This window comes from Mucilaginibacter sp. P2_A5 (genome assembly GCF_056404995.1).
On record NZ_JBFUCY010000041.1, the window covers coordinates 1 to 57,671 of the forward strand.

The 57,671-nt window shown below is 44.3% G+C and carries 51 protein-coding genes and 4 tRNA genes (1 of these 55 running past the window's edge); 25 read left to right on the forward strand and 30 right to left on the reverse strand.

From position 1 onward, the window contains the following. From AC1DXF_RS26245 to AC1DXF_RS26260, 4 genes are all read left to right on the forward strand, one after another. Positions 1-216 (forward strand): transposase (locus AC1DXF_RS26245; RefSeq protein ID WP_477449268.1); only part of this gene is annotated, 216 nt, incomplete at its 5' end. An 84-nt stretch (positions 217-300) separates the two neighbouring features. Then, positions 301-374 (forward strand) — tRNA-Glu (locus AC1DXF_RS26250). A 33-nt stretch (positions 375-407) separates the two neighbouring features. Continuing rightward, a tRNA-Glu gene (locus tag AC1DXF_RS26255) sits at positions 408-481 on the forward strand. A 33-nt stretch (positions 482-514) separates the two neighbouring features. Continuing rightward, positions 515-588, forward strand: a tRNA-Glu gene (locus AC1DXF_RS26260). Between the two features lie 231 nt (positions 589-819). Here the strand turns inward: AC1DXF_RS26260 and AC1DXF_RS26265 are convergent. The 5 genes from AC1DXF_RS26265 to AC1DXF_RS26285 form a co-directional block, all read right to left on the reverse strand. Continuing rightward, the gene (locus tag AC1DXF_RS26265; RefSeq protein WP_477451663.1) at positions 820-1,290 is read right to left on the reverse strand and encodes an OsmC family protein; all 471 of its coding nucleotides are present in this window, start codon (positions 1,288-1,290) and stop codon (positions 820-822) included. A 41-nt stretch (positions 1,291-1,331) separates the two neighbouring features. Beyond that, positions 1,332-2,339 (reverse strand): aldo/keto reductase, encoded by a 1,008-nt coding sequence (locus tag AC1DXF_RS26270; RefSeq protein ID WP_477451664.1) that lies wholly within the window; start codon positions 2,337-2,339, stop codon positions 1,332-1,334. A 276-nt stretch (positions 2,340-2,615) separates the two neighbouring features. After that, complete coding sequence (locus AC1DXF_RS26275) at positions 2,616-3,200, reverse strand: 50S ribosomal protein L25/general stress protein Ctc (protein ID WP_477451665.1); 585 nt, start codon at positions 3,198-3,200, stop codon at positions 2,616-2,618. 141 nt (positions 3,201-3,341) lie between these two features. Further along, complete coding sequence (locus AC1DXF_RS26280; protein WP_090651833.1) at positions 3,342-4,286, reverse strand: ribose-phosphate pyrophosphokinase; 945 nt, start codon at positions 4,284-4,286, stop codon at positions 3,342-3,344. A 176-nt stretch (positions 4,287-4,462) separates the two neighbouring features. After that, positions 4,463-4,533: transfer RNA gene (locus AC1DXF_RS26285), tRNA-Gln, on the reverse strand. Positions 4,534-4,743: 210 nt separating this feature from the next. Here AC1DXF_RS26285 and AC1DXF_RS26290 point away from each other — a divergent pair. The 5 genes from AC1DXF_RS26290 to AC1DXF_RS26310 all read left to right on the forward strand — a co-directional run bounded on the left by AC1DXF_RS26290 (position 4,744) and on the right by AC1DXF_RS26310 (position 13,283). Beyond that, a complete protein-coding gene (locus AC1DXF_RS26290; protein WP_477451666.1) occupies positions 4,744-7,881 on the forward strand; it encodes a glycosyltransferase family 117 protein in 3,138 nt (1,045 codons plus the stop codon). Positions 7,882-8,404: 523 nt separating this feature from the next. Beyond that, the gene (locus AC1DXF_RS26295; RefSeq protein ID WP_477451667.1) at positions 8,405-9,715 is read left to right on the forward strand and encodes a hypothetical protein; all 1,311 of its coding nucleotides are present in this window, start codon (positions 8,405-8,407) and stop codon (positions 9,713-9,715) included. Positions 9,716-10,215: 500 nt separating this feature from the next. Further along, positions 10,216-10,737, forward strand: a complete 522-nt coding sequence (locus tag AC1DXF_RS26300; RefSeq protein ID WP_477451668.1) for a hypothetical protein — start codon at positions 10,216-10,218, stop codon at positions 10,735-10,737. Between the two features lie 168 nt (positions 10,738-10,905). Then, a complete protein-coding gene (locus tag AC1DXF_RS26305; RefSeq protein ID WP_477451669.1) occupies positions 10,906-11,880 on the forward strand; it encodes an ABC transporter permease in 975 nt (324 codons plus the stop codon). Further along, positions 11,880-13,283, forward strand: a complete 1,404-nt coding sequence (locus AC1DXF_RS26310; protein ID WP_477451670.1) for an ABC transporter permease — start codon at positions 11,880-11,882, stop codon at positions 13,281-13,283. The genes AC1DXF_RS26305 and AC1DXF_RS26310 overlap by 1 nt, the downstream gene beginning before the upstream one ends. A gap of 129 nt (positions 13,284-13,412) precedes the next feature. Here AC1DXF_RS26310 and AC1DXF_RS26315 read toward each other — a convergent pair whose 3' ends face one another. The 4 genes from AC1DXF_RS26315 to AC1DXF_RS26330 form a co-directional block, all read right to left on the reverse strand. Beyond that, a complete protein-coding gene (locus AC1DXF_RS26315; RefSeq protein WP_477451671.1) occupies positions 13,413-13,703 on the reverse strand; it encodes an ATPase/DNA packaging protein in 291 nt (96 codons plus the stop codon). 87 nt (positions 13,704-13,790) lie between these two features. Then, the gene (locus AC1DXF_RS26320) at positions 13,791-15,131 is read right to left on the reverse strand and encodes an alpha-L-fucosidase (protein WP_477451672.1); all 1,341 of its coding nucleotides are present in this window, start codon (positions 15,129-15,131) and stop codon (positions 13,791-13,793) included. A 456-nt stretch (positions 15,132-15,587) separates the two neighbouring features. Continuing rightward, positions 15,588-16,691: an NADH:flavin oxidoreductase gene (locus AC1DXF_RS26325; protein WP_477451673.1), complete on the reverse strand. Its 1,104-nt coding sequence runs from the start codon at positions 16,689-16,691 to the stop codon at positions 15,588-15,590. A 29-nt stretch (positions 16,692-16,720) separates the two neighbouring features. Beyond that, positions 16,721-17,020: an ArsR/SmtB family transcription factor gene (locus tag AC1DXF_RS26330; protein ID WP_477451674.1), complete on the reverse strand. Its 300-nt coding sequence runs from the start codon at positions 17,018-17,020 to the stop codon at positions 16,721-16,723. Positions 17,021-17,201: 181 nt separating this feature from the next. Here AC1DXF_RS26330 and AC1DXF_RS26335 point away from each other — a divergent pair, with 181 nt between their 5' ends. Beyond that, entirely contained in the window at positions 17,202-18,659 is a 1,458-nt protein-coding gene (locus AC1DXF_RS26335) for a serine hydrolase domain-containing protein (RefSeq protein ID WP_477451675.1), read from the forward strand. Between the two features lie 358 nt (positions 18,660-19,017). Here the strand turns inward: AC1DXF_RS26335 and AC1DXF_RS26340 are convergent, their stop codons facing one another. Beyond that, on the reverse strand, positions 19,018-19,497 hold the full coding sequence (locus AC1DXF_RS26340) for a DUF6702 family protein (protein WP_477451676.1): 480 nt from the start codon (positions 19,495-19,497) through the stop codon (positions 19,018-19,020). A 323-nt stretch (positions 19,498-19,820) separates the two neighbouring features. On the opposite strand from AC1DXF_RS26340, the gene AC1DXF_RS26345 reads away from it, so the two are divergent. The 3 genes from AC1DXF_RS26345 to AC1DXF_RS26355 all read left to right on the forward strand — a co-directional run bounded on the left by AC1DXF_RS26345 (position 19,821) and on the right by AC1DXF_RS26355 (position 23,217). Next, a complete protein-coding gene (locus AC1DXF_RS26345) occupies positions 19,821-20,411 on the forward strand; it encodes a HupE/UreJ family protein (RefSeq protein WP_477451677.1) in 591 nt (196 codons plus the stop codon). After that, positions 20,408-22,744: a M1 family metallopeptidase gene (locus AC1DXF_RS26350; RefSeq protein WP_477451678.1), complete on the forward strand. Its 2,337-nt coding sequence runs from the start codon at positions 20,408-20,410 to the stop codon at positions 22,742-22,744. The genes AC1DXF_RS26345 and AC1DXF_RS26350 overlap by 4 nt, the downstream gene beginning before the upstream one ends. A gap of 239 nt (positions 22,745-22,983) precedes the next feature. Next, positions 22,984-23,217, forward strand: coding sequence for a hypothetical protein (locus tag AC1DXF_RS26355; protein ID WP_477451679.1), 234 nt, complete (start codon positions 22,984-22,986; stop codon positions 23,215-23,217). Positions 23,218-23,614: 397 nt separating this feature from the next. Here the strand turns inward: AC1DXF_RS26355 and AC1DXF_RS26360 are convergent, their stop codons facing one another. The 4 genes from AC1DXF_RS26360 to AC1DXF_RS26375 all read right to left on the reverse strand — a co-directional run bounded on the left by AC1DXF_RS26360 (position 23,615) and on the right by AC1DXF_RS26375 (position 26,197). Next, positions 23,615-24,316 carry a hypothetical protein gene (locus AC1DXF_RS26360; protein WP_477451680.1) on the reverse strand — a complete coding sequence of 234 codons (702 nt, stop codon included), beginning with the start codon at positions 24,314-24,316 and terminating at the stop codon, positions 23,615-23,617. Between the two features lie 114 nt (positions 24,317-24,430). Continuing rightward, a complete protein-coding gene (locus tag AC1DXF_RS26365) occupies positions 24,431-24,574 on the reverse strand; it encodes a hypothetical protein (protein ID WP_477451681.1) in 144 nt (47 codons plus the stop codon). A gap of 70 nt (positions 24,575-24,644) precedes the next feature. After that, complete coding sequence (locus AC1DXF_RS26370; protein WP_477451682.1) at positions 24,645-25,001, reverse strand: hypothetical protein; 357 nt, start codon at positions 24,999-25,001, stop codon at positions 24,645-24,647. Between the two features lie 26 nt (positions 25,002-25,027). Then, complete coding sequence (locus AC1DXF_RS26375) at positions 25,028-26,197, reverse strand: hypothetical protein (protein WP_477451683.1); 1,170 nt, start codon at positions 26,195-26,197, stop codon at positions 25,028-25,030. 522 nt (positions 26,198-26,719) lie between these two features. On the opposite strand from AC1DXF_RS26375, the gene AC1DXF_RS26380 reads away from it, so the two are divergent. The 5 genes from AC1DXF_RS26380 to AC1DXF_RS26400 all read left to right on the forward strand — a co-directional run bounded on the left by AC1DXF_RS26380 (position 26,720) and on the right by AC1DXF_RS26400 (position 31,571). Next, positions 26,720-27,037 (forward strand): DUF6660 family protein, encoded by a 318-nt coding sequence (locus AC1DXF_RS26380; RefSeq protein ID WP_477451684.1) that lies wholly within the window; start codon positions 26,720-26,722, stop codon positions 27,035-27,037. Between the two features lie 172 nt (positions 27,038-27,209). Beyond that, positions 27,210-29,396, forward strand: coding sequence for a TonB-dependent receptor (locus tag AC1DXF_RS26385; protein ID WP_477451685.1), 2,187 nt, complete (start codon positions 27,210-27,212; stop codon positions 29,394-29,396). A 284-nt stretch (positions 29,397-29,680) separates the two neighbouring features. Then, positions 29,681-29,935: a hypothetical protein gene (locus AC1DXF_RS26390; protein ID WP_477451686.1), complete on the forward strand. Its 255-nt coding sequence runs from the start codon at positions 29,681-29,683 to the stop codon at positions 29,933-29,935. Positions 29,936-30,004: 69 nt separating this feature from the next. After that, positions 30,005-30,316, forward strand: a complete 312-nt coding sequence (locus AC1DXF_RS26395) for a hypothetical protein (RefSeq protein WP_477451687.1) — start codon at positions 30,005-30,007, stop codon at positions 30,314-30,316. A gap of 589 nt (positions 30,317-30,905) precedes the next feature. After that, positions 30,906-31,571: a DNA alkylation repair protein gene (locus AC1DXF_RS26400; protein ID WP_477451688.1), complete on the forward strand. Its 666-nt coding sequence runs from the start codon at positions 30,906-30,908 to the stop codon at positions 31,569-31,571. 119 nt (positions 31,572-31,690) lie between these two features. On the opposite strand, the gene AC1DXF_RS26405 is transcribed toward AC1DXF_RS26400, so the two are convergent. The 6 genes from AC1DXF_RS26405 to kdpF all read right to left on the reverse strand — a co-directional run bounded on the left by AC1DXF_RS26405 (position 31,691) and on the right by kdpF (position 39,562). Next, entirely contained in the window at positions 31,691-33,412 is a 1,722-nt protein-coding gene (locus AC1DXF_RS26405; RefSeq protein ID WP_477451689.1) for a HAMP domain-containing sensor histidine kinase, read from the reverse strand. 2 nt (positions 33,413-33,414) lie between these two features. Continuing rightward, on the reverse strand, positions 33,415-34,542 hold the full coding sequence (locus AC1DXF_RS26410) for a sensor protein KdpD (protein ID WP_477451690.1): 1,128 nt from the start codon (positions 34,540-34,542) through the stop codon (positions 33,415-33,417). A 313-nt stretch (positions 34,543-34,855) separates the two neighbouring features. Next, a complete protein-coding gene (locus AC1DXF_RS26415) occupies positions 34,856-35,422 on the reverse strand; it encodes a K(+)-transporting ATPase subunit C (RefSeq protein ID WP_477451691.1) in 567 nt (188 codons plus the stop codon). Positions 35,423-35,561: 139 nt separating this feature from the next. Next, on the reverse strand, positions 35,562-37,589 hold the full coding sequence (gene kdpB / locus AC1DXF_RS26420) for a potassium-transporting ATPase subunit KdpB (RefSeq protein ID WP_477451692.1): 2,028 nt from the start codon (positions 37,587-37,589) through the stop codon (positions 35,562-35,564). A 168-nt stretch (positions 37,590-37,757) separates the two neighbouring features. After that, positions 37,758-39,473, reverse strand: coding sequence for a potassium-transporting ATPase subunit KdpA (gene kdpA / locus AC1DXF_RS26425; RefSeq protein WP_477451693.1), 1,716 nt, complete (start codon positions 39,471-39,473; stop codon positions 37,758-37,760). Between the two features lie 11 nt (positions 39,474-39,484). Further along, positions 39,485-39,562, reverse strand: a complete 78-nt coding sequence (gene kdpF / locus AC1DXF_RS26430; protein ID WP_090651871.1) for a K(+)-transporting ATPase subunit F — start codon at positions 39,560-39,562, stop codon at positions 39,485-39,487. A gap of 820 nt (positions 39,563-40,382) precedes the next feature. Between kdpF and AC1DXF_RS26435 the strand changes: the two genes are divergently transcribed. After that, complete coding sequence (locus AC1DXF_RS26435; RefSeq protein WP_477451694.1) at positions 40,383-40,919, forward strand: DUF1877 family protein; 537 nt, start codon at positions 40,383-40,385, stop codon at positions 40,917-40,919. An 81-nt stretch (positions 40,920-41,000) separates the two neighbouring features. Then, positions 41,001-41,459: a hypothetical protein gene (locus AC1DXF_RS26440; protein ID WP_477451695.1), complete on the forward strand. Its 459-nt coding sequence runs from the start codon at positions 41,001-41,003 to the stop codon at positions 41,457-41,459. A 261-nt stretch (positions 41,460-41,720) separates the two neighbouring features. Here AC1DXF_RS26440 and AC1DXF_RS26445 read toward each other — a convergent pair whose 3' ends face one another. The 3 genes from AC1DXF_RS26445 to AC1DXF_RS26455 all read right to left on the reverse strand — a co-directional run bounded on the left by AC1DXF_RS26445 (position 41,721) and on the right by AC1DXF_RS26455 (position 45,536). After that, complete coding sequence (locus tag AC1DXF_RS26445) at positions 41,721-42,353, reverse strand: hypothetical protein (RefSeq protein ID WP_477451696.1); 633 nt, start codon at positions 42,351-42,353, stop codon at positions 41,721-41,723. 165 nt (positions 42,354-42,518) lie between these two features. After that, positions 42,519-42,794, reverse strand: a complete 276-nt coding sequence (locus AC1DXF_RS26450; RefSeq protein WP_477451697.1) for a hypothetical protein — start codon at positions 42,792-42,794, stop codon at positions 42,519-42,521. 1,005 nt (positions 42,795-43,799) lie between these two features. Further along, positions 43,800-45,536, reverse strand: coding sequence for an MAC/perforin domain-containing protein (locus tag AC1DXF_RS26455; RefSeq protein ID WP_477451698.1), 1,737 nt, complete (start codon positions 45,534-45,536; stop codon positions 43,800-43,802). A gap of 562 nt (positions 45,537-46,098) precedes the next feature. Here AC1DXF_RS26455 and AC1DXF_RS26460 point away from each other — a divergent pair. Continuing rightward, positions 46,099-46,569: a hypothetical protein gene (locus tag AC1DXF_RS26460; RefSeq protein WP_477451699.1), complete on the forward strand. Its 471-nt coding sequence runs from the start codon at positions 46,099-46,101 to the stop codon at positions 46,567-46,569. 703 nt (positions 46,570-47,272) lie between these two features. On the opposite strand, the gene AC1DXF_RS26465 is transcribed toward AC1DXF_RS26460, so the two are convergent. From AC1DXF_RS26465 to AC1DXF_RS26485, 5 genes are all read right to left on the reverse strand, one after another. Next, complete coding sequence (locus AC1DXF_RS26465; protein ID WP_477451713.1) at positions 47,273-47,332, reverse strand: hypothetical protein; 60 nt, start codon at positions 47,330-47,332, stop codon at positions 47,273-47,275. Between the two features lie 125 nt (positions 47,333-47,457). Then, complete coding sequence (locus tag AC1DXF_RS26470) at positions 47,458-48,339, reverse strand: leucine-rich repeat domain-containing protein (protein ID WP_477451700.1); 882 nt, start codon at positions 48,337-48,339, stop codon at positions 47,458-47,460. A gap of 104 nt (positions 48,340-48,443) precedes the next feature. Beyond that, positions 48,444-49,790, reverse strand: a complete 1,347-nt coding sequence (locus tag AC1DXF_RS26475; RefSeq protein WP_477451701.1) for a sigma-54-dependent transcriptional regulator — start codon at positions 49,788-49,790, stop codon at positions 48,444-48,446. A gap of 198 nt (positions 49,791-49,988) precedes the next feature. Next, a complete protein-coding gene (locus tag AC1DXF_RS26480; protein ID WP_147053295.1) occupies positions 49,989-50,189 on the reverse strand; it encodes a YqaE/Pmp3 family membrane protein in 201 nt (66 codons plus the stop codon). A gap of 60 nt (positions 50,190-50,249) precedes the next feature. Further along, positions 50,250-50,789, reverse strand: coding sequence for an acyl-CoA thioesterase (locus tag AC1DXF_RS26485; RefSeq protein ID WP_477451702.1), 540 nt, complete (start codon positions 50,787-50,789; stop codon positions 50,250-50,252). Positions 50,790-51,173: 384 nt separating this feature from the next. Between AC1DXF_RS26485 and AC1DXF_RS26490 the strand changes: the two genes are divergently transcribed. The 4 genes from AC1DXF_RS26490 to AC1DXF_RS26505 all read left to right on the forward strand — a co-directional run bounded on the left by AC1DXF_RS26490 (position 51,174) and on the right by AC1DXF_RS26505 (position 54,205). After that, on the forward strand, positions 51,174-52,073 hold the full coding sequence (locus AC1DXF_RS26490; protein ID WP_477451703.1) for a LysR substrate-binding domain-containing protein: 900 nt from the start codon (positions 51,174-51,176) through the stop codon (positions 52,071-52,073). A gap of 72 nt (positions 52,074-52,145) precedes the next feature. Further along, complete coding sequence (locus AC1DXF_RS26495) at positions 52,146-53,198, forward strand: NAD(P)/FAD-dependent oxidoreductase (protein WP_477451704.1); 1,053 nt, start codon at positions 52,146-52,148, stop codon at positions 53,196-53,198. A 2-nt stretch (positions 53,199-53,200) separates the two neighbouring features. Further along, positions 53,201-53,509, forward strand: a complete 309-nt coding sequence (locus AC1DXF_RS26500) for a 2Fe-2S iron-sulfur cluster-binding protein (RefSeq protein WP_477451705.1) — start codon at positions 53,201-53,203, stop codon at positions 53,507-53,509. 72 nt (positions 53,510-53,581) lie between these two features. Then, positions 53,582-54,205: a hypothetical protein gene (locus tag AC1DXF_RS26505; protein ID WP_477451706.1), complete on the forward strand. Its 624-nt coding sequence runs from the start codon at positions 53,582-53,584 to the stop codon at positions 54,203-54,205. Positions 54,206-54,221: 16 nt separating this feature from the next. Here the strand turns inward: AC1DXF_RS26505 and AC1DXF_RS26510 are convergent, their stop codons facing one another. Both AC1DXF_RS26510 and AC1DXF_RS26515 read right to left on the reverse strand, forming a co-directional pair. Continuing rightward, positions 54,222-56,900, reverse strand: coding sequence for a T9SS type B sorting domain-containing protein (locus AC1DXF_RS26510; protein WP_477451707.1), 2,679 nt, complete (start codon positions 56,898-56,900; stop codon positions 54,222-54,224). A gap of 98 nt (positions 56,901-56,998) precedes the next feature. Next, positions 56,999-57,671, reverse strand: partial view of an MFS transporter gene (locus AC1DXF_RS26515; protein WP_477451708.1) — the 3' portion only. The gene runs 542 nt beyond the window's last position; only the last 673 of its 1,215 coding nucleotides appear in the window; its start codon lies beyond the right edge, outside the window; the stop codon is at positions 56,999-57,001.

Below are 57,671 nucleotides of genomic sequence, written 5' to 3' on the forward strand. Positions count from 1 at the left end.
TATAACGATGTGGAAGAGTCGGGAATAGATGCTTTTAAAACGGTGGCAAGGTCTGTACAAACGCATTATGAATCGATCCTGAACTTCTTTAACAACAGAAGTACCAATGCCTCAGCAGAATCATTCAACGCCAAGATCAAAGCATTCAGGGCTACTTCAAGAGGTGTTAGAGATACTACCTTTTTCCTCTTCAGGCTCGCTAAAATATATGCTTAAACTGATCTTCCCCCAGAAATACGGCTTGATCCTTCGAATCCCGTACGCTTTACAAAGTATTAAAGCCTTTCATTTGGCAAAAATGAAGCGTTGGACAAGTTGGTTAAGTCGCTACACTTTCAATGTAGCCATCACGGGTTCGAATCCCGTACGCTTTACTAAGTATTAAAGCCTTTCATTTGGCAAAAAATGAAGCGTTGGACAAGCTGGTTAAGTCGCTACACTTTCAATGTAGCCATCACGGGTTCGAATCCCGTACGCTTTACTAAGTATTAAAGCCTTTCATTTGGCAAAAAATGAAGCGTTGGACAAGCTGGTTAAGTCGCTACACTTTCAATGTAGTCATCACGGGTTCGAATCCCGTACGCTTTACTAAATTTATATGGTGAATAATGTACGTGTAATTGGAAACGCTGCTTCTTTGTGAAGAAACTAATCCCCAGTATGCGGTCACCCACAGGACATTCAGGATTTGTGATTTGCACGCGGAAGACGCAATTATGCGTCATAACAATCAAACTCAAGCAATTTTGCAAGCTGCCAACTATAAGTCATGAGCCGATTAACTATTTAATCGGCTCATGCTCTTGCAACCCCTCGGTTTTATTCCTCCGTCCTGTACTCCGCCTTGTGCAAAACCGGAAATTTTACGGAGTTGGCTATAAAGCACAATTTGTTAGCCTCGTGGTGCAGTTCATCGGCTTTCGTCTGCATGGCAGCTTCTTTGAGAGTGATCACCGGCTTTAATATTACTTCGGTAAAATAGCCGCCGCCATCGCTGGTTTCAACCATAGTACCTTCTGCCCTATCTTCATACGCGGTCACCACCACGCCCGCCGCCGAACATAGATGCAGGTACCATAACATGTGGCAGGCTGCTACTGACGAAAGCAACAGATCTTCGGGGTTATAGCGGGATTTATCACCCCTGAAAGCCGGGTCAGACGAGCCCGGAATGTCCTGCTTACCATTTACGCTAATGGTATGAGCACGTTCATATGACCTATAATCTTTAGTTCCGGCGCCGGTGTTGCCCGTCCAGGTAATGGCGGTTTTATAGTGATGATCCTTCATGGTCTGATATCTCGATAAGAATAAAACACGGTTAAATAAAATTACAGATTGGTCATCTTTAATGATGCCTCGCCGTAACGCTGGCCGGTATCGGGATACTTTTTTAACAGGCCGGTTATTTCCTGTAAATCGGCAGCTGATAATTTCACATCAACCGCACCGGCGTTTTCCTGCAGGTATTTGCGTTTTTTGGTGCCGGGGATGGGTATAATATCACCCCCCTGTGCCAGTACCCAGGCCAAAGCTAACTGTGCGGGCGTAGCATTTTTTTGCTGTGCCAGGCCGGCAAATGCCTCAGCCAGCTTTTGGTTATTATCCCAGTTTTCTTCGTTAAAACGGGGCAGTGTTTTACGGAAATCGCCATCGGCCAGGCCGTCCTTACTTATTGTATTGGTAACCAAACCACGGGCAAGCGGGCTATAAGGCACCAGCGATATGTTCAGTTCGCGCAATACCGGTAGTATTTCATTCTCTACATCGCGGGTGAGCAAGGAGTATTCGCTTTGCAATGCAGCAATCGGGTGAACCGCATGTGCCTTCCGGATACTTGCTGCAGATGCTTCTGATAAACCAAGATAGCGTACTTTTCCTTCCTTAACCAATTCGGCCATCGCCCCTACCATTTCTTCCACAGGTACATTGGGGTCGATGCGATGCGCGTAGTATAAATCGATGGTATCGATATTTAACCGTTTGAGGCTTTGCTCAACCGCAGTTTTCATATAAGCGGGCGAGGCATCAAAATATACATTGGCGCTGCCGCTGCCCACATAAGGGGCGTTTACATCCCTCACCCTGAAACCAAACTTGGTGGCGATAAATACTTTGTCGCGGTTTTGTTTCAGTACTTTCGCTATCAGCTCTTCGTTTTTGCCGTTGGCGTACATATCGGCAGTATCCCAAAAGTTGATGCCCAGATCGAGCGCCAGGTTAAGCGTGGCTAATGATTCTTCATTGTCTGTAGGGCCGTAAGCGAAACTCATGCCCATACAGCCTAAGCCAATGGCAGATAGCTTTTCGCCGGTGCTTCCTAAATTTCTGTATTCCATAGGTAATATGTTTTTGTTACTACAAATGTAATACAACAGTTAACCATACGGTTATAAGTATCAAACCAAATATTACAAAATTCAAACAGCCGATGTTAAGTCAACAGTCTTTAGTCGGAAGTCTCAAGTCATGTTTTGCTGTTTCTTATTTAGAACTTACATTCGACTAAAACAGTCAATTTAAGAACGACAGGACATTCGTTTAAAATCCATACTAAAAAGAAACGCGACCAGGCAAAGCCCAATCGCGTTTCTTTTTACCAAGAGATAAAAAAATTATTTTTTACCTGAAGCAGCTTCCTGCTCAGCCTGGCGTAATGCACGTGAAGTGGTTACAGATACGATAGTATCTTCCTGTGCATTGGTAATAGTTAAGTTTGGCAATTTAATTTCGGCCACTTTTACTGATTTACCAACTTCCAAAGCTGCAATGCTTACTTCAATAGCATCTAAATGATCTTTAGGCAATGCCTTGATGCGCAGTTTCCTTAGTTTTTGAACTAATTTACCACCCACTTTAACACCTGGCGAAGTTCCGGTTAATTTAACAGGGATTTCGATAGTGATAGGCTTTTTCTCGTCAAGCAACAAAAAGTCTACGTGGATAATTTGTTCAGTTAAAGGGTGAAACTGCAAATCTTTAATAATAGCCTGTGATTTAACACCAGCAACGTCAAGATCGATGAAATGAACAACCGGAGTGTAAACTACGGCTCTCAAATCAGCTGCGGACACTGAAAAGTGGGTTTGGGTTGGCCCACCGTAAAGAACTGCAGGCACTAAGCCCTCATAACGCAGCTCTTTAGCGTCTCTTTTCCCTACGTTCTCTCTTAGAGAACCGCTAATAGCAATTGATTTCATTTGTTTTTTATTTTATTATTTATTGTTAAGCCTCACCCAACCCTCTCCAAAGGAGAGGGCTTAATAAGGATATTTTTATTCAAGTTGCTAAACCTCATTTATTCCAAGTCCTCTCCTTTGGAGAGGATTTAGGTGAGGCTATCAATCTACCCTAAACAGCTGGCTTATCGAGCCGTGTTCATTTACATTGCTTATGGCTTTTGCAAACAATTCAGCAGTTGATAGTACTTTTATTTTGGGGCTTTCGTATTTCAATGGTATAGTATCGGTAACTATCAGTTCGGTTAATACCGAGTTTTCGATGGTTTCGTAAGCTTTACCAGATAATACAGGATGTGTACAAACCGCGCGTACGCTGCGTGCACCGCGTTCCATAATTAAACCGGCTGCTTTGGCCAGTGTACCGGCGGTATCGCAAATATCATCAATCAATACAATGTCCTGGTCGGTTACGTCGCCAATCAAGGTCATTGATTCAATTTCGTTGGCGCGTTTACGGCGTTTGTCGCAAATTACAACCTCGGCATTAAAAAACTTGGCAAAACTGCGCGCCCTGTATGAGCCGCCCATATCCGGCGATGCAATGGTTAAATTACCAAGGCCAAGGCTTTTGATGTAAGGCACAAAAATAATAGAAGCATCCAGGTGATCAACCGGAACATCAAAAAATCCCTGTATCTGCGCTGCGTGCAAATCCATGGTCATAATGCGGTTAATACCGGCAGCAACCAGTAAATTGGCTACCAGCTTAGCGCTTATAGCTACACGGGGTTTATCTTTCCTGTCTTGACGTGCCAAACCAAAATACGGGATAACGGCGTTTACATAATGTGATGATGCACGGCGGGCGGCATCAATCATCATCAGCAATTCCATCAGGTTATCGGTAGGCTGGTGGGTACTTTGTATCAGGAATACATCGCATCCCCTTACAGTTTCATTAAAATGTGGTTGAAATTCGCCATCACTAAAACGTGAAAGTACTACATCGCCCAATTCGCGGCCATAGGCTTCAGCAATTTTTTGCGCCAGTGCTTTTGAGCCCGAACCTGCAAATAATTTAACCGGATTAAATTGTAATGGCATTTTTTTGAATTTTGAATTTCGGATGTTGCATTTCGGATTTGGTTAATTTTCAGTTGCTTATCGCTACATTATAAAATTAACAGCCCCGTCAATACCCCCCTAAAATACAATTCGGACCTCGATTTTCTAAAACGGAATAAATCCGAAATCAAAAATTCGAAATCCGAAATTTCTTGTTGCCCGACCAGGATTCGAACCTAGACAAACGGTACCAAAAACCGTCGTACTACCATTATACTATCAGGCAATCTCCCTGGATGTTTTATTCTCCGAAAAGGAATGCAAATATAAGACGATTTTTTAACTCTCAAAACAGAATTTGAAAAAAGTATTTACAAGCCTGTTTTACAGTTAAAAACAGTTAAAAAGAATCAACAGGAGGCTTTTGGTTTCGGCATCATAATAGTTTTTTACTAATTTCGGCTCAATTAAGCCTTTTGCATCGAAAGTACCTGATATGAATTACAATAAGATCAACAATATTTTTGGCTGGATAGCCGGTATTATCGCTACGGTAACCTACATTTTAACGCTTGAGCCATCGGCCAGTTTTTGGGATTGCGGCGAATTTATAGCCTGTATCTTCCGCATGCAGGTAGCCCACCAGCCCGGGGCTCCGTTATTTACCATGATAGGTAAAGTGTTTACATTGCTATCCATGGGCGATAACACCAAAGTAGCCTATTGGGCCAATATGGCATCGGCCATTTCCAGCGGCGCAACCATCCTGTTTTTATTTTGGACAGTTACCGCGCTTGCCAAAAAAATACTGGTTAAAAAAGCTGAAGACCTTAATATTACCAACCTGATCATTATCATAGGTTCGGGACTGGTAGGCGCGCTGGCCTATACCTGGTCAGATACTTTCTGGTTTTCGGCGGTGGAATCTGAAGTTTACGCGCAATCATCCCTGTGTACGGCAGTAGTATTCTGGGCCATCTTAAAATGGGATGCCCATGCCGATGAGCCCAACGCCAACCGCTGGATTGTGTTTATCGCCTACATCATGGGCCTCTCTATAGGCATCCACCTGTTAAACCTGTTGGTAATACCTGCAATAGCATTAGTAATCTATTTCCGCAAGGCAAAAGCCATCACCGTTCAGGGTACCCTGCTGGCATTTTTTGCGGGTGTGGTATCGGTAGCTTTTGTATTATGGGGCGTTATCCAGTTTACTGTTAAAGGCGCGGCTTTCTCCGATCTGTTTTTTGTAAACACCCTCGGGATGGGCTTCGGCAGCGGCGCCATAGCATTTTTTGTTTTGCTTATCGGCACCATTGCTTTTGGCATTTATTATACTATTAAACAATCGCAGGTTGCCATTATAGCATCTGCGGCCTGCTTCATATTGGCACTGGGTATCAGCGCCGGCATTATTGGTGCAGTTATAGGCATAGGGATTTTGGCCCTGCTGGAGTATGTGATCAAAATTCGCGAAAAACGTTTTGCACTTAACAGCTTTTTTGTGTGCCTGCTGTTTATCCTGTTTGGCTACAGCTCGTTTGTAATGATAGTAGTGCGCGCCAAGGCCGACCCTAACCTTAATAACAGCGATCCGCAGGATGCATTTGCACTCAACAGCTATTTAAACCGCGATCAATACGGTGATACACCACTGTTATACGGCCAGTTTTTTGATTCTACCCCTACCGAGCAAACCGAAGGCGCTAAAATTTATCGCCGCGGTAAAACACAATACGAGGTTGCAGGCAAAAAACTAACAACGGTTTATGACCGCAATACTATTTTCCCCCGGATGTTTAGCGATAAGGGAGGCCATGCACAATTTTACCGCGCATGGAGTAAACTGGGCGAAGGCGAACATCCAACCTTTGCCACCAACCTGGGCTTTTTTGGCACCTGGCAGGTTAACCAGATGTATACCCGCTATTTCCTGTGGAATTTTGTTGGCCGCACCAATGATCTTGATGGCCAAACCAGCAACAGCGGCGCAGACGGCAACTGGATAAGCGGCTGGAATTTTAGTAAACCCTTACCTGCCGAGGTTACCCAAAGCAAAAGCTATAACCGCCTGTACTTTTTACCGCTGATTATTGGCCTGGTGGGCTTATTCTTCCACTTTAAAAGCGACCAGCGAAACGCCGGTGTGGTATTGGTACTCTTCTTTTTTACCGGCCTTGCCATTGTGCTTTACCTTAACCAGGACCCACTGCAGCCACGCGAACGTGATTACGCCTATGCAGGGTCGTTTTACGCCTTTGCCATTTGGATTGGCCTTGGTGTTATGGGCATAGCCGACCTTTTAAGGAAGGTAATTAATGCTAAAACCAGCGGTATTATTGCCACCGTGGTTTGTTTACTGGCCGCGCCCATATTAATGGCCAGCCAGGAGTGGGACGATCATAACCGGTCGGCAAAGCTTACGCCTCATGATATGGCTTATAACTACCTTAACTCCTGTGCGCCCAATGCCATTTTGTTTACTTATGCCGATAATGATACCTATCCGCTTTGGTATATACAGGAAGTTGAAAACGTACGGCCCGATGTACGTATTGTAAATTTAAGCCTGCTGGGTACCGATTGGTATATCCGTGGCATGAAACATAAAATGAACCAATCGGAGCCTTTGCCTATTACTATGCCCGACGATAAATTTAAAGCCGGTGTACGCGATGTAGTTTATTTAAGCGATAAAAACCTGCCCGGCTCAACCGAATTAAAAGAGGTATTTGATTTTATTACGTCGGATGAAAAGGAAGCGATGGCCGAATATGGTAATGGCGAAATGGGCAACTACTTACCAACCAAAAATTTCAAAATTACGGTTAATGCAGACGACGTGGTAAAAACCGGAACCCTGCCCGCCGCCAAAAAAGATCAGATAACACCAGAGATGGACTGGACATTTAATGGCAAATATGTAACCAAGGATATTTTGGCCATGATGGATATTTTGGCCCACAATAACTGGAAAAGGCCGATATATTTTGCCACAACCGTGCCTGACGATAACCTGATGGGCCTTGGTAAATACCTGTACAGCGAGGGTTTTGCCAACCGCTTGTTGCCATTAAAGGCAGATACCGCTGCAAACCAGGCCGATTTGATGAACACCCCCGCTATGTACCACAACATGATGACCCAATACAAATGGGGTAACATGAAAACGGCCAATTACCTTGATCATGAATCAAACACCATGTTTTACCCGCTGATATCAAGGCTATACGCCAGCCTGGCCGATAACCTGCTAAAGGAAGGAAAGCCCGACCTGGCTAAAAACGCATTAAAAAAATATGACGAGGTAATGCCCGAAACTATCCCCAATACCGAGATAGCCATTCGTAAATTTTACCTGATAGAAACGGCCTATCGCCTGGGCGAGACCCAAATGGCCAACAAACTGGCCAACCTGGTTGATGCCTACGTAACCAACCTCCTGGCTTATAATTTAACATTGCTGCAAAGCGGCGATACCACACTAGAGAGCCGCGATATCCAATACTCGATGTCGATGCTGAATGGTTTGGTAGAATTCACCAAAAACTACAAGCAGCCACAACTCAATGCCAAATTTGATGCGCAGTTTAAGGATTACGAAAGGAAATTAGGCATGGGCGGCGGGAAATAGAATTAAGAGTCAAGAATCAAGAGTTAAGACTTGAATTGTTGCCTTGAGTGATAAAATCCGTGGATTCTGGAAGGTAAAATATCATCTTCGTATCGATTGTCATGCTTGAGCATTAAAATCCGCGGATTCTGAAGGGGAAATGACAACGATTTAATCCCCAATGTCGTGCCGAACTTGTTTCGGCACCCCACATGCTAAGTGTACTTCATGCGGGTCACCTGTCTTGTAGGATCCCGGAACTCTGAAGGGGGAAATGACAAATCGGCAAAGACTTACGAAGTTTTCAAAACTTCGTAAGTCTGGGATTCTACAACTTGTCATAGGTATGTACGAAGGATTTATTCGCGAACTTTTCTATCGGTGATGCCTGGCTGATAGATCCTTCGTACCTCGGGATCACAGGATCACCAACCATATCATTGGGAGCGTACCCGCTACTCCCCCCCACCCATTTGCCATTCCATCAAATATTAACTATTTTACCAACGCAGTTACCCTATGGTTACACATTAAAAAATTACCTGTGTTAAAATATTACCGCCTTATTACTATCCTGTTTTTGTTATTTACGGCCCCGGCATTTGCCCAGGTGACCGACTTTAACAGCATTCCTAAAAGCGATTTAGATAAGCTGTTGAAAAACGGCAAGCCTGCCGACCTCGGCCACAGCCATTTTCCTTTACTCAGGGAATACCGGGATATGCACATTTTTACCATCAACGATTCTGTTTTTGGCGCGGTGCCCTTCAGGTTGTTTATCCCCCAAACGTATGACCCATCGGTGGCAACGCCGCTGGTTTTATTGCTGCACGGCGCTGTTGGGGCATCCCATTTTAGCGATGCCATGGGACAGCATAAGGCCACCGAGGCCGACGACGATCCCTTTATTGGCAAATTGTGTAAAACAGGCAACATCATTATTATGCCTTATGGCGATGCAACCAAAAAGTTCAGCTGGGTGGTTAACGAATGGAGGCCCGGGGATAATCTCACTTTTAAAACACTGCTCAATATCATTAATGAAGTTAAACGATCGGTAAATATCAACGATGATAAGGTTTTTGCAATGGGGCATTCTGATGGGTCGGATGGTGTCTTCGCGCTTGATTTATATGATGCTACGCCTTTTGCAGGTTTTTTGTGCTATAATTCTATGTTGACCAATATTTTTGCCAATGATCTTTACCTGCCCAATGCTACCAACCGGCCGCTGCATGCTGCTCATTCTGATAAGGACGATATACGCCCCATTGAACAGGCAAGGGCAATTATTAAAGTGCTCGATTCGTTAAAGGTAAACGTTAAATATAAGGAATACTATGGTTACCAGCACTTTGATAAACACCTGGATCTGGACTATCCCAACGCCCTCGAATTTATAAAAAACACCGGGCGGAACCCATACCCCCATACCGTGTTCTGGGAAACCGGCAGCCATATCTTTAATAGCTGCGATTGGCTCGTCATCAATAATTGGAACCTTGCCTTACCTACAGCCGGGTGGCACAAATCTTATTTTGTAAACAGTTACAATAAAATCAACAAGACCTGGTATAACAGAAACAATTACGATTATAACCCCAGCGCCGCTATAAAAGGGACTTACAATAACAACGTATTTGAAATTTACACCTCGCGGGTAACCACTTTTGAAGTTTTAATAAGCCCACAAATGGTTGATATAACCAAAGAAGTAAAAATAATAGTAAACGGAAAAATGGCCTTTACCGGCAAGGTGAAGGCTGATGGCAATTTTTTCAAAAAGCAATTTGCTAAAACGCACGACAGGAAGGCGGTTTGGGCTGCTGCGGTGCCGGTGAAGGTGGTAAATTAAGTATTGTTCCTATTTCCAAAATCGCTTTTTCCCAATTCCCTCCCTCGGGAGCGGCGCGATGGAAATGCGGGCAAAGGCAGGGAGGGGTTTGATGAACTTTTATTTTTCGGGGAACAATTTAGCAAAAAGGTTCTCGACGATCCGCGTCCTCACAGATCGCTCCCCTTTCCCTTTGTTGCTGTTGTCTTCCATAGATTTCGACTATTAAAAGAGCCGCGGAAACGCGCTATTCTTTTCCTGGGAGGTGAAGAAAGGGTTTAATTGAACTATGCGGGCGATAATGATTATGGCGTAACACCGCTGGTAGAAGTGGTGTCGGGCTATACGCTTATACGGCCTCAGGCATTAGGCGCGTGGCCGGTATTCGCTGCTATCCCTTACGCGGGAGAGAAAAAAATATTCAACTCGTTGCTGAATTATACTACTCGCATTTTGTTGGGGGAAACCACTCCAATAAGTGCGAAGATTTGGTAAATTATGCCGCCAAATAACCACATTTAATGAAACGTTTATTGCCTGTATTACTTCTTTTCCCCTTAATATTATCAGGCTGCGACAATTTCGAAAAAAAGTTCTACAATGCCATTGACGAAGGGCAGGTCAATGCGATAAAAAATAAGAATGACAACAAATTCGACCTTGCTGCGATAACCAGTTTTACATGGGACAGCGTTCTTGTAATCAGAGGGAACGAAAGCGTACCCGTTTTTAGCGAAGAAATAGAAAACGATTTAAAGCGACCAACAACAGATTTGCCTGTTGATAAAGATCGTTTTTATTTTCTGCAGCATGATAAATCAATCATCATTAAAGAACTTGACAGCAGGGTTCACCAAGGTAAGCCAGCGTATGACATTGAACTATGTTTAATAGATTCAACACAGCATCGAAGTTGGCTGTCCCGGTCCGAATGTAAATTCAGGCTAATGTCAAACAGCGGCACAATCGGCGATGGAACCGTTTTTTTGTTTCCACCCTGCAATACAACTGTTGTTCCGGATAGCCTTGAAGTATTTAAATGATTAAGGGGCTGTTTTTCCGTCGCCCCTGCGGTACTTCTCGTAGAAAACCCAGCGGCTGTACAAAGCCAGTCGTAACTCCAAAGCCGCGTTTATACTCAATGAGGTGGTTAAAATAAATAATCCTATTTTAGGGTTTGTATTATTTCATCTACCCAAACGCACCTGCCCATGCTCAAAAACTACTTCAAAACCACGTTAAGATACTTGTGGAAAAATAAAGTTTTTTCCTTCATTAACATCATTGGCCTTGCCACCGGCATTTGCGTTTGCTTTTTTGCATTTTTATATGTCCATTTTGAATTAAACCGCGATAGCTATAATCAAAACGCCAATAATATTTACCGCCTGGTAACCGATGTAAAAACGCCGGTAGGTATCAATTACGAAAGTGCATCAACCCCCATGGGGCCGGCAATGAAAGCGGCCTTCCCCGAGGTAAGAGATATGGCCAGGGTTTTTATGGACGATATGATCCTGCAAAGCAACCCCGACAACGCGGTGAAGGAAGAAGTAGCCTATGCCGATTCGTCGGCCTTTAAAATATTTTCCTGGCCGCTGCTGCGGGGCGATGTTAAACACCTTTTTAATGCGCCCTGCGATGTGGTACTATCAGAAACCGCCGCCAAAAAATACTTCGGCAACGCCGACCCCATGGGCCAAACCATGCTCATCAACGGCAAAGCCAAATGCAGGGTAACCGGCATTATGAAAGATATCCCATATAATTCGCACCTGCGGGTTGATGTTATTTTTTCTATCTCAACCTTGGTTGATGAAAACTGGAATCACTGGACCCGCTTCGGCTTTTACACCTATCTTTTATTGCGGCCCGGCGCGTCGCCGGCGGCTTTGCAGGCCAAATTTCCGGCCATGGTAAAGGCTAATATGGATCAAACCGATTTTAAGTACCAGCTATCTATCGAGCCATTAAAAAAAGTTTATTTATATGGCAAACCGCGCGGGCACCGTACAGGTACATCGGCCAGCGGCAGCATTACCAATGTGTATATCATTGCTATCATAGCCATGTTGGTGTTGTTTATCGCCTGCTTTAACTTCATTAACCTCACTACCGCGTTCTCATTGCAAAGGGCCAAAGAGATAGGCGTGCGTAAAGTGCTGGGGCATCAAAATACCAGCTGATGCTGCAGTTTTTTATGGATGCCGTAATACTTTGTTTAATTGCATTTATCATCGCCCTGCTGTTTGCATCGCTGTTATTGCCCTTGTTTAATCAGCTAACCGGCACCATTGTGGCCGATGGTATTTTTCATAACCTGCAACATGTTTTATGGCTGTTGGCGCTGGCTGTGGTGGTAGGCGTATTATCCGGCGCGTACCCGGCTTTGTTTTTATCGGGCTTTAAACCCATCAGCAGCTTAAAAGGGAAAACGGGCTCGTCGGGTACGGGGCTTATGTTGCGCCGGTCGTTGGTGGTGGCGCAGTTTTGTATTTCCATATTCCTCATACTGGCTACTACCATTGTGTATATGCAGCTTAACTTTATGCAAAACCAGCAGCTGGGTTTTCAAAAAGATCATAAGCTGGTGATTGATTACCAGTTTAGCAATAGCATTAACCAGCATACCGACGGGATAAGGCAGCAGTTAATGGGCATTCCGGGTGTTGGTTTGGTTAGCCTGTCACCGTCTATCCCCGGCACGTCAAACAACCAGTTTAATACCATGATTGAGAACAGCAAAGGCGAAAAGCAACAGCAACGGCCCGACGTTTATTTCATCGACGATGTATTCCTGAAACAATACCATATCGACCTGATTGCCGGGCGCGGGTTTCAAAAAAACTTAGCCCTCGATTCTATGAGAGCCATGCTCATTAACCAGTCCATGTTAAAAAGCCTGGGCTTCAAAAAGCCCGAAGATGCCGTTGGTAAACATTTTAAACAGCTTAACCACACCGGCGAGATTGTTGGAGTAATCAAAGATTTTCATAATCATTCCTTCTTAGAAACCGTTCAGCCGTTAACCATACGGGTTGATTCCAGCCATTTAACCAATATCACCATTGATATCACATCGCCGGATGTGCGTGGTACCGTAAGCAAACTGGAAACCACCTGGAAAAAGATCCTGCCCGATGTGCCGCTGGTGTACTTTTTTGCGGATGAGGCCTACAACCAGCAGTACATAGCCCAGGAACGGTTTGGCAAACTGTTTATCTGTTTTGCCATTGTGGCCATCGTCATCTCGTGCCTTGGCCTGTTGGGCCTGTCGGCTTATAACATTGCCCAGCGCAAAAAAGAAATCAGCGTACGCAAAGTTTTGGGAGCCTCGGTAAGTAACATTACTCTCCTGTTATCTCAGGATTTTATAAAGCTTATTGTAATTGCCCTGTTCATTGCATCGCCGGTATCATGGTGGTTGATGCACAACTGGCTGCAAAATTTTGCCTATCGTATTAATATCCCGGTATGGGTATTCGTGTCATCGGGCCTGGTGGCAATGTTTATCGCGTTGATTACTATTAGTTTTCAATCTATTAAAGCAGCTATCGCGAATCCGGTTAGGAATTTGAAGGCGGATTGAGGGATGGTGACAGAACTCTCCTTAACATCGCAAAGAAAAATGATTAACTATACCACCTGTCAATGATTTTCTGTCGCAGGCGAGAGACCCTGAAGGGACATTCCGAATCCATATCAATGCCAGATCGTTTTAGCACCTCCAGCCCCCGCAATAGGGATGGAAATGGATACCGGCCCGGCGCCTAACGCCCTGTGCGCGTATGAATGCACAGCCCGGGCCGCAGGCATTGCCATGAAGGAGTGTCAAGAGGCAAGAATCAAGAATTAAGACAAACGATATCCTGTTTTTATTGCTGATCCTGGTTAAATGATCGGGGTGCCGAAGTGACTTGTATTGGTTAACAACAGGCACAAATATTTGGATGCGCCTAAATTGCGCAATCAGTTTTGTGTTAAGCATGATAAAATATAAATAACTCATTGTCAAATATTTATGAAAAATATATTTGAAATGCCTTAAGTTACGTTAACCCAATTTAGATGTGTTTCCCAATATCTGCATGCCGGTTTACAACCCGCCCTGCCCATGGTATAATTGTACAGGCTTGTCTAATTGTAGTTTGATAACGGTTATGTAGGGGTCTTTATATTTGTCGGGTACGTTGATGAAAACAAGGCCGGGTACCGGGCTCCAGGAAATTTTTCCAACAACTTTGGGCTGTAAATGAGCGGTTGTTCCCACTACCTGTACATCTTTAATGGTGTTTTTCAATCCTTTCAGCATAATGTTTCCGGCGGTTTGTCCCGGTAAAAAAAGATAGATGGTTGTTGAGTCTTTTGATAGGGTGGTAGGGCCGTAAAAATGGCCCTGGGGCAAACCTGGCAGTGTTCCAAAAATGGCTTCTCCATTTTTTTTGTTCCAGGCTCCAAGCTCTTTTAAAATATTTACCTGTTCGGCGGGGATGGTTCCATCGGCCTTGGGGCCAATATCTAATAAAAGATTGCCGCCGTTGCTAACCGCATCTACAAAAATGCTGATAACTTCAAAAGGAGTTTTATAATTGATATCATCGGGATGAAAGCCCCAGTTGTTGTTGGTTGTCATACATAACTCCCACCAATTAAAGTTGGGGCGGCTAACCGGGAAGTTTTGTTCGGGTGTTTCGTAATCGCCATAACCTTGCAGCCGGCCATTAATGATAGCCGCCGGATTAAGGGTTAAAATTTGTTTCCTTACTTTTTCAGCCTGCCATTCGGCAGCGCTGTGCTCCCAGTCGCCATCAAACCACCACAAGTCGGGTTTATATGCTTTATTTACCTCGTCAATTTGCGATTGAAAAAAATGCTGAAACCGTTGCCAGCGCTCAGGCTCATCGGCAACTTTATACCGGCTGCTGTCTTTTAAAAAACCGGGGTAATCAGCATGGCTCCAATCTATCAAAGAAAAGTAAGCGCCGCGTTTGATCCCTTCTTTATCCAAAGCATCATAAAAAGGTTTTAATACATCTTTTTTTGCAGGCGAATTATCCACCACGTTGAAATGATGCTGCTTTGTGGGCCATAGCGCAAAGCCGTCGTGATGCTTGGTAGTAATAACGGCGTAGCGGGCCCCGCTTTGCTTAATTAAACCGGCCCATTGCCCCGGGTTATACCGGGAAGCCGTAAAACCTTTTAGCTGCTCCATATAACTTTTATAACTTATTTTTTTGTTATGAAAGCTCCAGCTTTCATCAACCCCATTTACCGAGTAAATGCCCCAATGAATGAAAATGCCAAGTTTTGCATCGGCAAACCATTGCATTTTTTTCCGGATAGAATCGGGTGCGGTTTTTTGCTGAGCGCAAACAGTTAAGGAATACGAAAAGAAAAAGGCAGCTATAAAAATGCGCAGTGAGATGTATTTAGGCATAAACAAATTTGAAAAATAAATTTATATAATCGGCTTGACCCCAATTGAAACCGGTGATAGGCCTTATCCCGATAGACATTATTGTGTTCGATCGTCACAAAGGTAAACAAACCGCCTATTGAGTTTTAGGTATTGAAATCATTTTATTGGGAGATAAAAATTTTGTTTCTAAAAATTCTGTGTTACACAAACATTAGGTTTGAACGCTGGCTAATACTCACCCGGCGAGGCTGCGCCCGCCACCCTCTCTTCGGCTTCGCCGGAAAGAGGGGCTTGAAATTTTATTATTTATTTTTTTGATTATAATTTGATATTCAGCGTTCAAGCCCCTCTTTACACCGCAGGTGAAGAGAGGGTGGCGGGCGCAGCCTCGCCGGGTGAGTCTTCGCCGCCATGCGATATACGTCATTCCCCCTTCAGCGCTTCATGAAATTTTTCCACTTAGGATGACTTCGTTTACACCAGCTCCATCAAAGCTTCTTTGCTAAATCCCTTCAGCTCTTCGGTGCGGTTATCGCGGATTTTTTGCGCCCAGCGCGGATCGGCCAATAGCGGGCGGCCAACGGCTACCAGGTCAAAATCGCCACGGTCCATACGGCGCAGCAGTTCATCTAACGAGCTTGGGTTTGAGCTTGCGCCACCAAAGGCGGCCAGGAATTCGCCATCTAAACCAACAGAGCCAACGGTAATGGTTGCTTTACCCGTTACTTTTTTGGCCCAGCCGGCAAAGTTTAAATCCGAACCTTCAAAGTCGGTTTCCCAGAAACGGCGCTGCGAGCAATGGAAAATATCCACGCCGGCATCGGCCATCGGGTTTAACCAGGCTTCCAGTTCCTGCGGGGTTTTGGCAAGCAGGTTGTTATAGTCGGCAGGTTTCCATTGCGACAGGCGAATGATGATGGCAAAATCCTCGCCAACCTGTTTCCTTACTTCATTAATTACTTCAACTGCAAAACGGCTGCGTTCGGGCAGGGTTTTACCGCCATAAATGTCGGTGCGTTGGTTGGTGCCATCCCAAAAAAACTGGTCGATGAGGTAGCCGTGGGCACCATGAATTTCAACACAGTCAAAGCCTAATCTTTTGGCATCGGCTGCAGCGCGGCCAAATGCGGCAATGGTATCGGCAATATCAGCATCGGTCATGGCGTTGCCATTGGTATTGCCCGGTCTGTTTAAACCCGACGGCCCCTCAAATGGCTGCGATGGCACCCAGCCCGAGCGGTGGTTATCCATAATGCCCATATGCCAGATCTGCGGACCCATGGCGCCGCCAGCTGCATGCGCACCGTTAATTACATTTTGCCAGCCGGCCAAAGCTTCGGTACCATAAAAATGGGGAATGTTGGCATCGTTTGACGACGATACCCGGTCTATAACCGTGCCTTCGGACAGTATCAAGCCCACTTCGCCTTCGGCGCGTTTGCGGTAATAGGCGGCAACATCGGCTGTAGGTACACCGTTTGGCGAGAATGAACGCGTCATGGGCGCCATTACAATGCGGTTTTTGATATTTAATGATTTCAGGCTGAACGGCCTGAACAAGGTGTTATTAGTGCTCATGTTATAGTTTGTGTTTTGTAAATGCTTAATTATAATTCCGATTCAATCAGTTTGCTGAGGGCGGTGAAGGCTTCTTCGTTTCGTTTGTAGTAAGTCCATTGGCCAACGCGGGTAGCGGTAACCAGGCCGGTGCGCTGCATTAGTGCCAGGTATTCTGATACGGTAGATTGTGTTAACCCCGCCTTGGCCTGAATTTGACCAACGCAAACACCGTTGGTAAACCCATATTCCTGCTGGGAGGGAAAATTGACTTCGGGCTCTTTAAGCCATTGCAAAATTTGCAGCCGGGTTTTGTTTGATAGCGCCTTAAAAATCTCTAACTGATCCATAGCACAAAGATATATCGACTTTTCCCGATATGTCAATTAATAGTAGAGAGATGACATTGGGTTGATGAAGCTAAATATCAAGCATTGAAACTAGTTCAGAATTTAATTCTGATATCTGTTTAATTTTACAAATTAAATTCTAATATTTGAATGTTTTAAATAGCATAACCAAATAATAAGTATGAAGACAGTCAGGATAGGAAGTGTTTCATTTTTATTGTTATTAACAGCTTTCACGACTTGGGGGCAGGACAACACGATAAAAAACATTACAAAAGTTGAAAATGGACTATTCCCTTCGGTTCAGATAGAAGGCGAAAAGTTATGGAATATACTGGATAGGATGGCGTACTATAAAACGCCGGGTTTAAGTATGGCGGTTATTCAAAACTATCATCTTGTTTGGGCAAAAGGTTATGGATTTTCAAATGATAGTTCAAAAACGCCTGTATCTACACAAACGCTTTTCCAGGCAGACTCTATCAGTAAATCATTGAACGCGGCAGGCGTACTTAAACTAATGGAGCATAAAAAGCTCGATTTATATACCGATATCAATACTTACCTTAAAAGCTGGCAGTTTCCATACGATAGTTTGTCCAAAGGAAAAAAAATCACCATGGCAAACCTGTTAACCCATACCGGCGGAATAAATTTGCAAGGTTTTGGAGGGTATCTGCCTGGTAAACCCCTGCCAACCACAGTACAAGTATTAAAGGGCGAAAAACCTGCCAATAGCCCCCGCATCCGGTCCGTTTTTGAACCCGGTTTGAGGCCCGAATATTCGGGCGGTGGGATAATCATTGCGCAGCAGATGGTGATGGATATTACCGGGAAGCCATATGCCGATTACATGAAAGAAGCTGTTTTAGAACCATTGGGCATGCGCAACAGCACTTTTAACCAGCCTCCTGGCGGTATCAACCAGGCTGCGCTGGCCACCGGCTACAATATAACCGGCAATCCAATCCCAGGCAAATACCGCATTTTTGTTGAACAGGCGGCCGCCGGCTTATGGACAAACCCCTCCGACCTGGCTAAATTTGTTATTGGCATTCAACTGGCTTACGAGGGAAAATCGACTAAGTTGCTTACACAACAAAGTGCCAGGCTAATGCTTACACCCTACCAGGATAAGATGGGAATTGGGCTTGGTACTTTTATAAATGTATTGGATAGCACAAAGTATTTTAGCCATCCGGGAGCAACGGCAGGTTTTCAAAGTATTTATTATGGTAGCCTGCAAGGCGGCAACGGCGTGGTAATTATGCTTAACAGCGGCAGCCAGCAACTGGTTGCCGAAGTAGTAAACAGCGTGGCAAAGGTTTATGGTTTTAAAGATATGTACCATACCAATATAAAAAAACTGGTACCAATACCCGCCGCAGATGTGTTACAAACTTATGCGGGACAATTCCAGCTGGCGCCCAACAGAATTTTATCCGTGTTACTTGAAGATGGCCACTTTTATGTAAGGATGCAAGGCGAGATGAAACGTGAGCTATTTGCCGAAGCACCGAATAAATTTTTTCTACGCGACCTGCCTTATGAAGTGGAATTTGTAAAGGATACAGCCGGGGCTGTTAATTTGGTACTGTATGCTGATGGACAAAAGATGGAAGCTAAGCGGGTGAAATAATATGAAGAGTAATGAATTAAGTTAAGACCCGGCACGGATACCAGCCAATGTGGATAAGGCCTGTGCAGAGTTGTGATGGTATGGGTTACCATCAAATTATAATACGCCCTTTTTTTACCTCCTGTTGTGCTGAGTGATAAAATTTCGCGAAATTCTGAAGGGGGAATGACATACAAAAATAAAAGACTGTCATGCTGAGGAACGAAGCATCTATTCGCCAACTTTTCTATTGGTCATGCACAGCTGATAGATCCTTCGTCCCTCAGGATGACAGGAAAATGGGATATGTCGTACCTCAGCATGACAAGGGAACTTTTGCTATGATTAAAAATCATCTGCACATCTGAAATCTGCACATCTAAAACTCAAACCCCGCCTCACTATCCGGGTTATCCAGCTTATCACTCTTGCGCTCGCCTCCTACTGTTACGTGCAGCATGTTTATTTGCTGGGGGTGTTCGGTATAAAGCAGGTCGTCGTGCACATCAACCTTTTTTGGTTTGCTGATGCCTTTGGCTTCAAAGTAAACCCAGGCGCCATCTTCCTGTATCTCGTAGCCCAGGTAGGTTAGGGGAAGGGCTTTGTTATCGGCTTTAATGGCCAGGTGCTTTTTGATGTAGTCGTTCAGCATCTGGTTTAGTTTGGCTTTGTCTTTGGGGTGTACAATATCAACCGGGGTTTTGTATTGCTTTTCGAGGGTACGCTCCAGGTCGTCGTAAAAAATGCGGCAGCTTACCTCAACACTTTGGGTTTTGGCGTTGTGGGTAATTTCGGTAACGCTTACAAAAAACGGGTGGAATAAGCTGAACAAGCTTATCATGAATAATTTTAACATCATCGACAATAGTTCAATTCATATTATTAAACGATAGTGAGGAGGCACCTACGGAGCCAACGCACATTTTATTTTTACTATAAACACGCTGCTCCTACGGAGCTCTCTTTGATGATATCTTACCTAAATATCATTGCTAATCCTTATTTATTCCTTATTCGATTACCCGACCCCATCGGGGTCACGTGTTTATAGCAAACAAACATACACACTTCCAGGCTCCGTAGGCGCCTCCTATAACCCACTGTGCATAAACTGGCATATCGGCTAACGCTTTTATTTTCGGCAAAAAACGTTATTTTTATTCGCAATTGCGAATTAGCTCAATGACTGACTTTTCATTATACTTCCAGTTAGGATGGCAACACATCTGTAACTGGGAGGGGTACGACCATATTTTATTCGTCGCCGTGCTTTGCGGCACCTACCTGCTGGCCGACTGGCGTAGGGTGCTGGTACTCGTTACTGCCTTCACTATCGGCCACTCTATCACGCTGGCTTTAAGTGTGTTAAATGTTATCCATATCAATACATCGCTTATTGAGTTTTTAATTCCGGTTACTATTGTATTTACAAGTTTGGTTAATGTGCTTAATAAAAAACGCACCACCAACACCATGCGGCTTAACTATGCGCTGGCCTTATTTTTCGGCCTTATCCATGGCATGGGCTTTTCAAACTACTTAAAAAGTTTGCTGGGCAGTAGCAGTAATATTACTGCCGAACTGCTTGCTTTTAACCTCGGGCTGGAGTTTGGGCAGGTATTAATTGTAATATCTGCGTTACTTATCTCTTTTGTGCTCGTCAAATTTGCCAAAACTCCGCAGCGCGACTGGACGATGTTCCTGTCGTCGGCCATATTTGGAATTGCTTTTATAATGTGTATCGAACGTTTTTTCCTAATTAAATTCAGATGAACAAATTTTACCCGGCTTTATTCTCCTGCCTGATGCTGGCCTCGGCATCATGGGCACAACACGACAACAACCCCGGCTCCAATCACGGTAACCGTTTTGAGCAGCTGGGTACCATGCTAAGTACCCCAAACAGCTATCGCTCGGCATCGGGTGCGCCAGGCCCTAAGTATTGGCAACAAAAAGCCGATTACGAGATTAACGCCACCCTTAACGATGACAAGCAGCGTTTGGATGGATCGGAAACCATTACTTATACCAACAACTCGCCGGATGCGCTAACCTATTTATGGTTACAGCTTGACGAGAACCAGCACATGAAAGATGCCGAAAGCTTTACCACTGCCGAAAGCAAAATGCAGGGCAAAATGACCATGCGCCAGCTGCAAGGCGTTATGGGCCACAACCTTGACCTGGGTAACCACATCGAGAGCGTAAAGGATGCCAATGGCGGCGCCCTTACTTATACCATTAACGAAACCATGATGCGTATTGAGCTGCCAGCCACTTTGGCGCCGGGCGCAAAATTTAAATTTAAAATTAGCTGGTGGTACAATATATCCGACAGGATGACCATTGGCGGCCGCGGCGGGTACGAGTACTTTGCCGAGGATAACAACTACCTGTATACCATGACCCAATGGTACCCACGCATGGCTGTTTACAGCGATTTCCAGGGCTGGCAAAACAAACAATTTTTGGGCAGCGGTGAGTTTGCCTTAACCTTTGGCGATTTTAAAGTGAACATTAACGTACCTGCCGATCATTTGGTAGGCGGTACCGGCCAATGCTCCAACTATGCCCAAAACCTTACCGGCGCCCAATTAAGCCGCTGGAACAAGGCACAAACAGCAACCACGCCCGTGCAGATAGTTACTTTAGATGAAGTTAAAAACGCCATGAAAGGCCACGCAGCCGCCCGCAAAACATGGGCTTTCCATGCCGAAAACGTGCGCGATTTTGCCTGGGTATCATCGCGCCGGATAGTTTGGGATGCCATGAGCGCCCAGATTGAAGGCGGCCGCAAAGCGATGGCCATGTCATACTACGGCCCCGAGGCTTACCCGCTTTACAGTAAATATTCAACTAAAGTGGTTGCGCATACCATCAAAACGTATTCAAAACATACCATCCCGTACCCTTACCCGGTTGCTATTTCGGTTGAGGCGGCAAACGGTATGGAGTACCCGATGATCTGCTTTAACTTCGGTCGTGCCGAAAAGGATGGTACTTACAGCGAGGCTACCAAAAACGGGATGATAGGTGTAATTATCCACGAGGTTGGCCACAACTTTTTCCCGATGATTGTAAACTCCGACGAGCGCCAATGGACCTGGATGGACGAAGGCCTGAACACATTTACACAGTACCTTACCGAACAGGCCTGGGACCCTAAATTCCCGTCATCACGCGGTCCGGCCTATAAAATAGTTGATTACATGAAAATGCCCAAGAATCAGTTGGAGCCTATCATGACCAACTCCGAAAATATTATCATGTTTGGCCCCAACGCTTACGCCAAACCGGCTACCGCGCTCAACGTACTGCGCGAGACTGTAATGGGCCGCGAGCTGTTTGATTACGCCTTTAAAACCTATGCAAAACGCTGGGCCTTTAAACACCCAACACCCGAGGATTTGTTCCGCACCATGGAAGATGCATCGGCTGTTGATTTGGATTGGTTTTGGCGCGGATGGTTTTACGGAACCGAGCCTGTTGATGTATCGCTCGACAGCGTAAAATACTATAAACTAAACAGCAAGAATCCGGCAATCGAGAACGCTACAGACCGTGCCGCTTACGAGCGTAACCTGGAAAACATCAGCACCACCCGCAACAAAGCCGCAGGTATGCAAACTACTGTAGAGGCAGATACCTCGCTGCAGGATTTTTACAGCAAATGGGACCGCTTTGCCCCAACACCTTTAACCGCTAAAGCATACCAGGATATGTATGCCGGCTTAAGCCCCGACGAAAAGAAGTTTTACGACAGCAAAACCAATTTTTACGAACTTACCTTCAGCAACAAAGGCGGACTGGTAAGCCCAATCATCATTGAGTGGACTTACACCGATGGCACCAAAGAAGTTGACAAACTCCCCGCCTACATCTGGCGCAAAAACGAGTTTAAAGTAAGCAAGGTATTTGCCAAAGCCAAAGAAGTAAAATCCATCAAGCTCGATCCATACCGCGAAACCGCCGACATAGACGAAGCCAACAACAGCTGGCCCCGCGAATACGCCCCAACAAGGTTCGAACTGTTTAAACAACAGGTATTGCCACGAGGCGCCACATCGGGCAGTAACCCGATGCAGGATGCCAGGAAAACGAATTGATAGTGAAGCCCCCGATGATGAGTTGGGGGCTTTGTTTTGTGGGGTCTAATGTGACAGATTTTATTTATTTAAAATTTATTGTATAATCGCAGTTATCCGTTACAACGTAAATGATGACAATAATAAGGTTGAAATAGATGGGACACAAAAAGGTTTGTTTATCATGCAGGCTATGCTTCAATAGAAATTTCGCTTATAACAGTGAACAAAAATATCCCTGCCCCCATTGTGGAATACCGATGAGGCTTTTAAACCAGCGTTTTAGGCCACCGAAAAAATCTGACAATAAGGGGTGGCAGTTGGTTGGATTTTTAATTGAAAACGGGTTTCCATTTCAACATATTTATCAAATAGGAAAAAATGAATATTTTAAAACTCCATACGATAACTATATACCCTACCCTAAGAATTTAAGAGATGCGAAGGAATTTGTCGAAAAATATAAAAGTCATATTCAAAAAACTCAAACTTAATATTTTCCAGTTCGGGAAATGATTTGGAATTTCATTGTGTTGCTTTTGATAAAAGTCAAACAATCCATCGATAAAAAAACAATGACTATTTATTTTTATGTAGGTTTCTAAATTCATAGTAATTATTGCACCTTTCTAAAAGTCCGCATAGCGGACGGCCCGTATATTATCAACGGGTTTTAACCCGTTGATTAGGAATACCGAAAAATAAATAGTCCCGTAGGAACGATCCATATATATGCGCCGAACCTACAGTTCTCAAACCTGTCGTATTCTTTTTTTCAACGGGTTGAAACCCGTTGCTACAAAATGGATCAGGGCTACGCCCTTGCTTGCCATGTCATTTACAGAATCACTCTATATTAGGAAAGTATAAATTGATAGGCATGCTTTAACCTTAATCTAATACTTCAACTGTTTTTACAACGAACCACGGTACTGGTTCAAATCCGTTATTCTCGTCGTTCATGTACTCGCTTATTTCTTGAAAATTAGGGATGTTATCGTATAATCCAAATTGATTTGTATTTATGTTAAATTTTTGGGCAAGCTCATTAGCTAAATCATAACAATGAAAAGTATGAAAGCTGCCGTCAAGTTCAATTCCAATGATATCAAACCCCCTGAAAATTTCTTTATCATCAATTATTTCCGGAATTCGGTCTTTGATGTTTTGGTATAAACCTATAGATTCTTGTATCTCCTTTTCAGGCTCAAATTCATCTACCAAATCAGTTGCTTCTTGTTCACCAAAATAAATGGCCATTATTTTAACGTCTTGTACATCAGCAAAGAAGTTTCTTTGATAAGCTTTCGCTGTTTCCAAATCCCGAAATAAATCGATCCAGCCAATCTTTTTCTCATCGAGTTTTTTATCTACCCAAGCCCGAAGTTTTGATATAACATTTCTATCAATGTCATATGACTCAATTAAATCATTCAAATTCATGCCATTATCAGTTGTCCAGGAATATGACCAATTATCCAATAAACTATCGTTGATGCAAGAGCTGCAAGTCAGAAGACATTTTGACTCAAGCGAACCAAACGTTACAGGTCGTAATTTTATAAGGTAATATCCACCAAGGAAACTGTTCATAAATCTGTACAAAGGTATTAGGTATTCTATTACAGCTGATTTGAAGTTTCTAAATTATAGAGGTGTACGTATGCCTGTGATTTGTCTCGAAATAAGCCTAATCATTATCACACTTTAAACGTTGAGTGTTTTGAGCTTCGCAATTTCTTTGGCTTTTTCATGAAGTGACCGAATAAACCCGTCACGTTGACGCACGAAACTGATCACAGCTTTTGCCTGCATTGAGTTTGGTTCAAATCTGACGACTTTACTTTTCATGATACCCCAATTTACTGCAATTTAATTATTAAAACAATAGGTGGTGCTATGTCGATATTTCTGTAATATCTCACTTTTTAAATACAAATGAGACAGTCTGCTCGTCAAAAAAAGCAGAACCATTAAATGGAATTTTCGCAGCATGTTCCAGGGCCTTGGTTGTTAAATAGGCCATTACAGTGTTATTTGTGTCAACTTCGTTAAATTTAATTTCCCGTATATTAAGGTTCAAGCCGAGTGGTTGAATCGTATGTTCAAGCCAATATGTTGCGCCAAATAAAATGCCACTATACCATCTTGCATAATTTTCCGGTACGGATAGATTTACTTTTAAACGTTCTGAAGTGAATTCGAAAGTAAGTTCAATTTCACCGTAAATTCCATGGGTTCCTACTTGTTTTGCTATTTTATAATTTGCGATGTTCATATTCTGACATTTGATGTTGGAGTATCCTACAACTCATACGACGATTCCCTACTCACCTCACTCACCAGCTCCTTAATCAATTCCCGTCCGCTTTTCCAGCGCTTTAAGCGGTTGGCCTGTTGAATACCTGGCCTGTCTTTAATTTCGAGATCCGGGTGGTAATAATCCTGCATGATGGCCTTCATCGCGTTGTGGATGTCATAGGTGCTTCCGGTTAACGTGAGTTCCGGGTTGTTTTTTACCAGGTCGGCCAGGGCATTGGCCATGCTGGTGGCGTAGTAAGGGCAGTCCCAATCATGGCGATAGGGGTTATCACCCTTAATATTTACCTTCTGCAGCGGGTGCGAAAGATCTTCCACGATCTCCGATATCGCCTCGCCAAATACATGCGAATATTCTGCAATAAAATGGTTCCACCAGCGGGGGTGATGCGGTAATTCCTTGAGCAAGGTATCGCAAACCATAACGCGTCGGGGGAAGTCGGGATTTGCCGGGTCCATGATCACCAGGGATGTTCCAAAATGCCCCTCTTCGGGCGAATGCCTGCTGTAGATCACAAAAAATTGCGGCTGTGTTTCACCCGCCTCATGCATGGCGGCTGTAAGCACTTTTACATCCTGTAAGCGCTCTTCCAAAAAACCACGTTTAAAAAGCACATGCAAATTGCCAGCTGATTTTGCCGTACAGCGCTTACTGTTTTCGTCAAATACATTCCCGTTTGCCGGACGGCTGCTAAAATGATTGCCGCTGTTATACCGGATTTCCTCCGATCCCTCGGGATAGGTGCTGATATCCGCGGTATCTCCCGCTTCGGTCTGCTTGTTGGGATGAACCGAGCGGAACGGAACATGCATACGTTCGCTATCCATCCTGCGGGCAAGGTTATAAATCCGTTGCTCCGTGGGTGCCAATAATGGATCTCCGGTGACCGGGTCAAAATAAACAGAACGTGCACGTCGGCCCAGGTGACAGGCAATGGGACGGTTTTTTAACAACCGCTGGATTGGATGTCGTGTATTCAAAAAGAAATCCCGCAAGGCATCATTGGCCAGGTACTCATCCAATGGCTGATCAAACTGGAGCAGCGTTTTATCCTCGTGGTTATACACCCATGCACACAAAAAATTGCGCACTTCCCACTCGAAGCTGCGGTTGGCAGCTTCTGCTATTTCTATAGTGCAGATGGGGTGTTTCATAAACTTCCTTGGGACAAGTAATATCGTAGAAAAAAACGTGATAAAAGTCAAAAGATAATCATAATTAATACAAATGCTGTAAATAGTTTTTATCTGGAATGATGGCGTTGCCTGCGGCCGGGCCATCCGTTCATACGCGCACGGGCATTAAGCGCGGCCTATGCGCAGAGCCATCGCGCGGCGGGTATCCACTGCTGTCCCTAACGCTTTTGTCTGAACCGGAATTAAACGGATTAAAGGAATTACAGGATTCTTTTCTTCTTAATCAATTAATCCGCCTGCAAATTAAAATCCAAAAAATCTGATAAATCCAATGAATCCCGGTTCAGACAAATGCATTAGCGATTGCAGCGGATACCTCCGTTAGCTAACGGATAAGGCCTTGTGCGCGAGCGTAAAGCGCGGCCCGCAGGGAATGCCATTATTGGAGTAAGGACAAAGGAATAAGGACTTCATCTATTAAATAAATTCATCCTGCTTAAATGGCTTTTACCTATCGCTAAATCTCTTACCTTTGGCCCAATGAAATTTCTATGCTATATATCTGCCCTAATTGTGCTGCTGCTTACGGCAAAGCCATGTTGTGCCGATAATGATTGTAGCATCAAAAACGCTGTTGCAAAAAATACCCCGGCCAAATCATCGCCCAAAGAAAAAGATTGCCAGGGTTGTTCACCATTTTTTGCATGCGGCTCATGTACCGGGTTTACCGTTACCAAAGCTATTGACCACACCTCGTTTTTATTGCCCGCAATATCCGTTAAGCATATTGTTGCTTATAACAGGCCATATACCGAAGATGTTGCCCTCTCCATATGGCAACCCCCGCAGATAAGTTAATAAAACCCACCATTACAGCTAAACAGCTGGTTATTTTGTATTAAGCCTCACCCTGCCCTCTCCAAAGGAGAGGGTTCAAAAAAAATTAAATTTTAAATGCCATGCAGGTAAAAGTCCTCTCCTTTGGAGAGGATTTAGGTGAGGCCAAACAGTTATACAAATTCCCATATTCATGAAAAAAATCATAGTGCTTTTTACGGCATTTTTATATACCGCTATGGCGTATGCCCAGGATACGCTTAAGGCAATTATTAAAGACGCGAAAACTAACGAAACCCTGATTGGTGCAACAGCCATAATACAGGGAATTAATAAAGGGGCTACTACCGATGCTGCCGGTTTAATTACCTTAACAAATATACCCGCAGGCAAGCAGGTTATCCGGTTTAGTTATATAGGTTACGAAACCCGGCTGGATACCTTAACTTTTCCGGTTCAGCAATCATCTCCCATGATAATTTTGCTCCAGGCTAAAGGCAAGGGAGATGGCGAGGAGCTGGGCGAAGTTACCGTATCATCAACCCGCAGCAGCCGTACCATTGCCAATATTCCTACCCGGGTGGAGGTTATTTCGGGCGAGGAACTGGACGAAAAAGCCAACATGAAACCAGGCGATATCCGCATGCTGCTTGCCGAAAGCACAGGCATCCAAACACAGCAAACATCGGCAACCAGTAATAATTCCAGTATCCGTATCCAGGGACTCGATGGTAAGTACACACAAATTATAAGGGATGGGTTCCCGCTGTACTCCGGCTTTTCGGGTGGCCTGGGCTTGCTGCAAATAGCCCCGCTCGATCTGAAACAGGTTGAAGTGATCAAAGGCTCGTCCTCTACGCTGTATGGCGGCGGCGCTATTGCAGGCCTGGTTAACCTGGTATCCAAAACACCAACCGATCAAAGACAACTCAACTTCCTGTTAAACGGTACTTCGGCATTGGGTTTGGATGCCAGCGGTTTTTATGCACAGAAGTTTAAAAAAGTGGGTGCAACTATATTTGCTGCCTATAATCATGGTACTGCTTATGACCCTGCCAATATCGATTTAACCGCCATCCCAAAGTATAACCGGTTTACGTTTAACCCCAAATTGTTTTTTTACCTGGATGATAAAACCACCCTGGTAACCGGCATCAATAGCACGGTAGAGAATCGTATTGGCGGCGACCTGCATTATATTGAGGGCGACGGCAACGCGCAGCACAGTTATTATGAAAAAAATAAAACAGGCAGGTACAGCACACAGGCGGAGCTGGACCGCACTTTGAATGAACGGGAAAAGCTGGTATTTAAAAACAGTGTAAGTTATTTCGACAGGGCTATCAACCTGCCCGATTACCGCTTTTCAGGGATTCAGTTTTCAACGTATAGTGAAGCAACTTACTCCCGCACAAACGACAGATCTGACTGGGTTGCAGGGTTAAACTATTTATCAGAAAACTTTGCCGAGGATAAAAACAGCACCTTCCCGCTCAGGAGCTACAACTACAGCACCATTGGCGGCTTTGTACAAAACACCTGGAATGCCACACAAAAACTGACTGTTGAAAGCGGCTTACGCGGCGATTATCATAACCGGTACGGCTTTTTTTTCCTGCCCCGTTTGTCCGCTTTGCTGAAGATCAATTCGCATTTTTCAACCCGTTTAGGTGGTGGCCTGGGTTATAAAGCGCCTACAGTATTTACCGAGGATGCCGAACGCATCCAGTTTAAAAATGTATTGCCCGTTGACGTTAAAAACACCACTGCCGAACGGTCATACGGCGCCAGTTATGACCTGAATTACCGTACAGGTTTATTTGATGATAAGGTGAGTTTTAGCATTAATCAATTGTTTTTTTATACGCGGATAGAGAAGCCCATCCTGCTTGCATCGCTGCCGGATGGTAACCTCCAATACCAGCAACCCCGCGGCGACCTGAACACCAAAGGATTGGAAACCAATGTGAAGCTAACCTATGCCGATTTTAAACTGTTTATAGGTTATACGCTGGCAGATGTAACGCAGCATACCGGCAACAACATTGCAGCATATCCCTTAGTATCAAAACACAGGCTGAACAACGTACTGGTTTATGAAATAGAGAATAAGTTAAAGATAGGATTGGAAGCCTACTATTTTAGTCCGCAACGCTTAAATGACGGCACCACAGGCAGGGCCTACTGGACAACCGGGTTGATGGCCGAAAAGATCTGGGATCGGTTTTCCCTGTTCATCAATTTTGAGAACCTGACCGATACCCGGCAAACAAAGTTCGACGCCATTTATACCGGTAGCATAACCAACCCGGTGTTTAAGGATATATACGCCCCTTTGGACGGCTTTGTTGTGAATGGCGGGATAAAGATTAGGTTGTAAACAGGTGGTGTTAGGTTACCGGCTTTCTATGAAGGCGATTCGTGATGCAAGTGTAATCCGATGGATATGAAGGCGGAAGGGCGTATATTGCGAACTATGCTTCACAACCGCGCCTCACTGCCATACCACCCACCATGTTATTGTGAGGCACGAAGCAATCGCGAACTATACAAGACGTAACACATCGGTTACCCCAAGTATCAAAGCCCCCCGAAGCCAAAAACTCCGGGAGGCTTTTTGTTTACCGCAGGCAATATCCTTATCTTCGTACATACCCGAAAAATATGCCCCCACGCCAAACCATCTCCTTTTTTGATAAGCTGAGTAAACAGGTGATCAGCATACAGGTTGCCGAATCGGCGCAGTTGCCGCAAAGTGCCGGGTTTTGGAATGCCGATACCAACCAGGTTTTATTGGGGAGGGAGCGGTTTAGCGAATGGGAAACATTAACCGGTCACCTGGAAAGGCAGGTTGAATTTATCTTAAGCTTGCAAAAAGTGACGGGCGAAGCGAGCCAAGAGGCAAGAATCAAGAGTTAAGATTTTTGATGACGGTATAGCCAATCTATTTATAACCCCTATATTTACAGGCATATCACCAGTTTACCTATGGTTTGCGAGCATTTACGTTCATTAGAAAACGACCTCGACAAAAGCGGGATAAAAGAGACTTTTAGAGGCAAGGCATGGTCAAACAACTGCCGGGAGTGGGTTTACTATGACTGCATCCTCAATTTATCCCAAATAAGGTTTTATTACAGGCTTCCCGATTGCGTAAAGGCGCACGCCAATGACGACCCCAAATCCGGCACCGAGCGTGGTTTTGTGTGCGAACCTTGCCGGGATGCCATAATGGGTCTCCACCCTGATTTCAGCAATAGTGATATTACGTTTGGGGATGATTTGCCTGGCCATTTATAACAATTATTTCACAAGGCGCATATATATTGGCCGTACCTATGGTACTCTTTCATCTGCGTTTATTTTACCACGGGTTAAAACCCGTGGCTACAATATTGGCCGAACCTACGGTTCTTTTTTGGCTTTATTAACGATGCCTTTCAACCTGGTGCTACAATATTGCAGCAGTGGCACTCGTGTTGCCTGGTAAATGAAATCATAACTGTAGCTAAGGGCCGTAGGCTCGCAACATGTTGTTGCAACGGGTTTTAACCCGTTGAATGAATAAACAGTTATCATGGAGTGCCATCGGCACGGCTGATTTTAATCGCCTTCAGACAATTGCGTTAGGGGTAGTAGCGGATACCGGCCCGCGTTTAAGGCCTGTGTAGTATGAGCGGATGACCCGGCCCCAACTTCTACCGGTTGGGGAAACGCCCGTGATCTCCTTTGATGTATTCGATTTTCAAGGTGTAAAGGCTTGTTAATGGCAGCCTGTCGAAGGATCGCCGACAGAGGCCTTTGCCCGCTACATAACGCGGCATAATAAAGCTTTATTTTTTCTCCCTAACAACCTATATTCGAATAATTAAAACCTGCTATAAAAACCATGACCGTAACAGAGATCCTCGCAGAATTAGAGGTACTTGGAAACGAGAGAGTGCGTGCCCATAACATAAAATTTGGCGCTCACGAAAACCAGTTTGGCGTAAAAATGGGCGATATCCGCACTATTGCTAAAAAGATAAAGCCCAACAATGAATTCGCCCTATCATTATGGCAAACCGGCAATATTGAGGCCAGGTTCATGGCAACATTGATCATGGTGCCGAAGGCATTGTCTTTGCAGGAAATAGACAGCATGGTGCGGTCTGAACGGTTTGCGCAGGTAATCGACTGGCTGTATTCCTATGTTATTAAGGAACATCCTGATAAAGAACAATTACGCCTGCAATGGCTATTTACCGGCCACCCCATGGCTGCCCGCGTAGCCTGGAGCCTCACCAGCGGCCGGATAGCACGAAGCCCCGAGGGACTGGATATCCCGGCGATTCTTGACCGCATTGAAGCCGAAATGCCAGGCGCCGCCCCCGAAGTACAGTGGACCATGAACACCACGCTGGCGCAAATTGGCATAAACCACCCTGCTTACCGCCAACGCGCATTGGATATAGGCGAACGACTGGGCATATACCGCAATTACCCGGTATCAAAAGGCTGCACCTCGCCTTTTGCCCCCATCTGGATCAACGAAATGGTTAAGAGGCAGGGTTAAATGGCTACCCATGCCGTGTTGCCTGACCGTGCGAAAAACTTAGTAAGTAATTAAACTTAAGTTTAAATTAGAGAGCAATCTACTTTAGAAATTAAAGGTCTCCCCCTTCAAGAGGAGATTTAGAGGGGGCTTACCGCCCTCTTCAAGGTAAAGGCAAACCTGCTCCCTGCCCCTATCTCGCTATCAACTTCGATGTGACCGCTTTGGGCTTCAATAAAATCCTTGGCAATGGCGAGGCCAAGGCCGGTGCCGGTTTGATCGGCGGTGGCGTTGGGTACTTTAAAGTAGCGCTCAAATAACCGCGACAGGTATTGCTCTTCTATGCCTTTACCATGATCTTTTACCGAAAATTCTATCTCGTCGTTCTTATGTTTTTTAACGGTTAGCTCCACAACCGATTTTTCGTGGCTGTATTTTATAGCGTTTGATAACAGGTTGATAAGTACCCAGGTAGTTTTATCCAAATCTGCATGTACCTCGGGCAGGGTATCGTCGCATTTTACTTTGATGTTTACCTGTTTTTGATCGGCAGTAAACTTGATGGCTTTTACCGCGTAATCAACAATGTTACGGGGATGTGTACTGCCAAAGTTAAGCTGTAGCTTACCGGTTTCTACCTGTGCCATATCCAGCAGTTCGCCGGTTATCTGCAGCAGGCGACGGGCATCATCGTCAATATTTTCCAGCAATTGCCGTTGCTCGGTGTTTACGCTGCCTATGCGGTCGTCCTCCAGCAATTTCAGGCTCATTTTTATGGATGATATGGGCGTTTTCAATTCATGCGATATGGTGGCGATGAAATTGGTTTTGGCTTCATCCAACTGCTGGTACTCGGTAATATTTTTCAGGATAATTACCTTACCTATCACTTTACTTTTACTGCTCACGGATAACGATTCGCGGCTGTAAAAACTTTCGCGGTTATCGGAGAAAATCTTTAACCGTTGCTGCTCATTAATTAACAGGTTGCGCAACAGGTCGTTCTCCAACGCAATATCAGGCGCATAACGGCCGGTAAGCTGTACGGCGGGCATACCTATCAGGTTGCATGCCACTTCGTTGGCAAATATGATAAATTGTTTTTCGTCTAAACCAATAATGGCATCGTGCATGGTATTGATAATGGTCTCTATCCGTTTTTTCTCAAACAGGATACTGGCCAGGTTGCTGTTCTCGTACTCGTCCAGTTTACGGGTCATATTGTTAAATGCCTGCCCCAATTCGCCAAACTCGTCATCGGAGTGAAAGTCTATCTGCTGGTGGTAATTTCGGTTTGATACCTCTTTTATCCTCGCAGTTAATTCCTTTAAAGGATCGGCTATATAACCCGGAAAATTTACCGCGAAAGTGAAAGCAATGGTGAACAATAAAAAAGCACTAACGGCCACCAGCACATTTGCCCTGCTGGCGGTATCGGCGGCCTTATCATTTTTATGCGCAATTGCGTCCATATTTAAATGCATAATGCCGTAAACAAGGCGACGGGCATGGCTCCTTAAAGGCAATTGCTCAACTATATTGTTATTATGCTGCTTTATCTGCATATAAACAAGCGTTAACGAATCGGTTAATGCCTGCTCACCTTTTTCTGTAATGTTATGTTGCTGCCGGTTCAGGTTATCATCAACAATAGCCATTTGTTTGGGCGATAGCGGCCCGTTACTGGCATCAATGGCATCCAGTATTTTTTGGGTGTATTGCAGGGTTTTATAATTATCCTTCAGGATCACCCCCGCATCGGCCGACAGGCGGTTGAGGAAGTAAACAGATAACCCGCAGACGATGAGCGCCAATACAAACAAGAAACCGATGCCTGTACGGAGTTTATTTTTAATAGTCATGGTTATGATAGTATTACAAGGTCTATATCAGTTTTTGACATTTTATTTAACAATTGGGTAAAAACCGCCGTTTTCATAATAACCTGGTAAAATTTAAAGCGTGGCTTACCCAGGCAAATAGTGGTAATGTCGTATTTTTCGGCCGTTTCCCAAATGGTTTGGGCTATGCGGTCGCTTTTTATTTTGATAACTTCGCCGCCCAGTTGCGTGGCCAGTTTCATATTATTAATGAGGTGGCGTTGTGATGCCAGGTTTATTTTATCGCTGCTCTCTCTTGAGGTTTGTACATACAAAACAAAAAACTTTGAGCGGTAGTACGAGGACAACCTTGCCGTTTTACGGATAATTATTTTGGCCGAAGCATCATTTGTACTAATGCAGGCTAAAAAAAGCTCGGGCCGTAGTTTAATGGTTTTGGGTATCTCAATATCTATCTTCCGCTCTACCTGGTGGGCAACTTCGCGCAGGGCAAGTTCGCGCAGCTGCAAAATTCTGTCGGCCTGGAAAAAGTTATTGAGCGCCATCGGCACCTTTTTTTCATCGTATATCTTACCTTCCTTTAAGCGGTCTATCAATTCATCGGCGGTAAGGTCGATGTTTACCACCTCGTCTGCCAGCTGCAAAACCTTATCGGGTATGCGCTCATTTATTTTGGCCCCGGTTATGCGCTCCACCTCCTCGTTCAGGCTTTCCATATGCTGGATGTTTACCGCGCTGATCACATTGATGCCGGCGTTTAATATCTCCAGCACATCCTGCCAGCGCTTTTCATTGCTGCTACCTTCAATATTGGTATGTGCCAGCTCATCAACCAAAACCACCTCGGGGCGCAGGCTGATGATGGCCTTCAAATCCATCTCCTCCAACTCCTTACCCTTGTAAAACAGTTTGCGGCGGGGTATTACCGGCAAGCCTTCCAGTTGAGCAACAGTTTCTTTGCGGTTATGCGTTTCTATATAGCCAATTTTAACGTCGATGCCGTTACGCATCAAAGCCTGGGCTTCCTGAAGCATGCGGAATGTTTTACCCACACCGGCGCTCATGCCTATGTAAACCTTGAATTTCCCGCGCCTCGATTTTTTTATCAGCTCAAGGAAATGCTCAACCGATCGTTCTTTTTCGCCGTCCATAAGCCCCCTCTAAATCTCCCCTGAAGGGAGAGACTTTAAAAATTTTAATTTATCTGATACTTATTAATAACCATTTTGTTTTAAACCCGCACAAATCCCATTTTGGTTTACAGCCAAGCTTTTAAACCCCATGCAAATCAAAAGTCTTCCGCTAGCCAGCGGAGGAGATTTAGAGGGGGCATAAAAGGAGAGCCCTCGCGGCCCCCCTTTAAGGTATGAATGTTTCTCAAACTAACATATAATTAAACCAAAATTAACTATACAACCATTCATACATATCTTAAGCCCCACCTAAATCCTCGCCTAAAGGGGGCTATTTCTTTAGTTCATCCAAAGCCACATTCAGCTTCAGCACATTTACTTTTGATGGGCCAAATACGCCAAATAACGGCTTTTCGGTATGCTCATCAACCAGTTTGGTTAAAACATCGGCAGATAAACCACGTACTTTGGCAATACGGGCTACCTGTACTTGCGCTCCTGCCGGGGAAAGATCAGGATCCAATCCGCTACCCGATGCGGTAACCAGTTCGGCAGGGATCTGGGCGCGGGTTACACCGGGGTTATGTTTTAAAAAATCCTGGATGCGGCCTTCTACCTGTTTCAAATAATCGGGGTTTGACGGGCCTTTGTTTGAACCTCCCGAACCGGCAGCATTATAATCAACCGCAGATGGACGGCTCCAGAAGTATTCGTCTTTAGTGAATTTTTGACCTTCATTGGCATAACCAACTACACGGCCCTTATAAGTTACGGTTTCCCCATCACCATGACCGGGAGTTAATTTGCCCACACCGGCTATAGCTAACGGATAGATACCGGCTGTAATTACTATCAGGATGATAGTTAACTTGATTGATGGCAACAAATATGTTTTCATTTCTTTTAGATTTGAGATATTAGATTTGAGATGTGAGATTAGCCCCGCATCCTTGAAATGTAGATCTGAGTGCTCTGATATAAGATTTTCGACTTTTATTTTCTGTCTCAAATCTCATATCTCACATCTCAAATCTCTTCTATAAAAATATTCCTACGGCAAGGTCAATTAATTTAATACCTATAAATGGTATCAGGATACCGCCCAATCCGTAGATCAATAGGTTACGGCGTAATAAAGCGCTGGCACCTATCGGTTTATATTCAACACCGCGTAAGGCCAACGGTATCAGCAGCGGGATAATGATGGCGTTAAATATTACTGCCGATAATATGGCCGATTCCGGGCTGTGCAATGCCATGATATTTAGCGCCCTTAACGACGGGATAGATACCATGAACAAGGCCGGAACGATAGCAAAGTACTTGGCTACGTCATTGGCTATCGAGAAGGTGGTAAGCGTACCACGGGTCATCAGCAATTGTTTACCAATTTCCACAATCTCAATCAGCTTGGTTGGGTCGTTATCCAAATCAACCATGTTACCGGCTTCTTTGGCTGCCTGGGTACCGCTGTTCATGGCCACGCCAACATCGGCCTGTGCCAAGGCAGGTGCATCGTTTGTACCGTCGCCCATCATGGCTACCAGCTTGCCGCCTTGTTGTTCTTTTTTAATATAGTTCATTTTATCCTCGGGCTTGGCCTCGGCAATAAAATCGTCTACACCTGCTTTTTCGGCAATAAATTTGGCTGTTAAAGGGTTATCACCGGTCACCATTACCGTTTTAACGCCCATTTTACGTAAGCGATCAAAACGTTCGGCAATGCCGGGTTTAATAATGTCCTGTAATTCAATTACGCCAAGGATCTTTTCATTTTGTGATACCACTAATGGTGTACCACCGTTTGAGGAGATCTTTTTAACATTCTCTTCCACATCAGCGGGGAAAGGGTTGCCTGCTTTTAAGGCGATGTTGCGGATAGAATCAAAGGCCCCTTTACGGATGCGCAACCCATCGGGCGTATCTAAACCGCTTGAACGGGTTTCGGCAGTGAACTTGATAAAAACCGAGTCTTTAGGGGCAACTACCTTTAACTTGCCTGAGCCGGTTTCGGCCAGTTCAACAATTGATTTACCTTCAGGGGTTTCATCAGCCAGCGAACTCAATACGCAGGCTGTTACAAAATCCTGTTCGTTTACTGCGGTTGTTGGGTAAAAGTTGGTTGCCTTACGGTTACCAATGGTGATTGTACCTGTTTTGTCTAACAGCAAGGTATCTAAATCGCCGGCAGTCTCCACCGCTTTACCGCTTTTGGTAATTACGTTGGCACGCAATGCCCTGTCCATACCGGCAATACCAATGGCCGATAACAGACCGCCGATTGTAGTTGGGATTAAGCACACAAACAAGGAGATAAATGCAGCTATTGTTATAGGGGTGTTAGAGTAGTCGCCAAATGGTTTCAGGGTAACGCACACGATAACAAAGATGAGCGTAAAGCCTGATAGCAGGATAGTTAAAGCTATCTCGTTTGGTGTTTTCTGGCGCGATGCACCCTCAACCAAAGCAATCATCTTATCTAAAAAGCTTTCGCCGGGCTGGGTGGTTACCATAACTTTTATCTTATCAGATAATACTTTGGTACCGCCTGTTACTGATGATTTATCACCGCCCGATTCGCGAATAACCGGAGCCGATTCGCCGGTAATAGCCGATTCATCAATGGTAGCAATACCTTCAATGATCTCGCCATCCGTAGGGATATTATCACCTGTTTCGCAGATAAATACATCGCCTTTTTTTAACTGGCTCGACATCACCTGGGTTTCTTTACCGTTAACCAGTAAGCGCGCAGGAGTTTCCTCGCGGGTTTTGCGCAAGCTTTCGGCTTGTGCTTTACCGCGTGCTTCGGCAATGGCCTCGGCAAAGTTGGCAAACAATACGGTTAACAACAGCACCAAAAACACGGTGAAGTTATAAGCAAAACTGCCCTGGCCTTTATTTGCAAAGGAAAATATGGTAACTATAAGCATCACTGCTGTTCCTATTTCAACGGTAAACATAACCGGGTTACGGAACAGTATGCGTGGGTTTAGTTTGATGAAGGATTGTTTAAAAGCCTCCTTCATCTGATCGCCCTGGAATAATGTATTTGAGGTTTTCATTTTCTTTTTAATTTTTTAAGCGATTAATGCTTTTTCAGTTCCCCTCTCGAGAGGGGGCGCGATGGAATGTGCGATAGCAGGGGTGTGTTCTGCTCCATTCAACGCGGGTTAAACACACCCCTCCCCCCTCTCAAGAGGGGAATCGCACTGCCTTCCGCTTCCTTTTTTCTATCTAAGTGAAAAATGTTCGGCAATTGGGCCTAATGCTAATGCAGGAAAGAATGAAAGGGCGGCTATAATTACAATTACCGCGAATATCATTAATCCAAAAGTGGAAGTATCGCTTTTAAGTGTACCGGCAGATTCTGGAATGTATTTTTTGTTGGCCAGTAAACCAGCTATTGCCAGCGGACCAATAATTGGTAAAAACCTACCCAATACCATTACTATACCAGTAGTAAAGTTCCAGAAGATGTTACCATCGCCCAAACCTTCAAAGCCCGAACCGTTGTTGGCAGCTGCTGAAGTATACTCATACAACATTTCAGAAAAACCGTGGTTGCCCGGGTTGTTTAACCATGTTGACGGTTTTACCGCCCAATCTGCACCCGGCATGTGTACCACAACGTATGATGATATGGCTAGGCCAACCAATATGATGAAGGGGTGCAATAAAGCTATCAGCGAAGCTATCTTCATTTCGCGGGCTTCAATTTTGCGCCCTAAAAATTCCGGTGTACGCCCAACCATCAACCCGGATATAAATACCGCGATGACGATAAAGATATAAAAGTTAAGGAAGCCAACACCTACACCACCGTAAAAGCAGTTAACCATCATACCCAGCAATTGCATACAACCAGATAAAGGCATGGTGCTATCGTGCATGGAGTTTACCGATCCTGTTGATGTAATGGTAGTCATTACGCTCCAGTAGGCAGAGTTGGCCGGGCCAAACCTTACTTCCTTGCCTTCCATGGCACCGGTTGGCTGGCTGATGCCCATGTGGGCAATGGCCGGATTACCGTTCAACTCGGCGTTAATGGTGGGGATCATGAGCATGAGCATCCCCAGCGTCATCACCCCGAAAATTACGTAAGCAAATTTCTTTTTATTGAGGTAAAAACCTAAGGCAAATACCAGCGCTATCGGGATAATCAATTGTGCAACCAGCTCAACCGTGTTGGTTAAGTAGTTAGGGTTTTCGATAGGGTGGGCCGAGTTGGCACCGAACCAGCCACCGCCATTTGTACCTAAGTGTTTAATAGCAACTAAGGCAGCAACCGGCCCGCGGGATACGTGAACGGTATCGCCCTGCATGCTGATAAAAGTATCTTTACCGGCATAGCTGGTTGTCATGCCGTTAAAAGCGAAGATGATAGCTATAACAAACGATATAGGCAATAATATACGGGTAATGGCTTTTACAAAGTAATCCCAAAAGTTACCCAGTTTATCGGTCACTTTATCTTTCAGGGCCCTGTAAAGCACAATTAGGGCGGCAATACCGGTAGCGGCCGATACAAAGTGCAGGAACATAAACACAAAATGCTGTGTAAAGTAAGTGGCGCCGCTTTCGCCCGAGTAGTGCTGTAAGTTACAGTTTACCAAAAAGCTGATGGCCGTATTAAAAGCGGTATCAGGCGACTGCCCCGGGTTTGCATCCGGGTTAAGCGGCAGGTGGCCTTGCGCCATTAAACAAACAAATGCATAAATAAGCCATACGCTATTGATAGTAAGCAGGGCAAATAAATGCTGTTTCCAATTCATTTCCTTTTTGGCATCAATGCCGCTGAAACGGAAAATGAAACGTTCAACAGGGGCCAGAAAGTCGAGCCAGGTTTTTTCTCCCTTAAAAATGCGGGCGATGTAACGGCCCAGGGGGATGGCTATTGCCAGCGTGAGCAGGTAGGTAAAAATTACACCTGAAAGTTCAGTGTTCATGGTTTAATAGTTTAAAATTTTTCGGGTTTAAGCAGCACATACACCATGTATACAAACACAGCCACTGCCACAATGAATAATGCGATCATGATGATTAGATTTTTTCGAAGTAATTAACTGATTTGAAGAAGATCCAGAATATGGCTGCAAAGGCCACAACATAAATAACAACTTGTAAAACATCCATACTATTAGTTTTTGCAAGAGGCTTTACCAAGCAGATGCCAACAAATGCCAAAGACCATCACCTGTTTGATTTACAGCATATTAAGTTATTACAGACGATAAATCAGCGTTTAAAAGGCTAAAAACGCCTATCATTTTGATAGTTGATTATCAATGTGGGAGAAGGAGAATGGCGGTGCCCGTAGCGTTCCACCGGAACGCCTGGATCGCATGGAACGCTTTGGAACGCATTAGTATTGACAATCAGCGAGTTATATTTTTAAAAAAGCAAGCATGGAACACCTTTACAGCTCATTATCAATTATTTAGGTAAAATTGCTACCGTGCAAAAAACGTCGAAAACAGGAGCGATTTCACGTTAATCGCCCTATTGTCCGAACCTTGATTTTTAGGATTAAAGGATAGCCAGGGTTTTATTTATGAAGCTGTCTTGATTCTTGTCTCCTGATTCTATTTTTCCAAAGTCTTGCTACTTGATACTAACTACTTGCTACTAAAATGGGCGTTGCCTGCGGCCCACGCTTTCCGCTTATACTGCACAGGCATTAGGCGCGAGGCCGGTATCCGCTGCAATCGTTAACGCGGGGATTGAGGACAAATTGACGCCACAACACCATTTTGGGCTACCCCCTGCCCGCATATACTGCCGGGCATATCAAAATAAAATTTCATTTTCGTTTATTTGAATATTGGGCTATCTTGAACGACCAAACCTTAAATGATATGGGACAAAGCGTAACATTATACCAAGTAACCAAGGACGAATATTTAACGATAGCCGATAATCCGGACGACGCTAATTTATTTGAGCTTGCAAAATCAAGCCGGACTTTTGATCAGTCTTTTGAAGGGCTCAGGTTTGTGCTTTCAAAAAACAGGGATGCCGAAACTACAAACCTGGTGCAGGAGATATTTTACCCGGTTTGTTTTTTAGGAGAAGATATTGATTACTCAACGCTGGATTTCGAGCAAGTTCCGGACGACTTCAACTTTGATCAAACAGTATTTAACTATCATGACCTGCCGAAAGTAAAACTGATAAACCAATTCCTCAATACCGTCAGCACAACCGATTTCAGCAATGCCTTTAATCCCGACGAGTTAAATGCAAACGATATTTACCCCAATATTTGGAATACTAACGAGGGCGAAGAATATGCTTTTAACGAGGCGCATTTGCTTCAAGAATTTATCAACTTAAAAAATACTTTTAGCGAAGCCGCACAAGGTGATGACTATATTTTTTGCGCTATCGGATAAATAGCTAAATCTTGCCACCTGACAATGAAAACTCTTAGTCCGGATTAAATATTTATATTTAACAGGAGAAGTAAATAACCTATGCCGGAATATTTTGATATATCGTTAATCGCGAAAAAAACACAAACGTCTAAATCCGAAATTGATAAATGTTTAAAGGATTTATCTTTAGTTGAGGGGAAGAATAAAACACAATTATTCCCGGGCATGGAAATTTTGGTATCCTATGTTGATTTGGAAGAAAGTGGCTTTGAGGAACTAAGTATTAGTTTTCCCGAACAGCATTTTGAAAAAGAAAAATTTGAAGTTGAATTGCAAGCCTTTACCGACCTTGTAAACAGTTTTTTTAAAACTAATTGCAATTTTAAGTACGCTTTATGTAGTTACGAGATAAACGGGTATCTCCTCGGGAGGGTTAAATCCATTCAGGAATTTACCAAAGATTTTCTAATTCAATTCCCGATTGTCTATGAGAGACGAAATGGCGTTGATAAGTTACCACTTGTAATTATTAATACAGCTGCCCAAGATCTGTTTTAAAAGCTGCAACTTAATGTAAGTAGCATCGAAACAACAAATATGTGTTACAAATCGGTAACATATCCCCTACTACTAAAAAGGGCGTTGCCTGCGGGACACGCTTTCCGCTTATACTGCGAAGGCCTTAGGCGCGAGGCAGGCATCCTCATCCCAACGAGGCTGCGCCCGTCTTCCCCTCCGACTGCGTCGCATAGAGGGGCGGGAAAGGAAAAAAAATAAAAAATGAGATTAACCCTCTAATATGATATTATGAATATCATATTATTTTTTTATATATGGTTGTACTTTTAATCCTTTGTGAACATCCCTTAAAGAATAATAAAGCTTTTTATCGATTATTATCAAAAAGGGAGAACGATCATATTTCACTAAGTAATTATATAACCCTTTTAATTCCGGTTCATCTTTAATTATAAATGGTAAAAGATAAATACCCGATTCGCCAACAAAAAAAAGCTTATCTGAAGGCTCTTTGGTTAATAAAAAATAACTATAGTCTTCTAAAACTCGATGTGCCATGATGTAACCTAATTTATTGTTTCTCGTAAGCACCTCTAGTTCGTCAGTGGTTATTTCGTACCCATTTTTGTTAGGCCAAAATCCACTTTTATCTGCATTGTATTTGTAGTAAATAAAAAGTTCAAAATACCTAAGCCTGTGATTAAAAAGAAAACTCATGTCATGAGAATCGATTTCCTTTAAATAACTGTCACATATGGAAATTTCATCTTGATTTTCTGTCTCAATTTTACTTCTTGCTTCAATCAATCCACGCCTTAGTTCGCTTATCAACTTAGAGAATTGACTTAAATTAGACAAATATCTAATGAGTTTGCCTTTCTCCTTTGAGAAATTACTATTTAACATTACTAAACTGAATTTATCTTCATTCATCTTCTTCTCTATTTTTTTTAAAACAAGATACGTGCAAAACATGACCGTTATCATAATAAAATAAATTAGTTTAAGGTCTTTTACCATCTTGAACTCCTGCGCGAATTCCCCCAACTTTGCGGTTAGCTTCTTTTTCCATTCCATCTATGAGAATCAATCCCCCCCTTAGCGCTTGTGTAAAGGGCAGAGCCAGGATGACTTGTAATAATCTTTCTTACAAAAAAAAATTCCCTTCCCCGTCAGCAGAACAGCTTCGGGCGAAAACGGGCAAAACAATGCGGGGCTGTGCGGCTGCAGGGCATAGGGAGTTTTTGCGGCAGGGACAATGTGGGCGAGGGCAAAATAATCCCAGCCCAGGTTTTGACCGTTTTGCAGGGCAGAGGCCTTGCGCGCAAAGAAGCATTTCTGCTGACTTGATTTTTTTGGTCCTTTTTGTATCAAGACAAAAAGGACTAGGCCTCCCGCGGCCATGAGCGGGCCGATGTTGTCGTTTCTACGAAATAATGTTGATTCCTAAATAGCTCACCCGGTATAGTTACGAGATTGCCGCGCTGCGCTCGCAATGACAAAGTTTATATCGAAATTCCTAATTTCCAAAAATGCCCCCTTAGCAAGTCTTACGCAAAGGGCAGAGCCAGGAGGACTTGTGATCGTTTTCTTTACGAAGCACCTCCCCTTCCCGTCAGCAGAACAGCTTCGGGCGAAAACGGGCAAAACAATGCGGGGCTGTGCGGCTGCAGGGCATAGGGAGTTTTTGCGGCAGGGGCAAAGAGGGAAAGGGCAAAATAATCCCAGCCCAGGTTTTGCCCGTTTTGCGGGGCAGAGGCCTCTCGCGCAAAGAAGCATTTCTGCTGACTTGAATTATTCGCTGTTGTTTGTTATTTATTGGCGCTCATTATCTCGCTATGCTCGGTCTTTGGTCCTTTTTGTTTCAAGACAAAAAGGACTAGGCCTCCCGCGGCCATGAGCGGGCCGATACTGTAGCCTCTACTGAGTAATTTCGTTACCCAAACACCCGTAAAGCATAGTTCGCGATTGCCACGCTGCGCTCGCAATGACATAGTTGTTGTGATGCTTGCTACCGCGAGGTTAGCGATAGCGTACCTCGTGGGTAAAAATGGTAAGCTTTCAGCTTACAAGTTCAGCTGAAAGCTGAAACCATGTTTTACCACGAGTTTAAAACTCGCGGCAGCGGCACGATGCTATAACCTCTACTAAGTAATTTCGTTACCCAAACAACCGTAAAGCATAGTTCGCGATTGCCACGCTGCGCTCGCAATGACATGGTTGTTGTGATGCACTTGCTACCGCGAGGTTAGCGATGGTGTACCTTATAGTTGGCATGTGGTAAGCTTTCTGCTTTAACGGCCGTGTAATAAAATTACACATAAATAAAAAGCGCTCCTAACCTTTCCGTCGGGAGCGCTTATGCCATTACCAGCTTTTTTACTTGTTAAAATCATTCGATGCGGCAAATCCAATTGCATAAGCCACACTATCGGCATGTGACACATGGCTGTCATCGTCTTTATTATATTCCGTCCAGCTATTGGATGATGATGGAAAGCTTTGTTGCACAAGATTACCAAAACCAGTGGCATTTGTTACTGATAAACCACCGCCTGCAATAGCTATGCCATCGCCCAACGTTGCGGTTTGGTTGCCATATTCATGTTCAGATTCGGGTGTACTAACCAAATATGGCGTAATGGTAAGTGAAGCATGGTTACTCTTAATGCCAATAGCATAAGCCGTAAGCGCAACATCAGATGCTATATTTTCATAATCATGGTTGGTGGCCGTCCAGGTAGTATCATTTGAAGGGTAGCTGCCCAAAATGAATTTATTAATATTTCCGGGCGTAAAAGATTGAATACCACCACCCGAAAGTAAATAACCGGCATCTACACTACTTGCAGCGGTATCGCTGCCTACACCTGGATTGCTGCCTGATGCTTTTTTTAATTGAACCTGCAACAGGCTATCTGTGCTGTCAACTGCATAACTGGGGTCGTATATGGCCATAGCAAAGGCCGTTATATATTCATCGGCAGATGTGGCATCTGCGATATCATGCGATCCGGCAGTCCATCCATTAATATGGCCATGACTATCTGTTTGGGGGTAAGAGTTTACCAGGAAGCTGCTTTTGTTTTTTTCTACCATGGCCCCTCCTCCGATAATCCGGAAGCGGGCATCGTTTGCCACAGCATTAACACTAACTATAGTGTATGGCTCCAAACTAGCATCTGCTGCAAATATGGTTGGGTTATTGATACTTTGCGCCAATATTACAAGATTGAGATATTGCTTCAATGTGTTTTTTGCAGTATCATTTGCGGCCAGTTGCCATATCTCGATAGAGCTGGTTATACCATAAGAAGTATCGCTGGTACAACTATTAGCCCAGGCAACAACTGTTTTCGGATCTTTTGGGTCAATTTCGGCCGCCAGGCTGCCCTGCCCTCCCGAAGTATCAACCGTTTGTTCAAGGCTGGAAGAAAAACTTTCCTGCGATAATTTTTGAGTTGCACTTGCCGCAGCGCTAATGCTGCCGGCGCCTTCATAGGCTGCTGTTACCGCAAGCGACATTTCTTGCTTGCTTTTGTAATTGCTTGTTTTTGATGCTGATTTTAATTGAATAAAGCCACCCAGGTTTAAACCAAGCACAAGATGTGTACCATAAGTGTTTACAAAAAACTCGGCAGCTTTAAGTGTGGTAATGCCGTCAAGGCCATCGCATAATTCGGGAGCCAGGCATGCTCTTATGGCATTATTATCGCTTTGCCTTTTAAAAGTTACCGTGCCGCAATTAATAACAGCATTAAAACTGCTGCTGAAAGCTGTTGAAGCCTGGTAGGTTTCTGAACTGTAACTTGCCTTTACCGAACCGCTGTAAAATCCATAACTGCCCTCGATACCCACAGAGGCGGCGAATTCTGTATTAGAAGATTGCGAAGATTGAAATTCTTTAAAAGTAGATGAAAAGGTTTGCTTAACGGTTTGGGTGTTTACATCATTGTCCGTTAATGGTGTTTTTAAATAATTGTTGAGCTGGCTCAGTAATAAATCGGGATTTTTGGCGATGATGGGATTAAAAACATTGAATGATTGCAGTACGAAATCCTGAGGTTTTGATTGTTCAATCTGCTCTTTGAGCATTTGTAAGTTTGATGTTTTCATAATTGTATTGGTTTGTTTGGTTAAATGATCACCGTTAAGCTTAACGGCTTGGTATTGAATATTTAAAATTTTTAGTGCTTTTGATGATCAGAGACAATGTTTTAGTAGTTGTAATGATATGAAACAAGGAGATTATCCTTTCATGGTAAAGGATAACCAATAAAATAACTGTAAAGAAATCAAAGCAATTATTCAATCATTCCCATGTACAATGGTACCCAAAACATTTACCGGGAGATAGGGTACAATAGCCCTTTTAGCAGGCTTTTTTCAGGCAAATAACAGTTGGTAATCGTCTTGTCCATCAAACCACATGTTAGCACAAGTATGGTTAAGCATCCGTTGAATATGCAGTTTCTCAACAGCCGAAAGATTATCAATTCGGTTTTTGTATGTAGAGACGCAAAATTTTGCGTCTCCCGCATGCAAATCCGCTTGCCTGGTGGTAGGCGCAAAATATTGCGTCTCTACAAGAATTTCCGTTGCAGTTATATCATTACAATTCACCTAAGTTTTTTATCCCAATTGTATCAATGCCAAATATTTATGCGTAATGGTTAGTATGAAAACAAAACTTACCCTTATCAGAATCCTGGGCCTTTTGGCCGTTGTTTTAGCATTTACTTTTTCGGCCTGTGAAAAGGATAATACAAGCGGCCCCCTTAATATCACCGGAAAATGGGCGTACCAGCAATTCCAGGGAATTCAACAATATGAATTTAAAAATGATAACCAGGTTCAGTTCGATGTTATAGCTACTGATTCGGTTACCAAAAAAATAATAGGTTATCGCTTTAGAAGCGTTGGGAAATATAGCATCAAAAATGATTCATTAATCATGTTTGACCTGGTAAATTACTCAAACTCAAAAAATAGCTTCGGCCCACAAACCGAACTTACACCCGTTGATGGCTCCAAAAAACTTGCATGTGGCCTATCGCTCAACGGGCCTAAAAATAAACTTTTACTTTACTTTACCTGCCCGTTTAATGCCAGTTGTGCTCCTTCGCCTATGGTTTTTGATAAGCAGTAGGGAAAATAGTAAGCTAAGGCTTTATTGTTTGGCTGAAAGCAGACTCCCGCGAGGTTAGCGCAGCGTAACCCGTGGGTAATACAGGTTGAAGCCTTTGGCTTCACAGTTCAGCTGAAAGCTGAAACCGGTTTAGCCACGGGTTAAAACCCCGCGGCAGCGAAACGTAGAGCTATCAATATTTATGTATATCATTGATCTTAGAGGCTCTCGGCTTCCCTTCCCGTCAGCAGAACAGCTTCGGGTGAAAGCGGGCAAAACAATGCGGGGCCGTGCGGCTACAGGGCATAGGGAGTTTTTGCGGCAGGGGCAATGTGGGTGAGGGCAAAATAATCCCAGCCCAGGTTTTGACCGTTTTGCAGCGCAGAGGCCTTGCGCGCAAAGAAGCATTTCTGCTGACAGCCTTTTTGGTTACTTTTGTGGCGACAAAAGTAACAGCCCTCCCGCGGCAATTGAGCGGGCCGATGTGGTAGCCTCTACAAAGTAATTTCGTTACCCAAACAACCGTAAAGCATAATTCGGAGATTGCTTCGTACCTTATAATGACATGTTGAAAAACGGAAGTCATCCCGAACTTGTTTCGGGACCCCACGGGACAGGTGACCCGCATGAAGTACACTTAGCATGTGGGGTGCCGAAACAAGTTCGGCATGACATTGGGGGTTAAGTCGTTGTTATTTGACCTCGTAACGACATATGATATCCCTCACTCCAACCCATACTCCTTCAGCTTCCCATACAGCGTAGCTACCCCAATATTCAACAAATTGGCAGCCTCCGCACGGTTGCCGCGGGTATGATTAAGTTACATGTTGGATATGGGATTTCTATACCGATGAAAGATCAAAAGCGCTCCCCGTCTTTATCTGATCTGTTGAAGCCGTCCCCTCGCTAATCCTTCCCGATATCCTTATTCTTCAAAACATGATGCCTCTTCTCGGCAAAGAAAAACCGTTTAATATTTGGATAATTGAGGTAATAGGTATTGTCGCTTTCTTCAATTTTTGTTGAGCCCACAAATAGCTCTTCTAATTTGGACAAGCCATCAAGTATTGGTCGTAATTCCTGAATGGGTTGGAAATTAAACAACTCCAATCGTTTTAAATTGGGGAAGATCTTTACAAAGTCGAGGTTAACTTTTCGGCAGGTGTTAATTTCCAGTTCTTCCACATTTTTAAATACAACACCATTGTATTCAATTTCGAGGTTGGTATTGTAGGCCAGGGTTAAAGAGCGCAGATGGCCCAAATTTTCTATGCCATCAATATTTACGATATTGCTTTGAACAACCTTTAGTTTCTCGAGTTTGTTAAATACAGAAAACTCGGACAGCGTTTTATCTGCTGGTTTAAATTTCCAGATACTGATATCCTGTAGACTTGTACAGCCGAAAAAGTTCTGTGTCCGTGGGTTCCAGTAAAACTCGATTACGGCTAATTTTTTAAAGTAAGAAAAATCAAGGTCAGCATGATCAAAAAATCTTGCGGAGAGGTCGACAAGGTTAACCTGTGTGTAAAGGCCGGAATGATCTACACCCATTCCCCCGCCCGTCAAAAGGATTCGTTCGAGGTTTAAGCCATTCAAAAAATCAAGATGATCGGTAGTTAAGCTAAACTCATCAATGTGATAGGATATTGGATGGATAAGTACGGTAACGTTTTCATGCTGTGATAAAAACCTTTTTAAATTAGGTATGGTGTCAATAACAAGGGTTACAATGGTTAACGGGCCGTTATACACCACATGCAGACCGTCGATAATTTTCTTCTCCATTGTACCTATTCCTTTTTTATCGCCCTACATGAGTGAGCATAGATTACCTTATGGTAGCGATCTAATTAAATCCCAAATCGAAATTCCCAAATCCGAAATCAAAATCACTCCAACCCATACTCCTTCAACTTCCTATACAAAGTAGCTACCCCGATATTCAACAAATTAGCCGCCTCGGCACGGTTGCCGTGCGTATGGTTAAGCACCCGTTGGATATGGAGCTTCTCTACCGACGAAAGATCGAAAGCGGAAATAGGTGCGCCTGATTTTACCTGTTGCTGCTGAATTTCGTAAGGTAGCAGGCTCTCGTCCAGAATATTGTTATCGGTGAGTATTACGGCGCGTTCAATTACGTTTTTAAACTCCCGGATGTTGCCGGGCCAGTTGTAGGCTTCCAGTTTGCTTACAAACTCGTCGCTCAATACATTAATCTGCTTTTTAACTTTCAGCGCAAAGTATTGCATAAAGTATTCGGCTAAAAGTTTGATGTCTTTTTTACGCTCGCGCAACGGGGGCAAGGTGATCTGGAAAACGGATAAACGGTAAAACAAATCCGACCGGAAATGGCCATCGTTAATTTCCGTTTGCAGGTTGCGGTTGGTGGCCGCCAGTATGCGTACATTCACCTGGGTAGGTTTGGTATCGCCAATTTTTAAAAACTGCTGCGATTCCAGTACGCGGAGCAGTTTGGCTTGCAGGTCGTGGTCAAGCTCGCCTATCTCGTCTAAAAATATGGTACCGCCTGTAGCTTCTTCAAACAAGCCTTTTTTATCCTTAACTGCACCGGTAAACGAGCCCGCCTTGTGGCCAAACAACTCGCTCTCAAGTAATTCTTTGGTAAAGGCGCTGCAATTTACAGCCACAAACGATTTAGCATTACGGTTACTGGCCTGGTGAATGGCCTCGGCAAAAATCTCTTTGCCGGTACCGGTTTCGCCCAGTAGTAAAACAGTGGTATCGGTTAAGGCCACTTTTTGGGCCAGCTTAATAACATCGCTAATGGCGGTAGATCTGCCAATCAGCCTGTCGAATCCAAATTTATCGTTCAGTTTACTTTGCAGTTCCAGTACCTTTTGCTGCAACAGGGCCTTATCCATGGCCTTACTTACCAGCGGGATTATCTTTTCGTTATCGTCGCCCTTGGTAATATAATCAAAAGCGCCTGCCTTAATGGCCTTTACGCCATCGTTGATGGTGCCATAAGCGGTAAGTACAATAACCTCGGTAGATGGGTATGCTTTTTTGATGGTATCGGTAAGCGTAATGCCATCAGTATCGGGCAGCTTAACATCGCTCAAAACAACCTGGATATTCTCCTGCTGTAATTTACGCAGCCCCTCTTTGGCCGTACCTGCTGTAATTACCTCATGCCCTTCCAGTTGCAGAATGCGGGCCATCAGGTTACGCAGGCGTTCCTCGTCGTCAATAATTAATAGCTTACCTTTTTGCATCAGGGCAAAGATGGTAAATTTTGGTGAATGGTTGATTAGGTTGGATTAAGTTGATTGAGTTGGACTGGATTGATTGAGTTAATTGAGTTGGTTACTTATTGTGGTGCTCAATTAACTCAAAATCCAATTCAATCAACCACTTAACTCAATCAACCACTTAACCTAATCAACCCAATCAACCACTCACCTAATCAACAACTACCACCCACTCCTCCTCACAGCCCTCACCAATCGCCTGTGCCTGCGGGCATCATAATAATCGCTGGTAACCAGTATGGAATGAATTACGCCGGGGATCCAGAAAAACAGGGTTAAAAATATATTGAGTATAAATGCGCCAATGCGGCCGGTTGTTAAAATGGCCAGCGGAGGGAATAAAAAGCAAAGAAAGTATCTCATGGCTGTTAGTTTTTAAGCTGATACCGTTTTGACTAAGCCAGGCCGCAATTGTTACGAAAATTAATCTTTCAGGTTCAGGGGCAACTGCTCACCAAAAAAGAGGGCTTTCAGTTCGGTCGCGTCATTGGCAAGCATTTTGCCGCCCAGTATTAACCGCAGCTGGCGGCGGCGGAGCGCGCCTTCAAACAACGCTATTTCCTCGTCTGTTTCGGGCAATGATACCGGCACCTGGGTTTTTCGCCCGTCGTTATCTAAAGCTACAAAGGTATAATAGGCCTCGTTGCTTTTTACCTTGGTACCCGAAGGGATATTTTGCGCCCAAACATCCATCCTCACTTCAACCGAAGTGGTAAACGCCCGGGTTACCCTGGCTTCAATACTAATTACATCGCCCAGTTTTACCGGCGCCTGGAACGATACATTATCTACCGAGGCGGTAACCACTATACGGTTACAATGCTTTTGAGCCGATATGGCGGCGGCAATATCCATCCAGTGCAGCAGGCGCCCACCCATCAGGTTGTTTAATGTATTGGTATCATTGGGCAATACCAGTTCATTCATGATGGTATATGATTCTTTGGGCGATTTTCCTGTCATGGTGCAAATATAGGGAGAAGAGCCAAGAGTTAAGCAATCAAGAGTTAAGACAAAGGCAGTTAGCGGGTAAATTGATTGTTTTGCTGGCATTTATTGATGTCGTTTTCCGAAGGATTTTTATTCCCTCCCCACGGGAGGGGTGCGGCTGGCAATGTGCGCAAAGGCAGGGAGGGGTTTCGCCGTGCGACAGGTTACAAAGCGGCTTGAGCGCCTGATTTAACCCCTACCTCCTCCTTCCCCAAGGAAGGAATCGCACGTACCCCCCGCTTTTTAACATTTTAAAATCCCCAACAACGGCAAGTGTACCAAGGGTGTACCAGGGTGTTTCACCCTGCACCGTACACACAGTTTTACAGTTAAAATTAAACCCCTACCTTTAACCCGATGATCTTCGATTTTCGGTTAAAGGTATTTTATACGGTTGCGCAGCGGCTTAGCTTTACCAGGGCGGCCAATGAGCTGTTTATTACCCAGCCGGCCGTTACCAAGCACATTAAGGAGCTGGAACAACAGCTTAATGTGCAGCTATTTAAGCGCAACGGCAACAACATTGCCCTCACCACAGCCGGCAAAGTACTGGTGCATTATGCCGATAAGATTTTTCAAACCTACAGCGCCCTTGAAACCGAACTGGCGCAGCTGAACAACATCGAAGCCGGTACCTTGCACATTGGGGCCAGTACTACAGTAGCGCAAACCATTTTACCCAAGATCCTGGCGCTATTTAAGAAAACCTACCCCGAGATCACCTTCAACTTTATACAGGCCAACACCGACCAGGTTTCGCAAATGATTATGGACGAAAAGCTGGATATTGCCATCATCGAAGGTTCATCCCACTCGCCCCAGCTGGCCTATTCGCCATTTGCCAAGGACGAGATAGTGCTGGTGACCAGGGCAAACAATAAGTTATCAAAAAAGGCCGAGATCACCCCAAAACAATTATTGGAGATCCCCCTTGTTTTGCGCGAGGCCGGATCGGGCACCCTGGATGTGATCTACGATGCGCTGGCAAATGTGCAGATCAGCCCTAAAGATCTGAATATCGAGATTCAGCTGGAGAGCAGCATCGCCATAAAACAGTACCTTTTATACTCAGATACTGCTACTTTCCTGTCTATCCAATCGGTAGTGAGCGAGCTAAAATATAACGAGCTGAACGTTATCGACATCAAAGGGCTCGAGATTTTCCGCACCTTCCAGTTCATCCAGCTGCATGGGAAAAACAGCAAACTGATTGAACTTTTTAAACGTTTTTGCCTGGCCAATTATAACTTAAAGTAATCATGTATTACTTTATATCATTTGTGGGGCAATTTTTTTGAAGACATCTTTGTGTACCAAAAAAATACAGTTATGGACACAAAAAATCCAACTTTTGTCGAGAAAAATCTAACAAATAATGATATTTATACAGATATCTGTATCATCGGCGCGGGGCCGGTTGGATTGTTTGCCGTTTTTGAGGCGGGGCTGTTAAAAATGCGCTGCCACCTGATTGATGTACTGCCACAGGTTGGCGGTCAGCTATCCGAAATTTACCCTCACAAACCCATTTACGATATCCCCGGCTGCCCCGAAGTTACCGCCCAGGAATTGGTGGACAGGCTGATGGAGCAGATAGCACCCTTCCACCCTACATTCAGCCTGGGAGAACGGGTTGAAACCCTTAACCGGCATGAAGATGGATCATACACCATCCAAACCAATGATAACACTACCGTTCACTGCCAGGTAGTGGTAATTGCCGGTGGACTTGGCTGCTTTGAGCCCCGGAAGCCCGAGATTGACCGCCTCATCGATTTTGAAGGCAAGGGCGTGGCCTACATGGTAAAAAATCCCGAACTGTTCCGCGACCGGAAAGTAGTTTTGGCCGGCGGCGGCGATTCTGCCCTGGATTGGGCCATATTTTTAGCCAACGTAGCCGAACGCGTTACCCTGGTTCACCGCGGCGATACCTTCCGGGGCGTACCCGACTCTACCGAAAAGGTTTTTGAACTGGCCCGCGAAGGCAAAATTGACCTCATCCTGAAATCAAACGTAGTCGCCCTGACCGGCGAAGGCCATTTGCAGGAAGTAACCCTGCTCGACAGGAACAACCAGGTAAGCCACATTGCCGCCGATCACCTGATTCCGCTGTTTGGCCTTAGCCCAAAGCTTGGCCCGATTGCTAACTGGGGCTTAAACATCAGCTTCTCGGCCATTGAGGTGAACACCAGGGATTACAGCACCAACGTGGAGCGGATTTACGCAATTGGCGATATCAATACCTATCCGGGCAAGCTAAAGCTGATCCTTTGTGGTTTCCACGAAGCCGCGCTGATGGCCCAAAGCGCTTTTAAGTACGTTTATCCCCAACAAAAACTGAGTTTTAAATACACCACCGTTTACGGCGTAACCGAATTTTAGCCATGATCAACTTAATTATTGAAGACCGCAACGGCGACCGCCAGCCCGTAGAAATCCCCGAAGGCATCAACCTGAGCCTGATGGAAGTTTTAAAAGCATCCGAATACGATGTACTGGCCACCTGCGGCGGCATGGCCCTTTGCGCCACCTGCCACATACAGGTCCTGGAAGGCCCCGAACAATATTTTCATGCCACAGATAACGAACTTGATATGCTGGATACCCTGCCCAACGCCGATGAACATAGTCGCCTGGCCTGCCAGATGCGGGTTACGGAGGAGATGGATGGGTTGGTGGTGAGATTGATGTAGTAGCAAGTAGTTAGTATCAAGTAGCAAGACGGAAAAATTCTTGCGTTATACATTCTAATACAAACCTTATCTATGGATATAATCAAGGTGATCCAGGAAACCGCGACCTGGATAGAAAAAGTTAATAATGACTTTAATGCCAACCTGTTCCGTTCAGAGGAATTATCGCCGCATTACTTTTATCCTGAAAATTCGGATAGTGAAAAGGCTGCTGTTATTGACAAGATTATTTCAACACGATCAACCTTGTTAGTTGAATCTGGAGTGGAGTTGATTCCTGTTTCTAAGTTGCATCACTATGGCCGGATTATGATATTCGACCCGGATTCAACAGTTGTTGATGGTGCGCCTGAAGCCGAAAGTGCAGGTTATGTAGATGTTGGCGATGCCCCGCCATGGGATACCTGGATGGCACTTGGATGGCAATTGAGCATGATACAGTTTTATGATTATGGCCACGATATCGGTCCTGGCTTTTTAATAGCCTGGGTGCCCAAATCACATTACTTTTATGCCAATGGTGCGCTGGAAGTTGCTTGTATGGATAACTTCGCATGGCCATCGAACGAGTTTATAAGTAGCAGATACGATTCCATAAAGGAATTGTTTAGCAAGCCCGTGATTATAGAGCCGGATTCGGAGCCTTTTTGCTCTGATAAAACAAGCAGAATACTTTGTCTCCCCCGGGAGACATAACTCAATGAGTTAGCCATTAGCGAATAATAGTCACCCATCCGCTTATTATCGCCTGACCATTTTTACGGTCAATTATATAATAAAAAGTTCCCGGCGGCAATACCTTGCCTTTATATTTACCGTCCCAGGGAATATCGTATCCTACAGATGAGAATATCTTTTGCCCCCAGCGGTCAAATATATTGACGGTCAATCCGGGGTAATACTCCATATTTTTGATCTCCCAGGTATCGTTTCTGCCATCGCCATTAGGTGTAAATACATTAGGAATGAGCAGCATGGACAAATAAGGCACCACTGTTAAGGTTCCCGGATTATATTTAAAAGTATAGTCGGACGAAGCAGCATTATCAACAATGATTGGATACTCACCGGGTGCCGACGAGCTCACTGCCGGAGTTGTTACCTGGGGTTGTACCGCAAGTTTTGCGGGATCATCGTTGTTCACAAAACCGCTATAATTAACAGTTAGTACAGGATTTAAAGCACCAAATGGCCTGGTTTTATCATCTGCAGTAATTATTAACAATGCTGGCGTCACCGCACCCACAGGCATTACAATGTTTTCGTTGGCCGCATTGTTCGCACTTATTATAACGTTGCCGGTATAATTGCCTACCGATGTGGATGATGCTAATCTGATATAAATCCGGGCCGGAGAAATATTCCCTACGCCGGTAACCGTAACTAAATTATTAAAAACCGCCCCATCGGCACTAACTTCAAAACCTTTGGGTGGCGTTACCAAAATTCCGGAAATAATATTTGTGCCCGATACTGTAAAACTTTCCACCGGCGAAGCTGTTCCGTAAATCGTTGTTAATGGAGTTAGCAACCCACCTACGGTTACAGCTGGAATTTGCATAGGATTTACTGTAATAGTAAACTTAACAGGCGTACCATTACAATTTGTGCCGTTTAGAGGCACCACTGTGATTGTTGCAGTAACGGGGCTGTTGGTATTATTGATTGCAGCAAACGAAGGAATATCTCCTGTACCACTGGCAGCAAGCCCGATACCCGGAGCATCATTAGTCCAACTAAAGGTTGTTGCCGTACCTGTAAAATTAATCGATGTGGTTATTGCTCCATTTGCCAGACTTTGGGGTGCTACTGTATTTACAGTTGGAACAGCATTTATGATACCTGACACCTCGACTTCCTGGTTGGCTGCACCGGCTGAACTCAATGTAACATGCCCGGTAATATTGCCAATACCGGCAGCCGCGGCAGACCGTACATATATGATGGTGCTGGTCAAACTGCCTGCCGACTGATTAAGCGTTACACTGCTGCCATAGCCACTTGCCAAAGCAAGCGATAATTCAAATCCCGTTGGGGCAGCAGCGGTAACGCCGGTATTTAAGTTATTTCCGGATACAGAAAATTGTTGTATATCCGGGCTGGCAGATGGCGTACCCGCGCAAGCCGAGATACTCCCGGATGCTTTAAGGTTGGCAGTAATTATTGGCTGAGGAGGGGTTACCGTAATTGTAAAGGTAACAGGCGAACTGTTGCAACCTACCCCCGCTGAAATAAAGCTACCGAGCGAACCTGGATATGAACCTACAGGTACAGTTGTTACAGTTAGGTTATTTGTGGCATTGATTACCGACACATTATTTGAATCCTTATTTACAACATATACAAAGTTACCATCGGGGCTAACAGAAATTCCGAAAGGATTTGTCCCAACCGCAATAGTTGACATGACAGTATTAGTTACGCCATTGATTACAGAAACGTTATTGGAATTGGAATTTGCTACATATATCCGGCTGCCATCAGGACTTATTGATATTCCATAAGGACTTGAACCTACCGGGATTGTTGCAATTACAGTATTTGTTTCAGTGTTTATCACAGATACCTCATCCGACCCTTGATTACATACATATAATTTATTACCATCCGGGCTTAATTTCACCTGATCAGGATGTGTGCCCACTGTTATATTTTGAGCAACAGTATTTGTTGTAGTGTTGATTACGGCGATGCTATTATTAAATATGTTGGTTGCATACAGCCAGGTTCCGTTCGGGCTTAAAGCGATACCAAATACGCTGTCATGAAATTCAAGATACGATATTTCATTAAAATTGGCCGTGTTGACCACCGTAACACTACCGTTAGAAGACGACCCCACACATCCAATATATAATTTGCTTCCGTCGGGACTTACAGCCAGGCCATAACAAGGTTCATCTACAATTTGAATTGTCCATATAACCGTATCGGTAGCTGCATCAATTACCGAAATACTACTTACAAAGCCAAGGCCACTATTTGCCACATATATTCGGCTTCCATCAGGGCTAATCGCTACATAAACAGGCCCATAACCAACTGAAATCGTATTAACAACTGTATTATCTGCTGTATTTATTACAGAAACTGTCCCATCAATTAAATTTGTAATATAAGCCAACCCATTTGACGCCGGTATAACCGTTATGGTTGCTGTAACAGCGCTATTCCCGGTATTTATTGCTGTAAAAGAAGGAATATTACCGTTACCGTTTGCAGGAAGTCCGATAGATGGATTGCTGTTTACCCAATGATACGAACAGCCAGTGCCAATAAAATTTTCGGCTTTTGTTACGCCTCCGTTGGGCACTGTTTGATTTGACTGTGCATAAGGCTTAGATAATACAAATGCTAAAAAAAATATAGTGAACGATAATTTTTTAATCATTAAGGCTTTGGCACACGTTTAATCAATACATCTCAAATTTATAAAAATTTAGTTAAGCGTAATAAATGTATTTTCACGGGCATATAATACCTGTAGCCCTAATTCATTCCTCTAAAGGGCAACGTCAAACTTCTTCTACAATAAAGCCACACCGCCATCCCCAGCCCTATCATTACCATAGCCATACTGAACGGGAAAATATACATGAGTCCAAACTGGCTCGCAACAAAACCAACCAGCGGACCGGTTAACCCTAACGACATATCGATAAACAAGCTGTAGCCACTAAGCGCGGCACCTTTGTTGGATGCGGGAACCAGTTTAACTGCCTCGACACCGAGGGCCGGGAATACCAGCGAAAAACCAAGCCCGGTAATCCCCGCACCTATTACAGCCAGGTATGGTACTGGAGCCAGCCACAGCACCATCAAACCAACTACCTCTACCGAAAGACAAACGAGGCTGGTTTTCATGCCGCCATATTTGTTAATGGCTTTTGAAAACACCAAGCGCCCCAAAATAAACATACCGCTAAATGCCGATAGGCACAATACCGCGCCCTGCCATTTAAGGGCCATGTAATACAGTGTTATAAAGGTTGATATGGTGCCAAACCCCAGGCCGCCAAGCCCCATAGCAATACCGTATGGCGATACTTTTTTTAATACCTGCAAAAAGCCCTGGCGGGGTGCTTTGCTACTGCCTCGCAGCGCCGTTTTATTTTTGGCATATAAAAAACCGCCAAAGGCAAGTACCGCAATCAGCAAACTT

Bases quoted from the DNA above. Each gene is read 5' to 3' on its own strand.
- AC1DXF_RS26265 (WP_477451663.1), bottom strand. From the start codon at position 1,290: ATGAAGGATCATCACTATAAAACCGCCATTACCTGGACGGGCAACACC.
- AC1DXF_RS26270 (WP_477451664.1), bottom strand. From the start codon at position 2,339: ATGGAATACAGAAATTTAGGAAGCACCGGCGAAAAGCTATCTGCCATT.
- AC1DXF_RS26275 (WP_477451665.1), bottom strand. From the start codon at position 3,200: ATGAAATCAATTGCTATTAGCGGTTCTCTAAGAGAGAACGTAGGGAAA.
- AC1DXF_RS26280 (WP_090651833.1), bottom strand. From the start codon at position 4,286: ATGCCATTACAATTTAATCCGGTTAAATTATTTGCAGGTTCGGGCTCA.
- AC1DXF_RS26290 (WP_477451666.1), top strand. From the start codon at position 4,744: ATGAATTACAATAAGATCAACAATATTTTTGGCTGGATAGCCGGTATT.
- AC1DXF_RS26300 (WP_477451668.1), top strand. From the start codon at position 10,216: ATGAAACGTTTATTGCCTGTATTACTTCTTTTCCCCTTAATATTATCA.
- AC1DXF_RS26305 (WP_477451669.1), top strand. From the start codon at position 10,906: ATGCTCAAAAACTACTTCAAAACCACGTTAAGATACTTGTGGAAAAAT.
- AC1DXF_RS26310 (WP_477451670.1), top strand. From the start codon at position 11,880: ATGCTGCAGTTTTTTATGGATGCCGTAATACTTTGTTTAATTGCATTT.
- AC1DXF_RS26315 (WP_477451671.1), bottom strand. From the start codon at position 13,703: ATGAGTTATTTATATTTTATCATGCTTAACACAAAACTGATTGCGCAA.
- AC1DXF_RS26320 (WP_477451672.1), bottom strand. From the start codon at position 15,131: ATGCCTAAATACATCTCACTGCGCATTTTTATAGCTGCCTTTTTCTTT.
- AC1DXF_RS26325 (WP_477451673.1), bottom strand. From the start codon at position 16,691: ATGAGCACTAATAACACCTTGTTCAGGCCGTTCAGCCTGAAATCATTA.
- AC1DXF_RS26330 (WP_477451674.1), bottom strand. From the start codon at position 17,020: ATGGATCAGTTAGAGATTTTTAAGGCGCTATCAAACAAAACCCGGCTG.
- AC1DXF_RS26335 (WP_477451675.1), top strand. From the start codon at position 17,202: ATGAAGACAGTCAGGATAGGAAGTGTTTCATTTTTATTGTTATTAACA.
- AC1DXF_RS26340 (WP_477451676.1), bottom strand. From the start codon at position 19,497: ATGATGTTAAAATTATTCATGATAAGCTTGTTCAGCTTATTCCACCCG.
- AC1DXF_RS26345 (WP_477451677.1), top strand. From the start codon at position 19,821: ATGACTGACTTTTCATTATACTTCCAGTTAGGATGGCAACACATCTGT.
- AC1DXF_RS26350 (WP_477451678.1), top strand. From the start codon at position 20,408: ATGAACAAATTTTACCCGGCTTTATTCTCCTGCCTGATGCTGGCCTCG.
- AC1DXF_RS26355 (WP_477451679.1), top strand. From the start codon at position 22,984: ATGAGGCTTTTAAACCAGCGTTTTAGGCCACCGAAAAAATCTGACAAT.
- AC1DXF_RS26360 (WP_477451680.1), bottom strand. From the start codon at position 24,316: ATGAACAGTTTCCTTGGTGGATATTACCTTATAAAATTACGACCTGTA.
- AC1DXF_RS26365 (WP_477451681.1), bottom strand. From the start codon at position 24,574: ATGAAAAGTAAAGTCGTCAGATTTGAACCAAACTCAATGCAGGCAAAA.
- AC1DXF_RS26370 (WP_477451682.1), bottom strand. From the start codon at position 25,001: ATGAACATCGCAAATTATAAAATAGCAAAACAAGTAGGAACCCATGGA.
- AC1DXF_RS26375 (WP_477451683.1), bottom strand. From the start codon at position 26,197: ATGAAACACCCCATCTGCACTATAGAAATAGCAGAAGCTGCCAACCGC.
- AC1DXF_RS26380 (WP_477451684.1), top strand. From the start codon at position 26,720: ATGAAATTTCTATGCTATATATCTGCCCTAATTGTGCTGCTGCTTACG.
- AC1DXF_RS26385 (WP_477451685.1), top strand. From the start codon at position 27,210: ATGAAAAAAATCATAGTGCTTTTTACGGCATTTTTATATACCGCTATG.
- AC1DXF_RS26390 (WP_477451686.1), top strand. From the start codon at position 29,681: ATGCCCCCACGCCAAACCATCTCCTTTTTTGATAAGCTGAGTAAACAG.
- AC1DXF_RS26395 (WP_477451687.1), top strand. From the start codon at position 30,005: ATGGTTTGCGAGCATTTACGTTCATTAGAAAACGACCTCGACAAAAGC.
- AC1DXF_RS26400 (WP_477451688.1), top strand. From the start codon at position 30,906: ATGACCGTAACAGAGATCCTCGCAGAATTAGAGGTACTTGGAAACGAG.
- AC1DXF_RS26405 (WP_477451689.1), bottom strand. From the start codon at position 33,412: ATGACTATTAAAAATAAACTCCGTACAGGCATCGGTTTCTTGTTTGTA.
- AC1DXF_RS26410 (WP_477451690.1), bottom strand. From the start codon at position 34,542: ATGGACGGCGAAAAAGAACGATCGGTTGAGCATTTCCTTGAGCTGATA.
- AC1DXF_RS26415 (WP_477451691.1), bottom strand. From the start codon at position 35,422: ATGAAAACATATTTGTTGCCATCAATCAAGTTAACTATCATCCTGATA.
- kdpB (WP_477451692.1), bottom strand. From the start codon at position 37,589: ATGAAAACCTCAAATACATTATTCCAGGGCGATCAGATGAAGGAGGCT.
- kdpA (WP_477451693.1), bottom strand. From the start codon at position 39,473: ATGAACACTGAACTTTCAGGTGTAATTTTTACCTACCTGCTCACGCTG.
- kdpF (WP_090651871.1), bottom strand. From the start codon at position 39,562: ATGATCGCATTATTCATTGTGGCAGTGGCTGTGTTTGTATACATGGTG.
- AC1DXF_RS26435 (WP_477451694.1), top strand. From the start codon at position 40,383: ATGGGACAAAGCGTAACATTATACCAAGTAACCAAGGACGAATATTTA.
- AC1DXF_RS26440 (WP_477451695.1), top strand. From the start codon at position 41,001: ATGCCGGAATATTTTGATATATCGTTAATCGCGAAAAAAACACAAACG.
- AC1DXF_RS26445 (WP_477451696.1), bottom strand. From the start codon at position 42,353: ATGAATGAAGATAAATTCAGTTTAGTAATGTTAAATAGTAATTTCTCA.
- AC1DXF_RS26455 (WP_477451698.1), bottom strand. From the start codon at position 45,536: ATGAAAACATCAAACTTACAAATGCTCAAAGAGCAGATTGAACAATCA.
- AC1DXF_RS26460 (WP_477451699.1), top strand. From the start codon at position 46,099: ATGAAAACAAAACTTACCCTTATCAGAATCCTGGGCCTTTTGGCCGTT.
- AC1DXF_RS26470 (WP_477451700.1), bottom strand. From the start codon at position 48,339: ATGGAGAAGAAAATTATCGACGGTCTGCATGTGGTGTATAACGGCCCG.
- AC1DXF_RS26475 (WP_477451701.1), bottom strand. From the start codon at position 49,790: ATGCAAAAAGGTAAGCTATTAATTATTGACGACGAGGAACGCCTGCGT.
- AC1DXF_RS26480 (WP_147053295.1), bottom strand. From the start codon at position 50,189: ATGAGATACTTTCTTTGCTTTTTATTCCCTCCGCTGGCCATTTTAACA.
- AC1DXF_RS26485 (WP_477451702.1), bottom strand. From the start codon at position 50,789: ATGACAGGAAAATCGCCCAAAGAATCATATACCATCATGAATGAACTG.
- AC1DXF_RS26490 (WP_477451703.1), top strand. From the start codon at position 51,174: ATGATCTTCGATTTTCGGTTAAAGGTATTTTATACGGTTGCGCAGCGG.
- AC1DXF_RS26495 (WP_477451704.1), top strand. From the start codon at position 52,146: ATGGACACAAAAAATCCAACTTTTGTCGAGAAAAATCTAACAAATAAT.
- AC1DXF_RS26500 (WP_477451705.1), top strand. From the start codon at position 53,201: ATGATCAACTTAATTATTGAAGACCGCAACGGCGACCGCCAGCCCGTA.
- AC1DXF_RS26505 (WP_477451706.1), top strand. From the start codon at position 53,582: ATGGATATAATCAAGGTGATCCAGGAAACCGCGACCTGGATAGAAAAA.
- AC1DXF_RS26510 (WP_477451707.1), bottom strand. From the start codon at position 56,900: ATGATTAAAAAATTATCGTTCACTATATTTTTTTTAGCATTTGTATTA.